This is a genomic window from Pseudoalteromonas sp. AS71 (assembly GCF_038900275.1).
In the GTDB taxonomy this organism is placed as follows: domain Bacteria; phylum Pseudomonadota; class Gammaproteobacteria; order Enterobacterales; family Alteromonadaceae; genus Pseudoalteromonas.
On record NZ_JBBMQZ010000004.1, the window covers coordinates 115,343 to 173,013 of the forward strand.

A 57,671-nucleotide genomic window follows, 5' to 3' on the forward strand; every position below is an offset into this window, starting at 1 on the left:
TGTTTAGATTGTATTTTAGAGAAAGTGAAATCTGATGATAGTGAAATAAAAATTATAAAATCACTAATATCCGCTACTCGTAATGCATTTTCTCACGGTATAGCATCGCCAGAATGGTTTGTTAAACCTCACAAGTTTGAGGTGTTAGATTTAAGTTTTGTTGGTGGTATTAGAGTTAATTTAGAAAATCTAAATAGGCAACCATTTGACTATTCGCAAATAGGTGGCTTAGCTGTTTGGTATAGAGTTAAATCACATATAATTCTATACGTATCAAACACGTAACAACACGCCCTGAGGTGGACGACTAGTCAAATTTAGCTATTAATTGCAAATTTTAAAAGTGGAGAGCTTCTTTATTTTTCAACACCTAAATGTAATCCTTATCGATTTAAATACCGGAGTTCTATATAGGCTTCCCCTTCACTTTTTACTGCTTATAATACGCTTTAGCCCAAATCAACTATGTAACTACAACGAATAGAAAAACCAGCCACTCTACAAATATTTGCCTTGGAATAGTGGGCAACTAAAACCTAAATATATCCATACCTCTTGACGGCTTCGTCCAATAAACAGCGCAATCTCCGTTTATTTTCACTTCAGCGATATCATCAAACGCGCCGCACCAAAAACAAATTAACTAAGAGACAAATAACAATACTTTAGTAAACGCTAGTTCATATTACGTCACGTAATATCCATACAGAACTTTAAGTTAAACATACCTTCGTGCAGCGTTCCCATTTTTATTTGACTCAATTTATTGGACATTCTTTTTATGAAATTAAAGTTATTTATCGCAATTATTTTTAGCACTTCGATGTCGTCTTACGCGACAGAAGCAGTAGATCAAACGGAGTTTTCATTCGAAGACTTAAAAGCGCTGGCAAAAGCCTCAGCCGAAAAGCCCTATACGCCAACTAAGGTGCCAGCGCCGAAGTTAATTGATAAAATTACGTATGACGAACACTGGAAAATACGCTTTAAAGAAGATGAAACCTTATACCCAAGTGGAAAAAAGGCGCCCGTACAATTATTTTACCCTGGGCGATATTTTCCTGAGCCAGTAAGTATTTACATCAGAGATGATAAAAATCAGGTTCAAAACATACCTTTTAGTAATGACGTTTTTGATATGCCTGATGATAGCCCAGCTCACGACCTCCCTGAAGGATTTGGATTTGCAGGCTTTAGAATAATGCGGCCAGATATGAAACCAGATTGGATATCTTTTTTAGGCGCGTCTTATTTTCGTACCGACGGGCCAGAGGGGCAATATGGACTGTCAGCTCGAGGTATCGCGATTAATACGGGTATGAATCAGCCAGAAGAATTTCCGCGTTTTTCTGCATTCTGGATTGGTCCTGCAGAGAAAAAAGGTGAAAGTGTGTCTGTTTGGGCATTGCTTGAAGGGCCTTCTATCACTGGTGCTTATCGATTTGGTTTAAGCAAAGATAACAAAGAAGCTAAAGGGCACATCACCTCTGTAACGGCTAATTTGTATATGCGCGCCGATGTTGAACGCTTAGGCGTAGCACCGCTAACCAGTATGTATTGGTACTCACAAAAAGATAAAACAACTGCCAAAGATTGGCGCCCAGAAATTCACGACAGCGATGGCCTGGCGATTCACACCGGATCGGGTCAATACGTTTGGCGCCCATTAAATAATCCTCAGTCGGTTTCGACCAATAGCTTTATTGATGAGAACCCAAAAGGGTTTGGCTTAATTCAAAGAGATCGTGACTTTAATAACTACCAAGACGATGGCGTATTTTATAATAAGCGCTCATCTGCGTGGATAAAACCTACTGACGATTGGGGGAAAGGGGCAGTTCAGTTAATCGAGATCCCTACAAAAGATGAAACGTTTGACAATATTGTTGCTTATTGGGTGCCTGAAAAAGAGGCGCGTAAAGGTGATGAGTTTACCTTTTCTTATGATATTGAGTGGCGTCCACTCGATCCAAAATCAAAAACACTTGCAAGCGTTGTAAATACTCGCCAAGGCTTAGGCGGGATCCCTGGCCAGCCTATTCCTGAAGGCGTTAACAAAATGGTGATTGATTTTGAAGGCCCAGTGTTTAAAGGCTTAGATAACAAAAGTGGTATAAAGCCGATTGTTGAAGCCAGCCACGGTGAAATACTAGAGCCTATTGGGGTTTATCCGGTAGTTGGTACAAACCAATGGCGATTAGCATTTGACTACAAACAAGCTAACAATAATCCGGTAAACATACGCGCGTATTTAGTTGATAAAAATGATGAAGCTATAACCGAAACTTGGGTAAGTGATGCAAAGGTAACGATTAAATAAGCCCTTAAGTAAGCATTAAAGTAAAAGGGTGGCTATATTTTGATTTGCTAGGTAATTATAGCCACCATAATGTCTTTTAAAACATCAATCAAAACACCATTAAAACTCCCTTTTATATCCCACGTAAAATACAGTAAACGATTGAACCAAAATATGAACTCGGCTATGGTTTATTTATCAATAAAAATAAATAAAAAACGAGTTAACTTGCTGTTTGTTAGCTGTTTCGAGGGATTGTATGTTTTTTTGAGTAAATTATTTTGCTGGGAGCGAGGCCGGCAAAAATCAGGCTACGATAAAATGTTGATTTGTAGTGCTACGTGGCCAATTAAATTTGATACATATTTGCTTAAGTTCCCACAAGGGAGTGAAATAGCACCACACACAGACAAAGTTGAATCTGGTAAACACTATCGATTGAATATAGTGCTTAAAAAAGCAGATTTGGGTGGTGAGTTTATTTGCAGTAATCCTATATTTGAAACAAAGCGAATTAAGCTTTTCCGCCCTGATGTAAGTGAGCATCAGGTATCAAAAGTCATAAAAGGTAATAGATATTTACTCAGCATTGGGTGGATAAAAAGGAGCTCTAAATGCTAGATTTAAGACCTAATTGTGAATGTTGTGATAAGAATCTACCTGCACAGTCCACAGAGGCTTTTATTTGTTCATTTGAATGCACGTTTTGTTTTGGCTGTGCTCAAACGCTGTTAAATAACGTGTGCCCAAACTGCTCAGGTAATTTGGTTCAGCGGCCAATTCGCCCTTTGGCTGCACTAAAAAATTACCCAGCATCGACTAAGCGGGTATTAAAAGAAAGTGGTTGTGCGCCAAACACATAAGAACATAAAGTATAGTAATTACATTTTCTGAATATGGAGAACTGATGAGAAAATCCTTTGAATTTACCGTTAAGTCAATCAAAGTTAAAATAATTAACGCTTGGTTTAGTGGTGCTAAATTATACGTGAATGGTGACTTACGAGATACTGACAAGACTTTGTTCGCCTTTAGGAATAATACTTTACTATCTGCAAATCTAGGTGAGTTGGGTATTCTTGAAATCAAGCCATTATCGGGGCTAATTACTGTTGAAATGGATGCATATTTGGTCAATGATAAAAATATTCAACATGTATATAGCTCACATAAACGCCTTAGCCTAAAAGAGCAAAGGGCAGCTCGATAAAACTACTCTAAATAACGTGTATTCCTGCGTTTTTCTGGGTTCAGTAACAACCTCCCAATGACTTTGAGGAGGTTTAAATTCCTAAGCATACCAAGTTGATCTATTTGGTTTACTCGATTACCTTAAAATCACTCACACTCTTTCACATAAAGTAAAAGCGCGCTGTACATTACACTGAGTGCCTTTGTTACATCGCTGTCGATAACCGCTTCTGCTGGGTGATGGCTTATACCGCCAGGGCTGCGTATAAACAACATGCCAACGGGGCAAATTGGAGCGATTGCCATTGCATCGTGCCCTGCGCCAGAGGCAAGTGAAGGCGATGCTTGGTTGTTGAGTTTACATGCGCTTGAAAACAAATGCTGAATAGTGGTGTCGCACGCAACGGCACCGGCGGAATGAGTCCATTGCCAATCGAGTGTTAAATTGCGTTTGCTTGCTATAGATTGAGCGCTGCTTTGTATGGCGCTTAGTAAGTTAGCGAGATCGGTGTCGCTTTGTGCGCGTGCATCTAGGCTTATGGTTGTTTTACCTGCAATCACGTTTGTAGCCCCTGGGCGAGATTGTATTTGCCCTACGGTGGCAACTTCGCCATTACTCGCGTTTTTTGCTAGCTGCTCTATGGCAAGAGTAAATTCGGCGCAGCCTGCTAACGAATCCTGCCTCAAGTTCATTGGCGTTGTACCCGCATGACCACTTTGCCCTGTTAGGGTAAGCATGGCGCGTTTTGCCCCTGCAATAGCCGTTACTACACCAAGCGCCTGATTAACCGATTCGAGCACAGGACCTTGCTCTATATGAGTTTCCCAGTAACCTAGTAACTCGCTTTTATTTAGTGCGGCTTTTGCGTAGTCGTTGGGATTTAAGCCAAAGTCGAGCATGGCTTGGCGCATAGTTATGCCGTTTGTGTCTTCAATGTTTAGCCACTGTGGGTCAAATTCGTTAGCGAGTGCTTTTGAGCCAATTAAAGTAGTGGCAAAGCGGGTACCTTCTTCATCGCAAAAGCCGACTACATCTAAATGAAAGGGCAGGTCGAGCTTTAGTTTATTTGCAAGCGCGGCTATTTCTATTCCCAGTAGTACACCTAAAATACCATCAAACGCTCCTGCGTTTGGTACTGTGTCGAGGTGTGACCCTATAATTAAACGTTTAGCATGTGGGTTTGATGATTTTAGTCGCCCCCAAAGGTTGCCCACTTCGTCTTGCCACGACTGCATGCCTGCCTCAACCATCCACGATGCAGTAACAGCGTTACACTCTTTGTGTTCTTTTGATAAGTACACGCGGTGAATACCATCTTGCATTTGCGATAGTGCGCTGAGGGTTTTACAGCGAGATAAAGCGCGTGTTGTGTATTCATCAGCAAGTTCTTTATCTAATAAAGGGCTGTGTTGTGGGCTTACAATCGTCATGCTAAATCCTTTTTTTATTTATAATGGGCAAGGGCGGCAATAGCGGCTTCGCCTTTAGGGCCTTTATAGCCGTTGGCATGTAAGCAGGCATCTAGGCTTGCCAATGTTTGTAATACGGCATCTTTACGGGCGTTGTAACCCATGGTGCCAATACGCCAAATTTTGCCATGAAGTGGTCCAAACGAGGTGCCAATTTCTATTCCAAAATCGGTTAACATTTGTCCGCGTACGTGATCGGCATTAATGCCCTCGGGTATATACACACCCAGTACGTTGTTCATTTTATGTGTTAAATCACCAAATACATTTAAGCCGAGCGCTTGAATACCCGTTAGCATGGCATCGCCATGTAATTTGTGGCGCGCTACGCAGTTATCCACGCCTTCTTCAATAACAATGCGAGCACATTCTGAGGCGCAGTACAGCATGCTGGTGGCTTCGGTATGATGGTTGAGGCGCTCTTCTCCCCAGTAATTCATGATCATGCCTAAATCAAAATAGTTAGAGCGCACAAAGGGCTCTGTGCCATCGGTATGATCGGCCGTGCGAATACCTGCCTCTACCTTTTTGCGTTTTTGGATCCAATCGGCGCATTTATCGCTTAGTGTTAATGGCGCAGACCCAGAAGGACCGCCTAAACATTTTTGCAGGCCAACCGAAAGTGCATCGAGTTTCCATTCATCGGCAGGAAGTTCGTTACCCACAATAGATGCGGTAGCATCACAATAAAATAGTACATCGTGCTTTTGGCAAATATCGCCAATATGCTCAAGAGGTTGGTTCATGGTGGTGGATGTATCGCCCTGTACCATAGCAAGTACATGGGGTTTTACATCAACAATGGCTTTTTCGATTTGCTCTGGCGTAAACACTTCGCCCCACGGTACTTCTATTGTGTGCACCTTTGCGCCAACGCGTTCTGCTATTTCAGCAAGTAGGTGGCCAAAGCGCCCCATAATTGGTACTAGTACTTTATCGCCTGGGCGTAAAATTGAGCATAATACGGCTTCAATCCCTGCGCGTGATGTGCCATCTATTAGCATGGTCCATTCGTTTTTGGTTTTAAAAATTTCGCGGTAACGTGCCATGGTTTCGTTCATAAAGCCGGTCATTACTGGGTCGTATTGGCCTATAAGCTGCGCCGACATAGCACGTAAAACACGAGGGTCGGCATTAATTGGGCCTGGTCCCATTAATAAACGCTGTGGTGGGTTTAAGGTTTGAACTTGCGTGTTATTAAACATATTTTAGGCTCCCAGAGTCTGAATAAGCATGCGTATGCCGGTTATCATTAATACAACGGCAAAGGCGCGTTTTAGTTGTTTTTGATCCAGCTTGCTACCAATTTTTACGCCAATAGGCGCAAATAAAATAGTCAGCGGAATAATAAGAAAAAAGGCAGGGAGGTTAACCAACCCCCACGTACCTAGGGGAGCATCGGTTGGCGTTGTGCCAATACTTAATAAGGTAATAACGCCAGGTAGCGCAATCAATAAACCAAAAACGGCCGCAGTACCTACTGCAACATGGGCACGTACATTAAATGCGTTGAGCATAGGTACGCCAATAGTGCCGCCGCCTATGCCAATCATTACCGACAAACCACCTACAATACTTGCCATAACGCCTTGACCAAATTTACCTGGCAGTTGTTTTACAAGCGCGGGAGCGCCGGCTCTAAATAGCATGTTTAAACTGACTAAAATAGCAATGCAGGCAAACATGAGCACTAATGCGTTACCGCGAACGGTATGAGCAATAATACTACCGACTACCGCCATAACTAATATAAACGGTGCCCAGTATTTTATTAGCGCAAGGTCAATATTGCCTTTGCTATGATGCGAGCGAATAGATGAAAGCGAAGTAGGTACTATGGTTGCAAGTGATGTAGCTGTGGCTATCATCATTGCCGACTCTGGGCTTACGCCAAAGCCTTGCAGTAAAAAATACAGCACAGGTACGATAACAATACCGCCGCCTACACCAAAAAGTCCTGCTAAAATGCCGGCAAAAATACCGGTTGCTATTAAGGCTACTACTATTGGCCATTGGTTTATTATTTCTGACATTGTGTTCCTGCTGTAGTTACGGTTGCACGTCCATCTGAACGAGGATCTGTTGCTGCTTCAAGGCTTGTAGGTGTATCTAAAATAGCCCCAGCGTGCCCCATCATTTCGTTATTATTATCAACGCTTACCCAATCGTGGTCACGTTGATTTAATTCATGTTCTATATGAAAAACTAACTCTTTTTCAATTTTTAAATTTGTACTTGTATCGCCCCATGTGCGTCCAAGCAACCAACGAGGGTCGCTAATTGCTTGCTCTATTGATTTATTTAGCCACGCGTAGCCTGCAAAAACAGCGGCTTGGGTTTGTGGTTGCCCTTCACCGCCCATTGTTCCGTAAGCAAGTCGGCGGCCATCGCTAAACTTTGCCATTGCTGGGTTAAGTGTATGTGCTGGCTTTTTGTTTGGCGCAAGGACATTAATATTGTTACTCGCAGCAATATCTTGATTGTTTAAACTAAAGCTTAAACCACGGTTATTCCACATAAAACCGCCTTCGCTCATTAATATTCCGCTGCCAAATTCCCAATAAATACTTTGAATAAAGCTGACTAATTGGCCGTTTTTATCTCTAGCTGCCATCCACACGGTATCGCCAGGCTCTGCGCTAAAAGGCCATTTTTTGGCTTTGGTCATATCAATATTGTTAGCAAGTTGGCTTAAGCGATCATCGGTTAGTGCGTTTTTATAATCGTCTCCTAATACTTCAGGGTCAGCCCAAAGAGTAGGGCGATGGGTAAAGCTTTGTTTGGTTGCCTCAACAATTAAATGCATCCAGTCGGCATCGGTTTTAGCTTTGTGTTTTAGTTTATTTACGGCACCAATTATTTGCAGTGAATGCACGCCTTGTGTTGGTGCGGGTAAGTTATAGCAATCAATACCTGATAAGTTTGCATTTAGCGCAGTAACGACCTCGGCTTTAGTATTTGCAATATCACTTACGGTAATTGAGCTACCTACTTTTGCTAAGTCGGCGGCAAATGAGTTAGCAAGTGCGCCTTCATAAAATGCGTTTAAACCTTGTTTTGCTAAGTGTTCAAATGTTGCTGCAAGTTTAGGGTTTTTAAAATGTTGACCTGCTTGCAAGGGTTTACCATTTGGTATGTAGAGGTTTTTAAACGCGTCATTGGTATTATTTGCAGCAGCTAGCTTTTCGCAGCCAGCTTGCAAGCTTTTTGTTACGGTAAAGCCCTCGCGAGCAAGTGAAATGGCAGGCGCTAAAATTTTTGACAGTGGCAGTGCTGCGTGTTCATCTAGCTCAAGGGCTTTTTGCCAACCGCGTATTGTACCCGCTTGAGTCAATGCGCTTAGTCCGCCGCGCTCTGGTATTTGTGTGAGCGTGTTATAAGCACTTGTATTACTTGCAGCTCGGCCGCAGGCGTCAATAGCAGTGGGCGTTTTTTGGTTTGGGTTATCGATAAGCCAAAAGCTGTCGCCACCAATTGAGTTCATATGGGGATACACTACGCTAATAGCTGCCGCTGCTGCTACCATAGCTTCAGTGGCTGTCCCGCCTTGTTTTAATATATTTATACCCGCCTCAGTGGCCGAAAAATGAGACGAGGTAAATGCAATGTTGTGTGTGGTCATGCCGGTGTGTCCTGTTTAAAGTGTGCAGCTAGGTGCTTAACGCAAGCAAGTAAGCTTTTATCGTTACCGTGGCTCATCATTAATGAAAAACCATACGGGTGATCATTTGTTAAATCAGCCAATGGTAAATGCACTTGCGCTGAGCCACTAAGGCCTGCAATTGCCGAAAGCGTAATAATTTGCATGCGTAAGGCGCTTGTGTCGGCGCCTAATTTAGGTGCAGTTGTAGGGGTGGTGGGTAAAAATAAGCAGCTGTGCTTGTTTAAGTTTTTAGCGACGACTGTTTGCCACTCGTGCTGTATTTTTAACGCCTCTTGTTCTTCTTGCTTGGTTAAAGCCAGTGCCATTTTAAAACGAGCCGTAATTGCTGGCGCAAAATGAGAAAGCTGATCTGGGAGTTCAATCCAATCTCGGTGCGTTTTAGCAATCGCACGACCTTGTAATATTCTAAAGGTATCGGCAAGCTCACTTAGTAAACCAACGTTGGGGAGCTTAAAATCGATATGATGATTAAAATAAGGTTTGGTTTTTTCTAAAAGATTACCCAGTGGTGCTTGTAAAGAGGGGTCAACAAGTTCAAAGAGTGCTTCGCAAATAACCAGCGTATTTACTTTATTAATAGGTTGTTGTGGTAATAATACATTGCCAACGCTGCTTAATAGCTCGGCGCTTTGGGTAAGCCAACCTATAGTATCAAAAGGCGGTGCCAACGGTATTAGGCCGTCTTTTTCAATCACGTTATGGCTTGGCCTTATACCAAATAAACCACAATAGCTGGCGGGTATTCTAATTGAGCCGCCAGTGTCGGTGCCTAAGCCAATATCGGCTAAGTTAGCAGCAACGGCTGCTGCCGAACCCATACTCGAACCGCCACTTGCATGACCGCTAAGTTTTGGGTTTTGTGCTGCACCATAGTGAATGTTATTTCCCTCTAAGCTATAAGCCAGTTCGTCTGTGTGGGTAAAGCCTATAAAGTTACAACCAGCGGTCATGAGCTTATTAACCGAGCTTGCCGTATTTTGAGCCGGTTTAGCCGTTTTAAACCAGTGTGGGTTGCCAGCGCTATTACGCTCGCCTTTTACTGCAAATACATCTTTTATTGCAAGACGCTTATTAATAAGCGTGCCTTGGTAATGTGTTTGCCATGCCTTAGGACCATGGTCACAAAAAATACCGGTCGTATTATTATTTTTGGTACTCATATCACCACTCGTTATAAAAAATCTGACCAAGCAGTTCAGATTTAGAGTGATTAAAAAGACGGATTAATTTTTATTATTTTTCAGCTCACTGCGTAACATCTTGTTTTTATTTTACAGAGCCTGATCCGCTTTTTAATCGGTTAGCTTATTACATTGTTTAAAACCTAAGCAAGAGGAATGCCATAAATTAAAATCCTGTCCAATTGGTCAGGATTTGGCGAGTTGTATGAGGTTAGTAAATATGGGCTGTAAAAATAGTGGTATTAAAATGAGCTAAAACAAACCAATTTGGTGCGCAGATGCACCACGTTGGTCTTTATTTATATGGTTTTGAGTGCTAAATAAGGGGCGTTTTACTGATGATTAAACCATTAATATCGGCGTAAACCCAATCGTTAGGTTCTAGGGTGGTGCTAAGCATGGTAACAGCTTGGTTTTTATCACCAAAGCCGCGCTTTAAGGTACTACGCGGTGTAGAGCCTAGCGCCATAACTGGTAAGTCCATAGTGGCAAGTATTTCTATATCTCGGCAACAGCCATTTATTATTACGCCTTCCCAGCCATTATTTAAGGCACGTTCAGCCATAATGTCGCCAATAAACGCAAAGCGTTTGCTCGCAAACCCGTTAATAACTAATACTTTACCTTCACCATCTTCATGCAATATATCGGCGGCAAAAGAGTTGTCTTCTGGGCAGGTAACGGTAACGACTTGACCGTAAAACGTGGTTTTTTTACCAAAGTGATGAAGGCCACTGTCGGCTACTTGTACGCTATCGCGATGATCGTCAAATAAATCGGGTGTAGTAAAGGGTGTCATGGGTTAAGTCTCACTTTGCTCAGGTATTTTAAGACCAATACCTTTTAAAATTATGTGGGCAATTGATTGCGTAATTTGTGCCACATCGGTTTTGTCGTACTCTAATTTGTTCATTACGAGTAAAACCTCAGCCTGAAAGTCGGCGTAATACTGCGTGGTAGACCAAATAGTAAAGAGCAAATGGTAGGGGTCAACCTTATCCATTTTATCTGCGTCCATCCATGCTTGAAGTACATCAACTTTTTGCTTAACCCAAGGGCGGGTATTGGTTCTAAAGTAGTTTTGTAAATAAGGGGCACCGCGCAGTATTTCGCTGGCAAATAAGCGAGATTGCATTGGCTGATTTACGGCGAGTATTACTTTACTTTTAATATAGTTATAAAGCACGGTAGCTGGATCGTCGTTAATTGTGACGTTATCGAGCCCTAAGTTCCAATTAGCTATTATGCGGTCTATCACAGACTCGTACAGACCATCTTTACTTTTAAAGTAATACAAAATATTAGCTTTTGGCACCTGCGCTTCTTTAGCAACCATGCTCATACTTGCTCCGTCGTAACCTAATTGCGAAAACAATTGCTCGGCGGCATCTAAAATTAGTTTTTGGTTTTTTTCGCGTGTTACTTCTTTTTTATTTGGTTTTATTTGTGTGGTCATTGTTGAGTTTGCGTGTTTAACGTATTGATTGATTGTAGCTTTACTGACCAAAAGGTCAATTACTAAAAAGTGTGAATGTAAAAAACAGGGGAAAAGGTTTAAGCTATTAACTTTAGGGTCTGTTGATCTTTGCGGATTAAAATTTGTTCAAACTAGGGGCTATTTAATCGCGGCGCGAGATTTGTAACCTAGTGGGCTAAGTAAAAACCGAGCAACAAAGAGTAAGTAGTCCCTAGGAAGAACCCTTTGGGCAGCGCCTGTTTGGCATTAATGCTACGTTATCGCCCATTTATGGGGAATTACCACACTATATAGGCTCTGCCTTGCCTAAATACCAAACAGACTGCTGCAAATTTAACCTTGAAAGATCAACAGACCCTAATTGTTTAATTAAATAATTACTGTTAGTTTAGTTTCAAATTTACGAGTAGTACTTTTGGATTGGCAAATGGAGTTTTTAAGCAAAAATAAATACACGCTTTATGGAGTTGCTGCAATATTACTGTGGAGTTGCTTAGTGGCATTACTACGGGATATTTCTGAGTTGTTTAGCCCCATTGGTGGTGCTGCGGCTATGTACTCTGTCAGTGCGATATTTTTAATTTTGGTCATGGGAGTGCCTAAGTTTAGTGGGTTTTCAAAACGCTACCTGGTAGTAGGTACTTTATTATTTGTATCGTACGAAATTTGCTTAGCGCTTTCTATTGGTATGGCAAATAGCCGTCATCAGGCAATGGAAATGGCGGTTATTAATTATTTGTGGCCCACGCTTACTATATTGCTCTCTATTATTATTGGTCGCAAAAAAGTAAGTTATTGGGTGTACCCAAGCATGATTATTGCTTTTTTAGGCGTTGCTTGGTGTATTACGGGCGATCAAGAAATGTCACTCGATACGCTTGTCGCTAACTTTGCTGATAATCCTGCTACTTATTTAATGGCATTAACTGCAGCGTTTATATGGGCTATTTATTGCGTAGTTACGCAAAAGCTGAGTAATGGTAAAAATGCTATTACGTTATTCTTTACTGTTACGGCAATGAGTTTATGGGCGCAATATGCTTTTAGTAATGAAGCGCCATTAACGTTTTCACTCAGCTCAAACATAACATTGCTATTAGCAGGAGTAGTGGTAGGGAGCGGGTATGCACTGTGGAACCAAGCTATTATTGGCGGTAACTTAATGCTGCTTGGCACGCTTTCGTACTTTACACCGGTGTTTTCTACTATTATTTCAGCGCTGTATTTATCTATTACGCTGAGTGCTTCGTTTTGGCAAGGAGTTGTACTGGTAACCGTGGGCTCGCTAATTTGCTACTTTGTAACGCGAGAAAAGTCTGTTACAGGGCCAGCAAAAACACTAAGCTAAATTATATTTATATGTAACTCGATTAATGAGGCGTGCTATACGCCTCATTAAGTTTGTGGCAACTATGCAGGCATAACGGCATAGCTTGCTGATTTGTATCTAACTTTTTTTGCACAATAATAAAATATTAACGCAAATACTGCAGCGCTAATATCAACAATACCGCTTTGATAATATTTAAAAAAATCATCAGCTAATAAAGCCTGTACAAGTGTTGAAACTCCCATACCAGCAGATAAAAATGCAATGCCGATTAAGCCCCAATAGCTAGCGTGGTGGGTTCCTTTAAAAAAGGTATAAGCAACAAAAACAAAAAATACCAAATAGTAACTATAAAGGTAACTGTAATTTGCGTTCTCTATATATAGGTTTGTCCATTTAGCTTGTAATAACGTGGTAACCACGGCAATTATTGAACCTACACACACACCAATTGTTAAATTTGCCATAAATCGTGTGCTTCGTTTGTTTGGATCTTTTTTAAAGCGTTTGTCTAACCACAATAAGTTACCAGAATAAAATAAGAATGCGCCAAGCAGTCCCATAATAAAATACCCCCAACGCCCCCATTCACCTCCATAAGTACCAAAGTGAAGTGAAAAGAAACTTCCTACTATATTACCCCAAATACCCTCATCTCCTTGCGGATAGCTTGAGTTAAGTACTTCTAATGTATAAGGATGTAAAAATAAGTAGTCAGTATCAGGTCCGCGAACAACGGCGCTGCTATTACTCATTTTTAATGTTGCTGTTGGACTGTTTGTGTTTAAACGATTAAACGCAATATGAATTGGCTCATAGCCAGGGGCGTAGTTTTTTGCTGCTAGGAGCTGTTTATCTATACTTGGTAAATTTGCAATATGATAATTATGTGCTGCTGGGGCAGGGCGTTGAAAAAAGGATTTATCGTCATAAGATGCTGATAGACCATCATAAATTAGGTCATGAAATGCAAACACAACAACAGTAAACGCTATAATTAAATGAAAAGGCAGGCTGGCGATCCCAACTAAATTATGGCTGTCGAGCCAAAAACGACTAGCGCCTTTTTCTTTTCGTATTGCAAAAAACGTTTTTATAAGCGTAGGTAGTAAAATAATTACGCCAGACACCAATGCTAAAAAGTACAGCGCAGATGCTATACCGAGTATATACACCCCTGATTGGTCGTGACCAATCTCGCCTGCAAACCCTGCAGTTCGATGCAAATAATCTATTAAATCTGCAAGTTTATTCTCACTTTGTTGCTGTATAACCAGATTATTTTGCTGGTTTATATGTAGCGCCTGTAATTGGTTATCAAGTGCCATACCGCGCTCTTTTCCTTGGCTGTACCAAGAGAGCGGTGCTTGATCTGTTAGTAAGTCAATAGAAAAACCATTGCCCATTTGCTCAGGGTACTTAACTATTGCTTGGTCAACTAATGTTTGGTAATTGTTAGTGTATGGTTTAGTCACTGGTGCACTGACGGGTTTTGCCCACTGTGCTAATTCGTGTTTATACATGGTTAAACTACCAGCATAAAACCCTATAAAAAGGACTAAGCCTGTGATTATTCCTGTCCATGTATGCACACCTTGATAGGTGCGCAAAATATCGGCTCTAACTCTCATAGCCAAGTCCTTAAAATTATAAATAAACTATATAGCGTTACATTTAAGCCCCCAAGCGTCAGCCAAGCTTTTTTTGGCGAGCTAAACAGGTATGTGAAGCTAAAAATGGTTAACCATAGAAGAGGGATTATCCACATATTAAATTGCACTTTATCAGGCGCATCTATGCCTCCCGCTCCATACCATGCAAAGAAAGCAACGAGAATAAACGCTAGTGCGAGCCCTAAAAAACAACCCGCCAAACTTTTTCCAAGCCAAGTTGGTTTTATTTTTTGCCTTTGTGCAGATGACATTATTTAACTTCCTTGCGTTTAATTAGGCTGACGAGCGGAATTATTATTAAAGCGAGCATTATCATTAAAATGATAAAAAATACGGCTGCCGCATTAGAAAAAGCATATAAGGCTAATGGTATTGCAATAACAAAAAGGATAAATGCGAGCTTGCGCCAGCTTTTATTAATGGGTTTGCTTAGTAATCGTTGGTGGCGGTTACTAAGATAAAACAGGGATGTAGCAGTAAATAAAACAAGAGAAAGGGTAAGTTGCAACATAAATAAAAACACTTGTTAATAATATTGCCATTCTAAATGATAATTAAACTCAATTGCAACAAGTGCATGTTTGTGCTATTTTTCCGAAAAATCAAATAACCATCCATAAAAGGGAATAATAGCGGTGCGGTCATTCAAACTAAATAAGCTTTCACTAATCATTACAGGCTCTTTTCTGCTATCTCAAAGCAATGCATTTGCTGATGAAACAAGTCGTGAATCAATAGATACAATTACTGTAACAGGCGAAAAAATCGAAAGGTCACTCAAGGATACGATTACATCGGTTGCAGTTGTAGATAGTTCGTTATTAGAAAATGGGCAACTAGGCTCTGTTTCTGAAGCCTTGGCAGAAATGGCAAATGTGGTGGTACTTACTGGCGCTGTGCCAGATATGCGCGGTGTGTCGGGTAATGGTGGTGCAACTGGGTTTAACTCATTTAGTGGTGGCTCAAAAGCGCGAGTATCAACACTTGTTGATGGGGTTAGTCAGCCATTTGTTGCTGATTTAACTGGTGATACCGGTTTATGGGATATAGAGCAAATAGCGGTATACCGTGGACCGCAGTCAACAAGTAATGGGCGTAATAGTATTGGTGGTGCTGTTTATATGACAACTAAAGCGCCAACACAAGATTTTGAAGGTGCTGTACGCGTTGGTTATAAAAATCAAGACAGCTACCTTGATACAGCGGCCGTTGTTTCGGGGGCATTAGTTGAAGACGTATTAGCATTTCGCTTATCTACTCAATATGTAAACGGTGAAACCTTTAGTAATCCAACGGTATATGAAACCAATCCAACAGATAAGAACTTAAATAACCTTAATACCAGCAGTACGCGAGCAAAATTACTGTATACCCCAACAACAGATTTAGCTTTACAGCTGACTTACTCAACGTATAGCGAAGAAGGTAATACGGGTCGTAAGTATTATGAAGGTGATAAACCGTTTGATTATGTGCCTTTATTTCAGCGTGACATGGATACCCAGTCAGACACGACTCAGGTAAATATTGATTATAAAATTAATGATAACTTTTCGTTCGATATATTACTTGCTTATATGGATTATGAATGGGGCTACGAGGCTTATGAAGCACTGGCAAGCGCTGAGTCTGATATTTCTATGGATGAAAAAAATATCACCATTGATAGCAAGTTAAACTTTGGCTTAAATAGTGAATTTTATTCAGGCTTTGTTGGTATTGCTTACTTTGACCGTGACCAAGACTTTAAAAGCGTTGGTGCAACCAATTATTTTGGTGACGATAGTAGTGACTCTAAAGCAATTTATGGCGAAACCAGCTTTAAGTTAACTAATGAGCTTACTTTAACCGCTGGGCTTAGAATTGAGCGTGAAGAACAACTTCGTAATTTTGACATGGCTTTTGGTGGCAGTAGATTAGTTGAGCAGCTAGACAATTCTAATACTATAAAGCTACCGACCTTAGCTATTCAATATAAAATTAACAATGATACGACCCTATCTGCAAGTGCTCGTCGTGGTTATAACGCTGGTGGTGGTGCTTTGAATTTTACCGCGCAAGAATATTATTACTACGATCAAGAATCAGTAAATACGTACGAGTTGGGCTCGCGTAGCGTACTAAATAATGGTGATTTAAATATTAGTGCTAATATTTTTTACAATAATTTTGATGGTTATCAAGCATTAAGTTCTGATAGGAAAATTACTAATATTGATGACGCACATAGCTATGGTTTAGAGCTTGAAGCATATAGCATGTTAGGCGAGCAATGGCAGTTACACGCAGGGCTGGGTTTATTAAAAACTAAAATAGATGAATCAAATACTTATTCTGATGCAGTGGGCAATGAATTAAATTCAGCACCAGAACTGACTGCAAGTTTAGGGGTATCGCATTGGTTTACAGATACCTTAAAGCTAAATGTGAGCGCTAATTATGTAGACGAGTACTATGGTGATTTAACTAACACTGAGGAGCATGTTGCTGGTGGTTATACAATTACGCGTGCAACAATAAGCTACAACAGCGATGATTGGTTAATGAGTGCTTATATTAATAATGCATTAGATGAAGAAGCATTTACGTCGGTAGAGCCTGCAAGCGGGCGTTATCCAACAGGTTATGTTGCTGTTGTTAACCCACAAACATTAGGTGCTTCAGTAACGTATCGTTTTTAACGTGCTTCTAAAATAATGAATTGGAAATTGTAACGCTACCTTTTAAAGGTAAAATAATTTAAAGCCCTAAAGCATTAGGGCTTTTCAATAAAGGGGGAGCTTTAACCGAGCTTAAATTAAATAATGTCGCGCACTTGTTGTTTAAATGACTTGCCAATTTTAACTGACACGCCTGATGCTAGTTGAACGCTTTCATTACTTAACGCAACAACTTTATTTTTGTTAATAACGTAAGATTTGTGGACTTGAATAAATGAAGTATCAAGCTCTTGCAATACGTATTTGAGAGTACTGCTTGCAAGTAATGCTTTTTCACCTTGCCATACTTTTACATAATTTCCATAAGCCTCAAACATGTCTATATCGCCTAATTGAATTTTATGTTTTTCACGATCGATTTTAAGGGTAATAGTCAGAGGTGCCTTGGGATTTAGCGTTATGTGTTTTCTTTTTTTCCGTACTTTATTGAGTGCTTGTTCAAGGCGCTGCGCAGAGACTGGTTTTAGTAGGTAGTCAGTTACGTCAAGTTCAAAACCGGCTAAAGCATATTCTTGATACGCACTAATAATAATCACTTGTGGTCGATTCGCGAGCACTTTTAGTAATGCAATGCCTGATAGTTCGGGCATGTTTATGTCTAAAAATAACAAATCAATAGATGATGTGGCTAAAGCACATAATGCATCTTTAGCGTTAAGGTATTGTCCGCTTACATTAATATCTTTATGGGCACTTAAATGATGCAGTATAACGTCATGCGCGAGCGGCTCGTCATCAACAATTATTGTGTTTAGCATGCAGCCAGCTCCAATTTAAGTGTGGTTTGCCAAAGGTTTTTATTTTCATTAATAATTAATGTGTGCTTATTTGGATATAAAAGAGTTAACCTACGGCGTAAATTGTTAAGTCCCATCCCATGCTCTGAATTGTTATTAGGTAGAATAGGGTTAGAGGAAAATAGCGTTAGTATGTTATCGGCCATGGTGATTTTAAACACAACCGTTACTTTTTGTGAGGTGGGCTCTACACCATGCTTTATCGCGTTTTCTAAAATCATTATTAACAGTAGTGGCGAAATTAAATAGTGTTGTTGATATTCAGGCCATTGCACATCAAAGTTGCAGCGCTCAGCACTTCGTAAATGCTGCAATGCAATAAAACCTTTTAAGTAATTAATTTCTTTTTCTAAACTCACCTGTGCTTTTTGGCCTTCATAAACACTGTAACGCAGTAAGTTAGCTAATTGCATAACAAGATCTGGTGCATTATCTGCTTTTTTTAATGTCAGTGCATAAAGGTTGTTTAATGTATTAAATAAAAAATGAGGGTTAATTTGCTGTTGAAGTAGCTTTAGCTCTGTTTTTGTTTGTTGTTGGGCAATGTTGCTAATTTGAACGTGTTGTTGCTGTCGTTCAAACGCTAAAATAATCGGTGTGCTTATAGCCAAAAACAAAAATACGAACTGATAATTTTCAGGGCTAAAAATATTATTATTACCGCCAGGTGTTAAGTTAGCAATGCCTGAGGGTAAATCGTTAATAGGTAACAGTAGCAAGCACGATGTTAATACAGGTGTAAGTGCAACGAGGCTTATTAAACTTGCAAACAAAAACATCAGTACACCATGATAGGTTAATACATAGCGTATTAATAAATATCTATTTAATAAATACACTCCATATACTAATCCGGCACAAACAGTAATTTGCCAAAGATAACCCAAAAAAGTATCAAACTGTGTGAATACTTTATAAACGTCAATAACAGGCTCAATAGGCTGGTTTAACATAGGATCAGTGTGCGTATTGAGTATGCTTGATGTAACTATTGCCCAACCTAAAAGTATTATAAACATGACTGTATCAAGTGAAAACAAGGATTTAAGCCATTTATTACTCAACACATTGTTATTTTTATTAGTGCGTTTAGTAATAAGCCATATACCACTTGCAGATGCGCACAGTGTCCAACATTGTGCATCAAGGTGTTGCCATTGCGAAAAGTTAAGAAGCTGGTTATTAAATACTAGCAAGAGAGATGGATAGGCTAAAAAGCCTAACAGCCAAACTATGATTGCGGGTGTAAGTAATAAACGATATGCAAACGCATGGGCAATAAAAAAGGGAATACACTGTAAAAAAAGTTGAATATTAATAGCCAGATATTGGCTCGTTGAATCCATATGTGATGACAAAAAGCGTATATGAGAGTCGAGCATAATAGCAGCTATTAGCGGTAAAAAAATTATTAGCTGGGTAATGCTAAAGCGTTGCCATATTGGTGTATTGGCTTGCTGCATATGTGACTCCGTTTTTATTATAGTTTCTGAGCAGATACGCTTAGATAAAATTGTCTTTTTATTTTAAACATTACCTTTGCACAATTCACTACGCTGAGCGCGCTATATTATCCATAAAATTGTTTCAATCATAATTTATTTTTAAAATAGTTATTTTATTTCATAGGGTTAGTAACCGTTTTAAGCATACTAGGCGGTTTATTTAAATGATGAAAGGTCATATTTAAATGACCAACGTTACTTTTTTATGTTCATCATTTATTTCAATACGTTAACCATTGTTTTCTCGCTTGTATTGACTTGCTTTCTTAAGCTGGTGTTATACCAATTAAGGATGAAAATAATGCTTACACTGAAAAATATCAACAAAAAATACGCAGATGGTACGCAGGCTTTGAATGATGTGACGATCACTCTACCCGCCGGTATGGTCGGTCTACTTGGCCCAAATGGGGCGGGTAAATCAACACTTATGCGCACACTCGCGTGTTTACAAAATGCCGACTCCGGGCATATTAATTTTAATGGCCTTGATGTGATTAGCCAACCAGATGCGCTTAGATCGCAGCTAGGTTATTTACCACAATATTTTGGCGTGTATCCCAATATGAGTTGTCGGGCGTTACTTGAGCATATTGCCGTATTAAAAGGCATAGATGGTAATGCACGAAAAAACCAAATTAATAGCTTACTTGAACTAACCAATTTGACTCAGTTTGCTAATAAAAAGGTCGTTAATTTTTCGGGAGGAATGAAGCAGCGTTTTGGCGTGGCTCAGGCTTTGTTAGGTAAGCCAAAACTAATTATTATGGATGAACCCACTGCAGGGCTTGATCCTGTGGAACGAGAAAGTTTAAATAATTTACTCGTTAGTATTAGTCAAAATAGGTTGGTATTGTTATCGACCCATATTGTTGAAGATGTAGAAAATTTATGTCACTACGTGGCCATTATAGATCAAGGAGCACTCATACAAAGCGGTGACGTAAAAGAGTTACTAGTTCCTTTAGAAGGTAAGATTTGGCAGCTCGAAAGTTTACCTACGGGCATACCGAATCAGCATGTATTAAGTAAGAGCCATCGCTATGGTAGAGCGTCATTTCGTGTCTATGCAGACACAGCGCCTGCACAAAATGCAATAAACTCGCCCGCTACGCTTCAAGACAAGTACTTTTTTGCACTCAATAAAGGAAGTCAAACATGTTAATTTTTAATGAGTGGCGATATGCAGTGCGCCAACCACTTGTTTGGCTGTGCATTATTATTCCTTTAATATTTTCGGTTATGTTGTCCTCTGGGCTTGCAACAGTTGAAGTTGATTCGTTAAAACAATTTAAGTTAAATATTACAATGCTACAAATGATGCAGTTACCTGTGCTTGTAGGAGTATTGGCACCCGTTATATTTTTACGAGATCAGCACGCGTCAATGCAGGAGCTTATTTATGCTACGCAACCTAGCTTATTTAAGCGCAGTTTAGCAAGAGTATGCTTACTGATTTGCTTGGTTTTTATTATTAGCTTAATTAGCGATTTAGTAATGATATACATGCATGTAAGGCAATTTGGCTATATATCAAATATGGTTTCTTTTACTGTATTTAATAGCTTTTTAGTGTTGTTACCAAATAGCTGCTTTTTAGTTGTTGTTGTTGCCTTTTTTGTTTGCCATAAATCAACGACTTCATTACCCAATTATGTTGTTTTTGCGGTGTTGTGGATAGGCTACATAATGCTTGCAAGTATTACCGGAAATCCAATGCTTGCTGGAAGTAGTATCATAAGCAATCGCTTTTATACATTATTTGTTTGGCTTGACCCTTTTGCATACACCGCCGTAATAAACAGTTTAACCAATTCATTAGGAGCTTCATTTACTATTAATCGCGTTGTTGTGAGTATGCTTGCTGTTGGTATTTTTTATATTACTTTTAGTAAAAATAAAAAAAACACATTATTAAAGAGTCAAAAAGGTAAAAATAATAACGAATGCGTTCGTTACAACACGTTAGAACCCGCTGAATATAAAACTGCGAGAGTCACGCAAAAACCGTTTTTGATGATGGCCAGTTTATACAAAATTACGCTGGTTAATTTGGTTTCACACCCTGTTACTTTACTGATTATTTTTGTTTGGCCGGTGATGGTTTTTAATAGTGTTGCCTCGTCATCTGGTTATGTTGAACCAATGAGTATTATGAGCACCACAAGCCTTGATGCAATTAGCTATTATGCATTTGATATGCAATTGTTGTTTGGCACTTTATTAATGGCTTTGTGGAGCTGGCAAGTAAGCTGTTTCGCTAAATACTATAATATAGCTGAGCTGATCGCTGCCACACCGCTCAAAACATATTACTTTTTAAACAGTCAGTTATTGGTCCTAGGTACTATGATATTGGTTTTTTTAACAATGAGCTTATTAGGGGCGAGTGCAGCTCAGTGGTTTTTACACAGTGCATATCAATTTGAAGTACATTTAACCATTTTATTTTTGATGGCAATTGTGCTTGCCATTATTGCGTGTGTATTTTTGTGTGTATTTAATTTGTGTCGTTCGCAGCTTATTGCGGGTTTGCTAATTGCTGTTATTTTACTGATGAAATTTACACCGATAATGACTTATCTTGGTCTTACGCATACATTGTGGAGTGTTGGTTGGACGCCTTTGCAGGCACCTGATAACTTTTGGGGTTATCGTGCAAGTATAAGTAGTTATTGGCCTTATATATCAGTTTGGTTAGTTGCGTGTATAAGCTTAGTTATAATTACGGGGATTTTTAATCACCGAGGTGCCGGGTTGAGCCGAAGAGTAATGGGGGTTAAACATTTTTGGTTACTTATTCCTTTACTTATCACTGTGGCACTATTTACTCAATTACATTTAAGACTGGTTGAGGAGAAGCCTTTAACCAACTCGCATAAACGCGAGGCATTTAAAGCACAATACGAAAAAGCATTCTCACAATGGCGCAATGTAGCACAGCCAAACATTGTGCACATTGATGCTAATGTAGACTTTTATCCGCATCAGCAGCAAGCTCATTTTTCCTTAATATATACCTTAAAAAACACCCATCAAGATCCTATTAAAAAGATATTGGTTGGGCGCTCTGGTTTTTATACATGGGCCGATATTGAAATCGATGGCGCGCAAAGGGCTAAAAGCTTTCCCTTGCTTAATCAAGCTGTGTTTAAGTTTGAGAATGAAATGCAGCCAGGAGAAATACGTAAACTAGTTACACGGTTTGATGTTCATCAAGCTAAGCTTTGGCCAGTAAGAGGCCATCAGATAATAACCCCTGAATTTAGCTATATACGATCAGTGCCTTTATTGCCGACTGTTGGCTATCAAGATAATTATGAATTAACCGATCCTATACTTCGTCAGCAACACTCACTTAAAGTGAAGTCGGTGATTAGACCCACGAAGCTATTTGCTAAAACGGCGAAAGCAAGTACTCATTACCAGTGGCTTACTATGTCGAGTAAAGTGAGTACAACAAGGGGTTATCAGGTTATAACCCAAGGAGAGGAAATATCACGTACCAGCAAAGATGACCGCGAAATATTTCATTTTGAGACTCGTACACCCATAAATGCAATCCCAGCTTGGGTCACGGTGCCTTATTCCCCTGTTACCAAACAGCAAAATGGCGTGATATTAAACGTGTTTGCTAAAGATAAAAACGAGCCAGCACGAGCGGAGTCTATAGCTGTAAACCTTAGCGCAATGGGCGATACAATAAAATGGCTTAATAATATAAGCCCTTATAGAGCAAAACAATTGAGTTTAATAGGCTCGCCTAGTGTTGGTGCTACAGGTTATGCATTGCCGCAACTTATACTTATTGAAGACAGTGTTGGTTTTAGATCAAAGCCAAGCGCTAATGCAGGCTTTGATCAACGCTATCGCCGTGCAGTTCATGAAACCGCGCATCAATGGTTTGGCCATGATATTGGTAATGGGGTATTTTCAGATAGCGCTTTTTTAGTGGAGTCTATGGCAAAGTATATTGAGCTTGTTGTTATAGAGCAGCGTTATGGGAAAGCGACAATGCAAGCGCTGGTTGAGTATGAAACAACACGCTATGAGCAAAGTATGCTGATGAACATAAAGGAGCGAACAGCCTTGGTTGATGCTACACAAAGCTTTGATCAATATTCGCGAGCAACCATTGTCTTTGCTAAGCTACGCGCTGCTATTGGGGATGAACCCATTATTAATGCGCTCAAGTTGGTTTGGAAAAATCATGGTTATCCAAACAGTCCCGCCAATTCTATGGATTTTATACGAGAATTAAAACATGAAGCTGGAAAAGAACAAGAAAGCTTAATAAACACACTGTTTTTAGAGTAAGTACGTTTAATTTGAACATATATTTAGTAAATCAAAAGCCCTATTATTTTAGGGCTTTTTGTTGCGTGCAGATTATTTTGCATTATTTACCTTTGCTAGTAACTCTATAACTTTTTGTTGACCAAATGTTTGTGCAAACTGCTCGGCTGTTTGACCGGCTTTGTTTTGATGCGCGTTATCGCAATCAAGTGATACGAGTGTTTTAGCTATACTAAATTCACCTCTAAAAATAGCGGCCATTAGCGCTGTGTTGCCTCGGTTGTCTTCCATGCAGGCATTAGCACCTAAGTGTAAAAGCGTGTTAACCGTGTTTTTATTACCGTGATAAGTGGCAATCATTAACGCGGTGTAGCCTTTATTGTTGTAGCTATCGATAGGAATGCCGGCATCTACAAATTGTTCTATTACAGCGGTATCGTTAGTACGTGCTGCAGCAAAGTAATAAGCAAATAAGCTTTGGTATTGCTCTTTTGCCTGATCTTGTGTTTGTTCACTTGAGGTTTGGGTATTCGTATTTTGTGTAGTGGCAGCTGATTGAGCATAAGCACTATTACCAATACTAAGTATTAGAGTAAATATAATTAATAAGTTACGCATAAAAATGACCTTTAAAAAAGAGGAAGAGATTAACTCTCTTCCTCATGGTTGTGGTTGCTTATGTAGCATTTAGCTGGGGTTGTTATGTACAACTAGCGACTTACAATTTAGCTGCAAGTTGTTTAACTACTTTAATGTCGCCTTTTACAGCTTTTGTTAAGCGTGTACCGTATTCAGTATCAGCTTTGTAAAAGTGACTAAGCATTTTGTGTTTAACATCGCTGTTTTGCACTTTACCTAAATCACCCGCTAGGTTATTAACTAGATTTGTACGTTCTTGCTTGCTAAAGCCACGGTATAAAACACCGGCTTGAGCAAAGTTTTGCTGCTTTTTGATTGCGGCTTGTTGTACAAAACCTTTTAGCTCTGTATTACTTCTGCGTGCAATTGGGTTTTCAGCTACGTTTTCTTGGCTTGGCTGGTAGTTCACATTGCTTGTTGTGTTACCAATATTCATTGCGCCGTCTTGGTTGTAGTTAACTACGTCAACTTTTGCACGGTTGATTGGCAATTGCTGGTGGTTAGCACCTAGGCGGTACATTTGTGTATCAGCGTATGAAAACATACGACCTTGTAATAAACGATCTTCTGATGGCTCAATACCAGGAATAATGTTTGCCGGTGCCATTGCTACTTGTTCCGTAGATTGGAAGAAGTTAGTTGGCATACGGTTTAACGTCATTGTTCCTACTTTAGTTTCTTTAATGTCTAACCACATTTTTGTTGCATCTAATGGGTTGTAATCAAAGTCATCAAGCTGCGATGGATCAAGCGTTTTAATGTACAGATCCCACTTAGGGAAATTGCCTCTGTTTATTTCAGTGTATAAATCTTGTGTTAAATGCTGAAAGTTTTGGCTTTGTACTTTAGCTACTTCTTTTGAGTCAAGGTTATCAATACCTTGTTGGCTTACCCAATGAAACTTAACGTATTTAACATCACCCGATTTATTAATCATTTTGTATGCATGTACACCCCAACCGTCCATTTTACGAAGGCTTGCTGGTGTTCCGTAGTCGCTGTAAACCCACGTTAGCATTTGTGTAGAACCTGGTTCGTGCGAGAAAAAGTCAAATACGCGGTTAGGATCTTGAATATTATCAACCGGAGATGGTTTTAAAGAGTGAACCATGTCTGGAAATTTAATTGCATCGCGAATAAAGAACACCGGTAAGTTATTACCTACTAAATCCCAGTTACCTTGATCTGTGTAAAACTTAGTTGCAAAGCCACGTGGGTCGCGCAGTGTTTCTGGGCTACCTTTAGAGTGGATTACTGATGAAAAGCGAACAAATACGTCTGTTTCTTTACCTGCTTGTGCAAACGGTGCTGCAATTGTTAAATCGTCTAGCTCTTTTGATGCTACAAACACACCGTGTGCGCCAGTACCACGAGCATGCACAACACGCTCAGGAATACGCTCACGTGCAAAGCGTTGTAGTTTTTGAATTAGTTGCACGTCTTCTAGTAATACACTGCCACGTTCACCAGCAGTAATTGAATTTTGGTTGTCGCCAACAGCTGCGCCGTTATCTTTAGTAAGTGTTGTTGCTGCGCTAGCCGGTAATGCCATTGCAAGTGCCAGTGCAGTTAGTGTTAATTTTGTTTTGTTTATTTGAGTATTCATTGTCGACCTCATCTATTTAAAAGTGCCGGCAGTGGTGCAGGCTGTTAATCTGTTAACGATAGTATTGATTTTATTAACTTCGGTAAAACTGATTAATTAGATTGATGTGATTTGTAAAATAGATGAAATGATTTAACAGGTGCGCTTTTTACGTTAACGAAATTTTTTTACTACGACCTTGGTCGCAATATGCTTTTATAAAGTTGATTAAATACAAGGGTTTTTAGTTTTATCTGAGCGTATTTTCACCAAGCTGGTGCGTTTTATACTTACAGTGTGTTGACATATTCGTGCAATAAAGGGAATATGCTCAATCGCTGGGCTTATGCTCATTGCTGGGTTGCACTAAAAAGTTGCACAATATTAATCGCGCTTAACTCGTTATACTTAAATTAGCTAAACCAAACAGTTTTAATAAGGTGACAAGATGAATACTAACATTGAGCTGGTGATATTTGATTGTGATGGCGTTGTTATTGATAGCGAAATTTTAAGCGCACAAGTACTCATTAATATGCTTGTTGAAAAAGGCGTTGAGATTGACCGTGCTTATGTACAGCAACACTTTTTAGGCTGCAACTTTAAAACAGTAAGCCAAAAAATAGCGGATGCATTTAATGTCACTCTTCCTGAAAGCTTTGAAGGTGACTACCGCGAAGCACTGTTAAACGAATTTGAAACAGGGCTAACCACGACCGACGGCATAAAAGACGTACTTAACAATTTAGCTGTGCCTATTTGTATAGCCACTAGCAGCAGCCCAGCACGCACCGCAAAAGCGTTGAGCGTAGTGAGTTTAAGTAAGTACTTTAGCGATACGGTTTTTACCAGCAGCGAAGTTAAGCGTGGTAAACCAGCACCCGATTTATTTTTACATGCAGCTAAACAAATGGGTGTAAAGCCAGCGCAGTGTTTAGTGATTGAAGACAGTAAAGCAGGCGTAAATGCAGGAATTGATGCCAACATGCAAGTGCTGCATTACAGCGGTGGGCAACATATGCAAGGCTCTGTTAATCATGTGCGCAGTGCTTACCCAAATGTTGATCATTTAACGCATTGGCAAGATTTTTTTAGTGCATACCCTGCACTTAAAAAGCAGTAAACACGCAGCTTTTTAAATACACAAAGTTTTAAACGCGATTTGCTCGCCTTACTCACTGACAGGTAAGCAAACGCAAAATATAAATGTAGATGGTTTTGCTTTACTAAAAATAAACAAAACACGGCAAAACATCATGCGTTTATAAACCAAATTATAAAAGGCAAAGTATTTAGGTACTATACCAATCTGCTTGAATATGGGGTTTATTTAACTCGTTAAATTATTCAAATAGTTATGCAGATTAGTATCAAATGCTTTGCTGTTAACAATAGGAAATACCATGGCAACGAGTCCACACACACAAACATTTAAAGATGTAAACGAAGAGCAACTTCCTGTTGCTAATAATAAGCTTCACGGCTGGAAACATTTTGCAGGGCTATATGCCGGCGAACATGTTGCGGCTACTGAATTTGTTATTGGCGCAACGTTTGTTGCATTAGGCGCTTCAACCATCGACATTCTACTGGGTTTATTAATAGGTAACCTGTTAGCAATGTGTTCTTGGTGGCTAATTACTGCACCCATTGCAGTAGAAACCCGCTTAAGTTTATATAACTACTTAAACAAAATTGCTGGTAACTCTATGACCAAGCTCTATAACTGGGCTAACGTGGTTATTTTTAGTGTTATATCGGCCGCTATGATCACGGTATCCTCCACCGCCGTGCGGTTTTTGTTTGATATACCAGCGCAACTTGATTGGTATCCAAATAGCTTTTGGTTTGTAGCCATTGTTTTAGCTGTTGGCTCTATTGTTGTGTTTGTTGCTATGTATGGCTTTTCTACGGTTGCTGACTTTTCGAAACTGTGTGCGCCGTGGCTATTTGTTATATTTATTGCAGGTTCGTTCGCGTTATTCCCTGAACTTTCAAATCACGTATTAGGTTCTACTTCTTTAACTAGCTTTAGCGACTTTATGACCATAGGCGACTCCTCCATATGGACGGGCACCAATGCCGATGGTGAAAAGGGCATAGGCCTATTAGAAGTGATTGGCTTTGCATGGGCTGCTAACTCAATTACTCACTTTGGTTTAATCGACATGGCTATTTTTAGATTTGCTAAACGCAAAAGCTATGGCTTATTTTCTGGTGTGGGCATGTTTTTTGGTCATTACTTAGCGTGGATCTCTGCCGGTATTATGGGCGCAGGTGTTGCGGTATTACTTAAAACAACTATTTCATCACTTGATCCGGGCGATGTTGCATACCATGCATTAGGTTGGACTGGTTTTGTTATTGTAATTATTGCCGGTTGGACTACAGCTAACGCAAACCTTTACCGCGCAGGCCTTGCAGCGCAATCTATATTTGTTAATCAATCACGTGAACGCACCACCGCTATTGTGGGTGTTGTAACCGTAATTATTGCGTGTTTCCCGTTTGTATTTTCACAAATGCTTCCGCTACTTACCTACGCAGGCTTATTAGTTGTTCCAGTAGGCGGTATTGTATTTGCTGAGCATGTGTTATTTCCTAAAATTGGCTTAACTCGTTACTGGGCTAAATATAAAAATATTACCCGCAGCGTACCGGCTATAGCATCTTGGGCGTTAGCGCTTGTGTTTGGCTTTGGTTTAAACGCTATTGATGTAATGTCGTTTTACTACTTGTTTATTCCTACGTGGATTTTCACAATCGTTATTTACACGCTATTAGCTAAAAAATACGGAGCCGATGAAGATTACACACAAGAGATTGCAGCAGAAGAGCAAGAGCAACGTGATATTAAAGAGTATCAAGCTGCTGAAGCGAAAGACATTCCAAAGCCAGTAATTGATAGCTCTGTATTTACCAAAGTACTTAATGCAGTTTCTACGGTTTCACTGATTATTATTTTTATATTTGCCAGCCAGGTAATGTTTTTCAGTGAAACTATGAGTATGTACAGCGCTAATAAATCGCAGTTCGAAATAGCCTGTTTTATTTGTACTGTTATTTATTTTGTTACTGCGTACTGGTCGTTAAAACGCCATAAAGTACTCAATACAGCATCGTAATTACTTATCGTAATACAGTATCGTAATTTATATTTTATTTTTGTTTAGTAAGGTCGCACCATGACGCAACATCAACACACTGACGCTCTAGTTACAGGGCTAAACCAACAAAGCTTGGCTCAACTACCAAGCCATGTTGATACACCAACCTACGACCGTAGCGCAGTTAAAGCCGGTATTGTTCATATTGGCGTGGGCGGTTTTCATCGTGCTCATCAAGCGGTATATGTTAACGAGCTTTTAAAAACCCCAGGCTCTGAGCAATGGGGCATATGTGGTGTTGGTCTTTTAGAGGGTAACCGTGGTCTGCGTGATATTTTAAAGCAGCAAGATTACCTTTATACGCTTACTGTTAGACACCCAGACGGTACAATAGATAACAAAGTAATTGGTTCAATGATCGACTTTTTGTTTGCTCCAGAGGACAAACAAGCGGTAATTAATAAGTTAGCGCACAGCGATACTAAAATTGTGTCGCTTACTATTACCGAAGGCGGCTACAACTTTAACCCTGCAACGGGTGAGTTTGATTACAGTAATCCAGATATTATTAACGACATTAATAACCCGAACGACCCAATTACAGCGTTTGGTTACATTACTGCTGCGTTAAAACTGCGTAAAGAGCAAGGTTTAGGCGCATTTACAGTGCAGTCGTGCGATAACATTCAGCACAACGGTAACGTAACACGCAAAATGCTTTTAGCCTTTGCTACAGAGCAAGACAAAAACCTAAGTGAGTGGATTGAGCAAAACGTATCGTTTCCAAATGCGATGGTTGACCGTATTACACCGGTATCTAAAAAGAGTGATATTGATTACGTGGTTGATGCATATGGTGTTAGCGACGAGTGGCCAATTACTTGTGAGTCGTTTACACAATGGGTAATAGAGGACACATTTAGTGACTCTCGTCCAAATTGGGATGTTGTTGGTGCACAGTTTGTTACTGATGTAACGCCTTATGAAACCATGAAAATACGTTTACTTAATGCAGGGCATTCTGTACTCGGTTTATTAGGTTCAATCCATGGCTACGGCACTATTGACGAAACGGTATCTGATGAATTATTTGCCACATACCTACGTGCTTTTATGGATAAAGAAGTAACGCCAAATCTTGAACCACTTGAAGGCATTGACCTTGAAAGCTACAAAGATACGTTAATAGAGCGTTTTGCTAATCCTAATATTAAAGACAGCCTAGCGCGTATTTGCAGTGAAAGCTCAGCTAAATTGCCTAAGTTTTTAATTGCCACAATTAACGAAAACCTAGTACAAGGTCGAGATGTGTCACTGGCAACGCTTGTTATTGCTACTTGGTGCTTATACAGCGATAAAGGTTTAAGTGAAAACGGCGAAAAGCTTGAAATTCAAGATGCGATGCACAAAGAGCTTAATTCTTACGCGCAAGAGACTCAAACTAGCCCGTCTGCATTTTTAAAGTTAACGAGCTTGTTTGGTAAGCTTGAGCATAACGAAGCATTTACTGCTGAATATAAAAAGTCGATTGCTGCGTTGTATGCACCTAATAGTAAAATTAAAGCCATTATGCAGGCTGTACTTGATCAAAAGAGTAACTAATTATGAGCATTTTAATTAATCATAAATCAAGTGAAACCGTAAGTGTTAGCTGTTTTGGCGAAGTGCTGTGGGATTGTTTTGATTCAGGTAAACGCTTAGGTGGCGCGCCACTTAATATGTGTGTGCGTATTAACTCACTAGGCATTAAAGCCGATATGATCAGCGCTGTTGGTAACGACGAGTTAGGCGCTGAGCTACTAGGCGAAATTACTAGCAAAGGCGTAAGCTGCGAATACATTGCTATCAATAGTGATAAAAAAACTAGCACGGTTGAGGTAACGCTCGACAGTGGAGGTTCTGCAAGTTATGAAATAGTTGCAGACACTGCGTGGGATAATATAGCGCTTACAGATGAGTTACTTAGTAAAGTTAAAAGTAGCGATGTATTTGTATTTGGCAGCTTAATTGGGCGAAGCGAAGCGTCTTTAGCAACATTAAATCAATTAGTTGATGTAGCAAACTTCAAAGTGTTTGACGTAAACCTGCGTGCACCGCATTACAAGCTAGAAACACTTGTAGATTTAATGAATAAAGCAGACTTTATTAAATTAAATGATGAAGAGCTATACGAAATAGCAAAAGCGATGGGTTGTAAGTTTCATTCGCTTGAACAAAATTTAGCGTTTATTGCACAGCAAACAAATACCGATTACTTATGTGTAACCAAAGGTAGCCACGGTGCTTTGTTAACAATCAAAGGCGATAATTTTTATAATTCAGGTTATTTAATTAGCGTAATTGATACTGTTGGCGCAGGGGATTCGTTTTTAGGTTCGTTAATATATCAGCTTTGTAGCAACGACGACGCGCAATATGCCGTTGACTTTGCATGTGCTGTTGGCGCTATGGTCGCCGAAAGCTCTGGTGCAACACCTACTTTAACGCATCAACAAATTAGTGAGTTTATGAACCCACTTTAAAAAAACATTGTGTGTGAAAGCGGTTATACGTAAAAGTTTAACCGCTTTTTTTGTGCCTAAAATAAGACGTAGGCGATAAGTGAGTGTTAAGTGTGCATGTTGCGTAAATAGTGACTTATATCGATTATTGTATTAGCTAAACGTCTTATTGTTAGGGTTATGACGCTTTGATAACATCGTCGATTATTCACGGATTGAACAGGCGGGGCGACACACATGCGCTCTATAACACACATACAAAAAGAGAAACGTGCTTTATGATCATCTTTTTTATCTGCCTTACCATTTTAATACTGGGCTATAAGTTTTATAGCCCATTTGTTGAAAAGCAAGCAGGCTTGGATTCAACCGTTGATACACCACAAAAACGCTTTAGCGAAGGTGTTGATTACGTAGCTATTCATCCTGTAAGAGCATTTTTAATTCAGTTTTTAAACATAGCAGGCGTAGGTCCAATATTTGGCCCAATTTTAGGTGCTTTATACGGACCTGTTGCATTGGTATGGATTGTACTTGGTAATGTTTTAGGTGGTGCTGTACACGACTTCTTCTCAGGTGTAATGAGTATAAAAGAAGATGGTAAAAGCTTACCAGAAATCGCAGGCCATTATTACAATGTGGTATTTAAAGGCTTTATGCTTATATTTACTGCCATGCTACTGTTTTTTGTAGGTGTAGTATTTATTATGAGCCCTGCAGGTTTGTTAAGTAACCTTGATTTTTTTGAAGGTACAATACTGGCAAATAACACCTTTTGGGTACTTGCTATTTTAGCGTATTACTTTTTAGCTACCTTGCTACCAATTGATAAAATAATAACAAAGTTTTACCCAATTTTTGGTGCGCTAATGATTGTAATGACAGTGGCAATTGCTATTTCATTACTTATTAATGCGCCGCACTTGCCTGTTCCAAGTGACTTTTTAGCTTACTTTGAAGCTGACCATGCACATGACTTTTTAGAACCAAACCCAGATGGGTTACCAACGTGGCCATTGCTATTTATAACAATTACCTGTGGTGCTATTAGTGGTTTTCACTCTACTCAAGCGCCAATTATTGCGCGCTGTTTAACTAACGAAAAATACGTACGCCCAGTTTATTACGGCGCTATGATGTGTGAAGGTATTGTTGGTTGTGTATGGGCACTTGCAGGTATTGCAGCGTTCCCAGATGGTTACGCTGGCTTAAAAGCATTGCTTGATCAAGGTGGTCCAGGTTTAGTTGTAAACCATGTAGCTAACAGTTACTTAGGTGTATTTGGCGGTATAATGGCAATTATTGCAGTAGCCGTTTTCCCGATTACTTCTGGCGATACAGCGTTCCGCTCACTACGTTTAACCGTTGTTGATGCGTTCAATATTCCGCAAAGTTTACGTAACCGCTTATTGGTAGCGGTACCTATACTTGCTATTGCATACTTTATGACGAAACTCGATTTCTCGTTAATTTGGCGCTACTTTGCATTTTCAAACATGCTGCTTTCTACAAGCGTATTATGGCTTGCCACTAAGTACTTGTTTGACCGTGGAGCATTCCACTGGATTGCGAGTGTTCCTGCTGTTATAGCAACAGCGGTAACGGTTTCTTATATTGGCACTGCAGCAATTGGTCTTAACTTATCAAGCGATTTAGGTAAACCTATTGGCGCTGTAGTGACAGTGATTGGCTTAATTGTTTTAGCAATTGTGCACTCTAAGCATAAAGTTAAACCAACAGCGGTTTAATAATAATCACATAAGTTATTTCAAGCATTAAAAAAGCGAGCTATTCATAATGAATAGCTCGCTTTTTTTTGTGCACTAAATTTAGGTATTACTGAGTTGCAAGTTCAAAGTAACTGTTATCGTCGAGCGTTTTGCTTATCATCATAGCGCCCTCAAGCAAGCTCACTGTTTGAATAGCCGCTTTAGTAGGGTTAAGCTCACCATTAGCTAGGTGCGCAGCGCTAAGCCATGTTAGGTTTTGATTAAAAAAGCGTTTTACTTCAAGGCGTACTTTATCTGGAAGGCTATCGCTTTCGGCTCCTAGTAACCCACATAAACACATTTTTCGGTCGGTAACTAAAGCACTTCTAAAAAGCTGAGTGTACACATCAATAGGATTTTTACCGCTGGCTTTAAGCTCGCTTGGCTCGCCTAACGCAGCTAAAAAAGAATTTGTATATTGATGAGCAAGCTCTGCACCTAAATCGGCCTTAGTCGGAAAGTGATAGTGCACACTGGCACTTTTAATTCCAACTTCGCTGGCAAGCTCTCTAAAACTAAAATTGCTGTACCCGCCAAGGCGTACCTTGTTTTCAGCTGCTTTTAATAAAGCTTCTTTTTTACTCATTTTTAATATTTCCTATCCGTAGCAATACCAATTTTATTAAAACATGATCATTCTATCGCATTAAATAACTTACTAACTGCGTTAAAAATTACTCATATAGAACAACTATATGTCATAATTTTCGCCTTGTTATTGCGCTATTTTCTTAGCGCAATAATAGGTCACCTATTTAATGCAATTGGTATAGTAAAATTATCGACCAGTAGGTAGTTATTTACAAGCGATTTTATTTTTAAGTAACCCCCTAATTTTACAATGAATTAAGTTAAATCCTATAAATCAGAAAAATTTAAACGTTGACTTAAATTTAGTTTAATATTATAAATTACCTATCGGTAGGTAGGTTTCTGCCATTAATTCACTTTTAAACAATAAAGATAGAGATTGCTATGAAAATTTATGATGTAGAAAACTTTCCAAACCCACTTCGTGTTCGTATCGCTTTAGCTGAAAAAAATGCCACTTCAAATGTTGAGTTTGTACCTGTTGATTTATTAAATGGTGAGCACAGAACAGAAGCCTTCTTAGCTAAGAATCCATTAGCAGGTGTGCCCGTATTAGAGCTAGATGACGGCACGTTTATATCAGAAAGTACCGCTATTACTGAGTATATTGATACCGCATTTGAAGGCCCATCTTTAATGGGTGAAACCGCAAAAGAGCGAGCAGTAATTAACATGATGCAAAAGCGTGCAGAGTCTATGGTGCTTGACGCTGTGGCAACTTACTTTCATCATGCAACGGATGGCTTAGGTCCAGAGCTTGAAACGTATCAAAATGTGGCTTGGGGTGAAAAGCAAGGTGAAAAAGCACGCCAAGGGTTTAGCTATTTTAATGATGTACTAGCGCAGTCGGCGTTTGTTGCTGGTGAGCAGTTTAGTATTGCTGATATTACATTGTATGCTGGGTTGGTATTTGCTGGATTTGCACAAATAGCAATCCCGAATGAGTTAACTCATTTATTAGCATGGCAAGAAAAAGTAGCAAAACGCCCAAGTGTTGCGGCGTAATTAGTTTAAAGTTTAAGTGGAGTTACGGTTAGGAGCCAAATATGAAAATTGCTGCCGATTTTAGTAAACGAGTTGTTGTACACAGCGAAACGCTCCCGTGGGTTGCATCGCCAATGGCGGGCGTTGATAGACGAGCACTGGACCGTGTGGGCGACGAAGTTGCTCGCGCCACGACCATTGTTCGTTATGCACCAGGCAGTGAATTTTCGCCGCATGTACACACCGGCGGTGAGGAGTTTGTTGTACTTGAAGGGGTATTTCAAGATGAGCATGGTGACTTTGTGGCAGGTTCTTATATCCGTAACCCACCGCAATCAAAGCACAAACCGGGGTCTGAAAATGGCTGCGTTATATTTGTAAAGTTATGGCAGTTTCAGCCTGATGATAGAACCCACGTGCGTTTACAAACGGACTTGATGCAAAGTACGGCGCACCCTAGTTTTAAAAATGTAGCTGTAACCCCTTTGTACAAAGACGACTTTGAAGACGTAAGCTTGTTGCACTTTAAGCCCAACGCCAGCATGGTTATAAACGCAAAAGGTGGAGCAGAACTGCTAGTACTTGAAGGTTCATTTGATGAGCAAGCCGACACCCTTGTCAAACATAGTTGGTTAAGAGTGCCTATTAATAGCACTGTGAATGTTAAAGCGGGAAGTAATGGTGCAAAAGTATGGCTTAAAACGGGCCATTTAATTGATGTAGAAAACCAGATATCTCGCGTACAAAATGCGTAAATCAGTCGTTTATTTGAGATTATTTATTGATTTAGTTCAGGACTAATTAATTTTAGAAGGTGTACTTTTACCGCTCAGCCTATTTAAGGAGAGCAGTAATGGTACACACAACACATGGTTTATCGATTGGTCTTGAACGTGCAGGAAGAGAGTTTTTTTTAAAACTTAAAGCCGTTGGTACGCTTACTCACGACGACTACAAAATAATTACCCCAATGATAAATTCAGCTCTTGGCGAAGTTAAGCACCCAGTCGTGAACGCCTTAATAGATGGTAGCGAACTTGAAGGTTGGGAACTACGCGCAGCGTGGGATGACTTAAAGTTAGGTGTTAAGCACTCTAAAGAATTTAAAAAAGTAGCTATTTACGGTAATAAAGAGTGGCAAGCTCGAATGGCAAAAATAGGTAACTGGTTTATATCGGGTGAGGTTCAATACTTTGAAAATGCTACCGCAGCCATAGATTGGCTAGACGAATAGCCTGGTTTAAAAACTTAAATTAAAGCACTCTTATAGAGTGCTTTTTTGCTCTATGGGTAACGTTATTAAGTAGTTACATTCGCTTTATTTCAATTGTTAATACTGCTCTATTAAAATACACTCATTATTATTGAGCACATTACATATTATAAAAACAATGAAACAAGTACTTACCTTTATTACATTCCTGATATTTTCTACATCAATACATGCAAAAGATAACAACATATTCACGCCGGTTAGCGATCTTTTTTTAGCTGTTTCTAACGTTGATCACACGCAAATGCGTGCGGCCGTTGATGATTCATTTCTACTTTTAGAGCACGGTGAAGTGTGGACTATTAATGACTTTATAAATGTAGTTAAGCCTTCTGACTTTATAAGAACTAATTATTTCAGTGTTATAAATTCGCGTGTAGTGGGTGATGTTGCTTTTATTAATTACTGGAATAAAGCCAATATTAAAAACACTCAAAGAAGTATTGATATTTATTGGTTAGAAAGCGTTGTTGTATCAAAAGTGGGCGATAAATGGTTGTTATCGCAAATGCACTCTACTCGGTTACCTCAAGATGAAATACCTAAAGGTGTCACTTTCATAAAACAATAAATGTAAAAAATAAGCGTACAGGATTTAGTTTTTATGATTATATCTGAACCAATTTGTCTTTGGTGTTTATACAGCCAAAAATCACGTTGATATTGCTTTTAGCAACTAATGTTCATTTTAATTTATGATTTTTTTAGCAAAATCGTATCTGTTTTAAATGATTCGTTAAGAAAGTAGATTTACCTAGTGTTAAGGTAACCCATGATATAACTTCTTAAGTAAGGTGAAATTATTAAATAACTCAACTTAAAGGAGTATGACTATGTCGTTTAACTTATCTGGAATCATTAAAGGTATTATTGCAGGGTTTATTGGTACATTAGTATTAACCGGTTTAATGATGATGAAAAAGTACGTTGGCATTATGCCATCGTTAGACCCTGTGCAAATGATCACCAATATGGTAGCCGAAAAAACGGGTACGCAAACAAATATGATGGTTGGTTGGATTTTACACTTTGTCATTGGTTCGGTAGTGTGGGGTGTCGCTTTTTCAGTCATTAACAATCTATTGCCAAGCAGCTCACAAGTAATGAAAGGTATTACTTTTGGAGTGGGTGCTTGGTTATTAATGATGATTGGCCCTATGCCGATGAGTGGTGCTGGTTTGTTTGGCTTATCAATGGGAATCATGGCACCCGTGCTAACCTTGGTATTACATATTGCTTTTGGGGCAACGATGGGCTTAGCCTACTCTAAATTAATAAGTACCTATAACAGTAAGTATTAAGCCCGTTATCCAATTATGTGTACTTGCAATACTAATGAGCAATAATACTTAATCTATTAGAGGGGTTAAACCTGACGTTTACAGGGTTAAAAATTCTGATATGCGAACGAAATTTTTGTCTTGCTATCGATAAGGTTTTTACCCTCCAAATAGACCACTTAATTAATCGAATTGGTATAAACTTTAGATTTGCAGGTGCGTGTTTGTTCTTCGATAAGTAAGGTTCTAAATAGTGGTGCTGTTTTGCTTATACAACAGCATTACAGCAAATACGCATTACTGCAAAATAAACAACTTATAGACAATTCTTAATTAAAAATATCTCCTAGTTTATTTAAAATCTATACCTGTCCTACATATATCCTAAATTCGGGTAATAATACCAACCTACATAAATCTTTGATCAATTTAACGAATTAAATTGTACTATAACGTCGTTAAAAATTTTTTATTTAGAACAACTAGATACAAAGATTTTTGCCTCGTTCTAGCGTAATTTTCTTAACTTTAAATAGAGCCCATATATAAGCAGATTGGTATAAGTGCAATTTCTCTTAACTACTATAAAAAAACATACCCTAGAATAAAGTGCCGCAATGCATCTAATCCACTAAATATGAACTTTTCCAAGCTTATTCATTATCAAAATAATTAGGTTAGCTTTTCTAATGTTTGTATTAACTGCTTAGTCCACTATATTTACTTCTTGTTTACAGTTGTTTTTTCGTTGTAAGCAAATAACCTGAAAGTTTTTATAAGAACGATAGGTCTATTAAATTGATAAAACGGCGATATTGCTTATCTCCATTGTGTTTGTTTATCAAAATATGAGTGTTTTTATACCAATTCGCTTAATTAAGTGATTTATTTTGAGTATGGAAAAACGTGTTGATAGCTAGGCAAATAATTTGCTATTTAGTTGTTCTAAATAAGAATTTTTTAAGACAGGTAGCGACACGTTTAGCACCGCAAAATGATTAAGTATTATTGCGGATTGGTATTATTAACAATTATTGATAAAACAAGAAAATTTTTTAATCCGGAGCATAAAAATGAAAAAAGTAAATTTAACTAAGGCTTTACTAATCGGCGCATCAGCAGCAGTTTTAAGCGCGGGTGCTGTGGCAGGTCCAAATAGTCAATTAACTGTTGCAGAAGGTGCTTCAGCAAAAGTACAAGAGCAATTTAAAGGTTGGGTAGCTGGTGATAAAGTTCGCGGTCGTAAAGATAAATGTTTTGGTATTGCTTTAGCGGGTGAAAATGATTGTAAAGCAGGTGCAGGGACTAGTTGTGAAGGCACTTCAACTACAGACTTCCAAGCTAATGCGTGGACATACGCACCGAAAGGTGTATGTGAATCAATCGTAACGCCTAATGGTAAAGGTTCGCTTGAAGGTTAATAAAGCAGGTTTTCCCCAGCACATTGTTGCTGGGGAGCAATTAGGCGCGGGTCTCAGTTTAAAACCAGAACATCTCAACGACATTTTAGCTTTACCCGTAGAACAGCCAGTTACAAAAAATAATCTTTGGTTTGAAGTGCATACAGAAAATTATTTTGTGGCAGGTGGTCCTCGATTAAATTATCTCAGAGCTGTACGTGAAAACTTTGATATTAGTTTTCATGGTGTTGGCGGCTCATTAGGTTCTGATCATAAAGCTATGCTTGCTCATACTAAACGGGTAAAAGCGCTAATTGATGAATTTCAGCCAGTGCTGGTATCTGAACACGCTGTATGGTCTAAGTCAGATGGCAAATATTTTGCAGACTTAATGCCGTTACCTCGCACCCAAGATGCACTTGCGTCTTTAATTAATGGTATTGACTGTTACCAGACGGGCATAGGTCGGTCAATATTAGTTGAAAATCCAAGTAACTATTTAGATTTTATAAGTGATATGGATGAACCTCAGTTTTTAGTTGAAGCAGCTAAGCGCTCTGGTTGCGGCTTACTTATCGATATTAATAACTTATACATCAGTAGTACAAACACGGGTATTGATGCGCTTGATTATTTAAAGCAGATCCCTGCTGAGCTTGTTGGAGAAATTCATATTGCAGGACACGATCCTGATCCAGCTCTTGGTCAGTCACTATTGATAGACAGCCATGGCGCACCGGTGGCAACGCCTGTATGGGATTTGTTAGAACAAGCAATTGGGATATTTGGTCCGCGACCAGTACTCGTTGAGCGAGATGCGAATATTCCATCGTTTGAAGAGCTTATGATCGAGCGGGAAACTGCACAAAATTATTTAAATCAAAGTGAGCTACAAAGTCGCTTAAATATATCTCATAAAGAAGTGGTTCGCTGATGAGTACCAATCAATATATTGATGCTTTTACTCGCTATTTGCGAACGGGCGATCCAAGTGAAATGAAGCTTTTTTGCGAAAACTCATCGCATATAAAAAGGTTAGCTGTGTATCGTAACGGGTTTTATAAAGGCTGTGTTGATGCATTAATAGCTAACTTTCCTATGTGTGAAAAAAAAGTAGGTAGTGAGAACTTTCGTAAAATGGCACGACTTTATGTTGACCGTTTTCCACCAGAGCAGGGCACTTTGGTAGGATACGGACTAAGTTTTCCAGACTTTGTAACTGATTTGATTAAAGATGGTGAAATTGGAAATAAACATATTTTAGAAGTCACTGAAAATCAGCAAAGCGCATCAAATTTATATATGAACTTAGTTGATATTGCGCATTTAGATTACGCGTGGCTAATGAGTTTGATGAGCGCTGATTCAACTGAAACTTTAACTATAGAATATGTTACTCAACTAATGGAACAAGGTACTGAGCTTACTGAACTTAATGTAAAGCTTAACCCCAGCGTACTGTTACTTAGTGTGAGTGAAGGCGCTTTTTTTGAATGGATTTCGCTAAAAACAAATAATAATGATGTCGTTGTAACTAAATCCTCTACTGAGGATTTTATAATGTTATGGCGTTTGCAAGGTGCGGTGCAAGCCCGCTCTCTTTCTATCGCAGAAGTTGCACTTATGCAGGCTCTACAGGGTACAAGTAGATCTTTAGGTGAAGCTTTTGATGCAGCAATAACGGTAGATGAACACTTTGAAGTGAGTGATGCTTTTACAGCATGCTTGCAAAATGAGTTATTAGAAATCCAAATCAATTAGTACACATTACAAGAGTAGGAATAAATATGGGCATGATAAAAAAAATACAACAACTGTACGTACAGATGGGAGAGCAGTTATCGCGGTTCTTAGAACCTATAGCACTGTTTTTTCTTCGCTTTATGGTCGCTAAAGTATTCCTAGACTCTGGGTTGAGTAAATGGGATGGTTTTTTACAATTTAATGTTGATAAATACGACTTATTTAAATACGAATTTTTCTGTCCTGATCCAGTTAGAGAAGGCGCTTTGCAGCTTTGTGATCCAAAAACATTAGATTATGTTGATGGCTCATTTCTTGTAAAAGCAATTGAAACACTTGCTGTGGTTGCTGGTGTTGTTGAAGTGTTACTCCCAATATTACTGATTATCGGTTTGTTTTCTCGCTTTGCAGCGTTAGGCCTTATTGGTATGACAATGTTTATTCAGCTTGCAGTTTTTCCTACACTCGATCATTGGATTAATCCTGCATCGTGGTGGGCTGTTTCATTATTAGTGATTTTTGCTCGTGGACCTGGCTTTTTATCTATTGATAAGTTACTTGGTTTAGACGCAAAACGTGCAGCAGCTAAATAAGCTTTTGCATATTAAAAGTTAAACGTAACCGGCAGGCTAATGTTATTTAGGTGCCGGTTATTATTTTAGATTAAAGTTAAAAATACACTTATACGAATTAACTCAATAAACTGTGCTGATTTAATATAACTAACCCCAACCCCTGATATTTTCTAATAAAATACCAAGCATGCCTAATAGGATCTCCCAATGGAAATAGGATTACTCATTCTTCTTTTCTCAGTTAGTGCTTACTCTATGCTAGCAAAAAAACTCTCTACCACTATTATCACGGCGCCAATGGTATTTTTAGGTATAGGTTTTGCTGTATCTCAGGTTGGGCTGATCAATATAGGCGATGCACATGAGACCGTGTATTTAATAGCAGAAATATCGCTAGTTGTATTATTATTTTTAGATGCTTCACAAATAAATTTACGCAGATTAAAAAGGCAAAATACGTGGCCTTTAAGAATGCTATTGATAGGTTTGCCGTTGAGTATTTTGATTGGTACAGGCTTTGCTTATTTATTCTTCCCACAGTGGCCTTGGGCAATGCTAGCCCTAGTTGCGGCAATTTTAGCACCGACTGATGCAGCTTTAGGTCAAGCGGTTGTTAGTAATGAGAGTGTACCTTTAAACGAGCGACAAAGTTTATCAGTTGAGAGCGGTTTAAATGACGGACTAGCATTACCTGTTATTTTATTTTTTGCCAGTATAGTTGCTATGGAAACCGGCTCTCAAGAAAATGAAATGTCGTGGTTAGTGTTTGGCTTTAGCCAAATATTTATAGGTATTTTGGTTGGCGCATTGATGGGGTACTCGAGCGGACGCTTATTTTTATACACGGAGTCAAAAAAAATATCATCGACTATATATGAAGGTATTGGCGTTTTAGCACTTACCGGTACATCATATTTAATGGCTACTTTAATGGGCGGAAATGGATTTATATCAGCGTTTGTTGCTGGTTTAGCTTTTGCTAATATTGTAAAAGGGCACTGCCGGTTTATATACCAATTTACTGAAAGTGAGGGGCAGATACTAATATGGACTTCGTTTGTTATTATTGGGCTTGGTTTACTCCCTTCAGCTGTTGAGCATTTAACCTTCCCCGTTGCTGGTTATATTCTGGTGAGTATTTTTATAGTGCGCCCTCTTGCTATTTACCTATCGTTAATTGGTACAAAAGCAAAGACATTAACAAAAGTGTTTATGGGTTTCTTTGGACCTCGAGGTCTTGCAACAGCACTTTTTGCACTTATTATTTCTAAAGATATTTTAGGCGAATACGGCCACTCAATACTTATAGTTGCGATTAATGCAGTGTGGATGAGCACGTTAATACACGGTATTGCTGCAGCACCTATGGCTAATTGGTATGGCGCTAAAATTAAAGTGCTAAAAATTAAATCAAGAGAGCTCGCTAGGTTAAAAAACAGAAAGTAGCAATTGAACCAAAATAGGAACTCAGCTATGGTTTGTGCACAAATAGAATGAATTTAACGCGGGTGTTTTTGTAAACTCGGTTATGGCATGGAGAGCTTAAGTGAATTTCCCAGAGCTAGAAACAGCACGTCTGATACTTACTAGCTTATCAGCAAGCGATAGTGAAGCACTTCTAAATATCTATTCAGATGCAGAAGTTGTTAAATTTTACGATATAGAGGCTTATAAGTCAGAAGCTCAATCAGCTAAATTAATTGATTTTTTCAATGCTCGCTTCACTGAGAATATTGGTATTCGATGGGCTATTCGTCTAAAGGCTACAGGTAAGTTAATTGGCACTTGCGGCTTTAATACATGGAACCAAAAGATGAAAAATGCCAGCATAGGGTACGAAATAGCTTCTGAGTATTGGGGGTGTGGGTTTGCCTCTGAAGCATTACATGAGGTTATTAATGCTGCATTCTCAAGTCAACTTCTATTCGGTGAACTATATCGAATTCAAGGAGATACTATGATTGGTAATCTTGCCTCAGAGTCGGTCTTGAAAAAGCTAGGCTTCAAAGAAGAAGGTATTCGCCGTGCAAGTGGTTACTGGAAAAATGAGTTTCATGACTTGAGGTGCTATGGGTTATTAAAGCCTGAATTTAAACAATAATTACAAAGTATAGAAGTTACTCCTACCGCAGCTCTATTTTGGTAAATAATTAAATGGATTTTTATGACTATAAAAAAAACAACAACCAACTATGTATTACTCGCTGCTTTTCTAATATCACCTATTGTTAATGCAGCTAAAAACCAAGCATTACCAGCCACGCCAGAGCAGTGGCGCAGCATAACAGATCGCGATATTAACGCGGCTTATAGTATTACCGCACATAATCACCCTGGTATGTTTGATAGTAATAACCCAACTTTCCCTGATTTATTAAATCAAGCAAAAGCGGAGGCACTTACATTGTCGGCTCAAGCGAGTGGGCCGCAGGCGCATGTAGCGGCAATTGCGCGCTTTAGCACTATTTTACAAGATGGTCACGCTGGTGCGTTTTCAAGTGTAGATAGACCCGCGCGCCGCTGGCCGGGCTTTAGAACTGTATGGCGAGGTGATGCGCTAAAAGTGTATTACAGTGAAAACAAAAATATTAGCAAAGGCGACGTTGTAAGCCAATGTGATGGGCAAAGCACCGAGACCTTAATACGTGAGAGAGTGTTTAAGTTTCATGGTGAAGTTGCACAACCTGGCCATTGGTGGCAGCAAGGTTGGCGGTTACTCATTGACGAGGGCAATCCATTTTTAACTCCTTTAAAAGAATGCGAATTTGTTAAAGCCAATAGCGATACCTATACACACGTATTAAATTGGTCTGTAAGGCCTAAGTCAGTCAGTAAGCATTTAGAAAATGCCTACAACGGTGATGAACTCCCCATTGATTTAACCTGGCCTGAAAAAAACATTGCTTGGATTGCTATGCCTAGCTTTTCATCAACCGATAAACAAACTGCTGCCTACAATAAAGTGTTTGAAAAAATAAAACAGCAGCGTAGCAAGTTACTTACTGCAAAAGCCGTGGTATTAGATTTGCGTCATAACCAAGGTGGCTCATCTTATTGGAGCTCACAAATAGCCAAAGAATTATGGGGTGAAAAGGTAGTAGAACAAAAAGCAAATGATAAATCTCAAAACACGCAAGTGTGGTGGAGAGCATCAAAAGATAATACCGACCATGTAGTGTCTTTATTAGAGATTGTAAAAGATCAGCCTGAATTATTGAAAATAGTTAAAACCGTAGCAGCTGGTATGGCTTTATCACTTAAAAATGATGCCCCATTTTATGTAGAACAAGAAACTAATACGCTAAATAATATGCCACAAAATCCTTTAACTACTGACTTTAAAACCAAGGTGTTTGTTATTGTTCCGCCGCAGTGTGCCAGTGCTTGTTTAGATGCGCTTGATAAGTTTAAGCTTTTTGAAAATACAACGTTATTCGGTGCGCCAAGCAGTGCTGATTCTATGTATATGGAGGTACGCTTAGCTGATTTACCTTCAGGGTTGGGGAAAGTGATTGTACCTAACAAAGTATACGTAAACAGAGCGCGAGGAGCAGGGGCTTACTACAAGCCAGATATTGCGTATAACGGCATTGATTGGACAACTAATGTATTGCTTGAGCAGATTAAAAATCTGTAACTTGTATTAGCAACTCAAGCGAGCAACTAGGTTATTACTTTGTAAATACACTCAATTGTTCTTCAAGCCAAAGCATAAATGCACTTACTCGTTTAGGTAAGTGACGCCTATTCGGGTATAAAATATTGATTGGTAGGTCGGGCATAGCGTATTGAGGCAAAACTTGGACAAGTTCGGCAGATTCCAAATGTTTACTAATACCATGAATAGGGGTTTGAATAAGCCCAAAGCCATTTAGTGCGGCGCTTAAATATGCCTCTGAGGAGTTAACAGTAAGCTGGCTTTTCATCGTCATTGATTGCAATTGATTATTGCTATCTAAATATTCGAAACCCGGATCAGGGATACCAAGTGTTTGACTGTAGCGAACAATGTAATGATTTTTTAAATCTTTTAGAGTTTTAGGTAAACCATGATTTTTTACATAATAACGGCTTACGCAATTTAAAACTTTAAAGCTTCCTAATCGCCGAGCAATTAACGATGAGTCGGTAAGTTCGCCCACTCTTACTACGCAATCAAATCCTTCTTTAATGACATCTACTCGTCTATCGGAGCTGCCAAGTTCTATTTCAAGATTTGGGTGCATTTTTAAAAACGAACTTAAGTTTGGAATTATGGTATCTCGACTAACAGCTTGTGGCATATCTACACGTATTCTGCCTGTTAAACCTTTATCCTCAGTTACAAATAAATTTTTTAAATCGTCAGCGTCACTGATAATTCCCAGTGCACGTTGATAAAATAGCTCACCGTCTGAAGTCATATTTACAGTGCGTGTAGTACGGTGTAATAAACGCGTATTTAATGTACTTTCGAGCATGGTTACTGCTTGCGATACACTTGACTTAGGAAGATTTAAGCTTGTTGCTGCTTTAGAAAAACTACTGAGTTGCGCTACTTTAATAAAAATACGTATTGCGTTTAGGTCTTTCATAATACCGTTTATTGTTCGTTTATTTTGAACAGTGTAACTCTTTTCAGCCTGTTTATCTTTGTTGCTTGAAAAAATATACTGGCTTGGAAGTTATTTAACTCCCCGCTTTTATTTTCAACAGGATATAACAATGAACAAACGAATTGCAGTGATCACCGGTGGTAATCGTGGGCTTGGTAAAAGCACGGTGCTTTGCCTTGCAAAACAAAGTATCGATTGCATTTTTACTTACCGTAGTCATGAAAAAGAAGCAAAAGAGGTTGTAAAGCAAGTACAGGATCTAGGCTCTAAAGCGGTTGCATTGCAATTAGATGTAAGTGATATGCTCGGCTTTGAGGATTTTGCACAGCAACTACAAAATGTCCTGCAGACTCATTGGCAACAAAGTGAGTTTGATTACTTAATTAATAATGCAGGGGTGGGGCTTACTAGCAGTTTTGCAGACACAAGTGAATCAACTTTTGATACGTTAGTAAATATTAACTTAAGGGGAGTATTTTTTGTTACCCAAACGTTGTTACCCTTTATAAAAAACGGTGGTCGTATTATTAATTTATCAAGTGGTTTAACGCGTTTTTCATTACCCGGTCATATTACTTATGCAATGACCAAAGGTGCAATAGAAGTAATGACAAGGTATTTAGCTCAAGAACTTGCACCTAAAAATATTGCGGTAAATGTTGTAGCCCCTGGTGCAATTGAAACCGACTTTGGTAATGGCGTCGTTCGTGATAACGATGAAGTAAATGCGTTTATTACATCACAAACGGCAATGGGCAGAGTTGGTGTAACAGATGATATAGGGCCTATGATTGCTAACTTATTAGCGGACGAAAACCGTTGGATGACAGGCCAACGACTTGAGGTATCGGGCGGTATGTATATGTAATCATACCAACCGGCATGAATCTTTGAGCAATTTAGTGAATTAAATTGCACTATAACGTCGCTGAAATTTTTATTTAGAACAACTAGGGTCTGTTGATCTTTCAAGGTTAAATTTGCAGCAGTCTGTTTGGTATTTAGGCAAGGCAGAGCCTATGTAGTGTGGTTATTCCCCATAAATGGCGATAACGTAGCATTAATGCCAAACAGGCGCTGCCCAAAGGGTTCTTTCTAGGGGCTATTTACTCTTTGTTGCTCGGTTTTTACTTAGCCCACTAGGTTACAAACCTCGCGCCGCGATTAAATAGCCCCTAGTTTGAACAAATTTTAATCCGCAAAGATCAACAGACCCTAGGTACAAAAATTTTTGTCTAGTTCTAGCGTAATTTTCTTAACGTTAAATAGATCCTATATAAACAGATTGGTACCATTTATTAAAAAATTATAACTTTAGACAATAAAAAACCGCTCAGTGAGCGGTTTTTTGCATTTTTTACTAAAGGAAATTTAGTTAGAACGTGTAACGAGCACCAATTGAGTAACGAGGACCGTATTGATTAGCAAATAAGAATTGCTCTTCGTAACGTCCGTAACCTTCTTCGGTGGCATTATTTAAGTTTATGCCATCAAAAAATACCGTTACGTTTTCGTTTACATCGTAGTTAACGCTCATATCCCATTGGCCATACGCTTTAGCATATTGCGGAGGCGCATCAGCTGAACCTTGCGCTTGGCCAACACCAATTAGGTACGAGTCGCGCCATGCATAAGTAATTTTAACTGATAGGCCGTCTTTTTCGTAAAAGCCTTGGAAGTTAGCTGAGTCACTTAAGCCTGTAAGCGGTGCTTGTTGATCAAGGCTTTCGCTATCAAATTCTACGTCGCCATCTACAAATGTTGCGTTAACACCAATACCAAAACCGGTTTCGCCAATTAAGTGCTGAACTGCAACTTCAAAACCATCTACCGATTTACTGTCGGTGTTTTGTGGCTGGCTAATATTCCATGTAATTAGCGGATCGTCGCTGTTTGGTTCAATAACGCCATTTGCATTGCCGTAACCGCTGGCAATCATTTGTGCAAAAATAGCGTCGGTTGTTGCTTGCTCACCACGTGATTCAATATCGCTTACGGCTTGTAAGTAACGAGGGCCGTTTAAAATATCGTGCAAGCCATCAATAGTGGTTTGCGTAATGGTGGTTTGAATAAAGTTATCAACATCTTTTTTAAAGTAACCAACAGACGCGTAGCTACCTTCTGCGTAGTAATACTCAAGTGATAAATCAAGGTTTGTTGATTCAAACGGCAATAAGTTTGTATTACCTTGGCTACCTGTACGAGAACCCGGTTTTGGGCTGCCTGTTAAACTACGGCCACCGGCTAAATTACCTAGTGGTGCACGCGACATTGTTTTACCCCAAGATACGCGAGCTACTACGTCTTCAGTTAAATCAACACTTACGTCGATTGAAGGTAGTAAAACATCGTAATCACCTTGTTGTTCTAAGAAGTTATCATCGCCGCCCGCAGCGTATTGCATGATCCACTCTGAAGCGCTGATCCAGTTAACTTGATCTTCAACGCGTTGACGTACAGTACTGGTTACGTCTGTTTGCTCATAGCGTAGGCCTGCATTTACTTTTACGTAGTAGTTACTTACGTCAAACTCCCAGCTTGATTGAACATAAAAGCTATTAGTGATTTCTTCTACGTAGCTCTCGCTATCTATTCCGTCTGCGTATGCATTAGCGGCATATGCATCGCCACCTGTTACATCTGCCGTTAAGTAAGCAATTTGGCGTGCAACAGCTTCGTCAAAGTCATAGGTATAGTAGTAACCAGGTTGTAAGTCACTGCCGCCGCCATCAAACTGATCTAAAAGGCCTGATGTATCATTACGGGTAAACATGCCGTCTGGGAATATTTCTGTATATGATGGGTTAAAACCTGGGCCACCTACTAAACCACTCCACGCGGTGTAACCACCTGTGTTTTGTTCTGTACGTGATGCGCCAAATTTAACTTTAACTAAACCAATGTCATAACTTTCGTTATACCATGTTGTGTGCAGCTGTAATTGTTCAATGTTTGATTCACCCGGCGAGTGAGTAAACTGACTAAAGTTTGAATCAATTTCGCCAGGCGTTAATTCACTTGTGCCATTTAACCAATTAACTTGTGCACTAGGTACTTCGCCCGTGCGGTAATCATAAATTTTATTAGCTAGCTGATCAGACCCTAAAATTACTTGGCCTGCACTTCCCAGCCCGTTGTCGGCGCCGTTATCGGTTTCGTTTTTAGAGTCGTGGTAATCAAGCTCTACGTGCCACGTGTCGCTAATTTCCCAATCTAGGTTTAAACCAAGAGAGCGGGCTTTTACTTCTGTAGTGCCTTTATTAGCTGTGAATGACGCGTCATTACCGCTAATGTCTGCATATACTGCAGTGCCATTTTCATCTAGTTCGTAGCCATTTATATTGCTACCAAAGTCGTTCCAAATACCCCAACCAATGCTTTGAGAGCCAGTTACAGCTTTACTTGCTGTGTAATCGAGTGTTGCTACAAAGCCATCGACCGGTGCGTATTGAAAAGTAACTTGCCCATTTGTGCGTTCACGCTCTACATCTTCAATAGAGTAGTTCATGTCTTTAGGGAAGTAGTAGTTACCTGCAGAATCTGTGCGGTTATCAACTACGTTGCTGCTATCTAATTCAGGTAAGTCTACGTTTGCCTGCCAGCCTTGAATATTGGCACTTTGTTTTTGAAAGTCACGCTCTTGGTGCGAAAATGAAAAACCGAAACCAAAAGTGTCATCTACAAAGGTATTGCTGTAAACAGTAGAAAACTCTGGTGTTACGTCATCGCCAGCTTCGTTCGACGAGTCGTGGTTTGCTTTAACAGTTGCCGAAAAATTTTGACCTGGCTTTTGAAAAGGTCGCGCAGTAGAAATATTAACCGTTGCACCTAAGCCACCGCTTGGCACGTCTGCACGAGCTGTTTTAAACACTTCAAGCGCACTTACGCCTTCAGAGGCAACGTTTTCAAGGTTATACGAGCGTGTATAACCTGTGCCCGGCATTTGGCGGCCATTTAAGGTAATCAAGTTAAACTCAGGGCCAAAACCACGTACTGTAATTTGGCTACCTTCACCGTTAGCGCGGCTTACCGATACACCGGTAATACGCTGTAATGATTCTGCTAAGTTTGTATCTGGGAATTTACCCATTTCTTCAGACGAGATAGCATCTACAATACCCGAAGAGTCGCGTTTCATATCCATAGAACGAATAAGTGAACCACGAATACCTTTTACTTCAATAATTTCTACATCAGGCTTTGCTGATATGTCTGCTTCTGCAGCGATAGCTGTGTTTAATGTGCTCGCAGCAATGATGAGAGACACAGAAGCCGCAAGTTGGCTCTTTTTAAAATTGAATGTGTTCATAATAGCTCTGCTTTATAAAATGTTGTTGTGTAGCAATAGGCGCTAAGCGCCCATTGGTGTGTGTTTTATGGATTTGCAATAATCACGTTATCTATACGGTAAAGCGCGCCATCGCCCATGTCCCAGCTAGGAAAAACCATAATTACGTTTAATGCGCTAATGTCTAAGCCTGCATCAAACAATTGCTGAAGAGGGAAGGTGTATGTTTGCCATTCGCCCGTTACAGGTGCTTGGCCCTCAACACTGCTTGATAAAGCAAGCTCTACTGCGCTTGATGTACCAATTGATTCAATTTTAAATAGCCACTGAGCATCAATATTTGAAGGCGCAGAGACTAGTTTCATATCAAATTGAACTACACCATTGTCAAGTATTGCAGAGGCATCAAACGATACGTCTTCATCAGCTATAAAGCCCATTACTGTAGCAGTAGAACCAATGCTAAATTGCGCTACTGCGCCATGCGCGTCATCATCGGTTTCTGTTGTTGGTGTAGAGCCACCACAACAATCCCAAATACTCCATTGCTCGGCCGCTGCATCTTTAAATACAGTAAGCTCACCCGTTGCAGCTGGCGCTGCATTTGGATTATAAATTTTAACGTTATCTACACGATAAACAGAGCCTTCACCTGCACCCCATGCTGGGAAAATCATTAATACATCTATAGTACTTACATCTAAGCCTGCAGCTGCAAGATCAGAGAGTTTAAATGTATATGTTTGCCACTCGCCAGTAACTGGTGCTTCGCCTTCAACACTTGCCGTTAATTCAAGCTCTACTGCAGAGTCACCTTCATTTGACTCAACTTTAAACAACCACGGTGTAGCTGGATCGCTAGGCGCTGAGGTTACTTTTAAATCAAATTGAATAACACCTTCATCTAAAATGCTACTAGCATCAAACGATTCGCCTGCGCCACCTGACGATGTGCGGCTATTAAAGCCCATTACAGTAGGCTCTGCACCAATGCTAAATTCTGCGGTTAGACCATGTTCTTCATCATCCATGGCTTCAACTGGGGTTGAGCCACCACAACAATCCCACATTGGCCATGCTAGATTTTGCTCATTTTCAAAAATAGTAAGCTCAGGTGATACGCCTAAGTTATCTTGAGTAATCTCAACATCGTCAATTAAATAAACAGCGCCTTCACCTGCGCCCCATGCTGGAAACACCATGATCACATCAATTGCGCTAATATCTAAATCTGCAGCATCTAAATCTTTTAGTAAAAATGTATAAGTTTGCCATTGGCCAACAACAGGGCTTACGCCTTCAAGACTATCTGTAATCGGCATTTCTACTGCGCTAGAACCTTCATTGCTTTCAAGTTTTACAAGCCAAGCTGCATCAGCTGTGCCTGGTGCACTTGTTACTTTCATTTTAAAGCGAACGTAACCTTCATCCAGCATTGGAGATGCATCAAATGGGCTAGCTTTTCCTGCTTCGTCAGTAATAAAAATTTCACGGCTAATAAAGCCCATTACTGTGGGTTCTGCACCTACTACAAATTCAACTACATCACCTTGGGTTTCATCTGCAACAATAGCGGGAGTAGAACCACCACAACAATCCCATGCAGGCCAGTTTGGATTAAATGACTCACCAAAGATAGTTAATGGTGTTGCAATGCCTGTCGAAGGTGGGCTAGGAATTGGTGCATCGCCTTCAAGCAAAGCATCATCTAGGCTATTGTAACCAGGGCGAATAGTTTCACAGCCTTTACCTGTTTCAGGGTTTGATGCACATTGATAAACACGTACGTAATCAATAGCAAAGGTTTGGCTATTTTCAAATGCGCTAGCATCTACACCTAAATCATTTACGTTTTCAGGCCAGTCACCACCTACTGCTAGGTTTAGCAATAAGTGAAAGTCTTTATCAAATGGTGCGCTATCCCAGTGAGTTTCAAGCTCGCCAGAACCTTGTTCAAAATATTCTGCAAACCAGCCACGATGTTTTAGACCTACAGCCTCGCCACTTGCATTAGTACGAACTTCAGATTGACGCTGAGTTGCATAAAGGTAACCGTCTACGTACCAGCGAATTTCACCTTCTTGCCATTCAACAGCATACGTGTGGAAGTCATCAGCAGGATTAGTATCTTCAGGGAATTTAAATTCTTTACCTGTATAGCTGTTATCTGGCCATGCGCGTCCGTAATGAAGGGTGCCGTGGATACTAGACTCTATACCGCCGTCTTCATCTGGTGTTTTGAGGTTTACTGATTCTAAAACATCTATTTCACCAGAACGAGGCCAAGTGCCGTAAACCTCATCAGTTGGTAGCATCCAAAATGCTGGCCAGCTACCTTGTCCTGATGGAAGTTTGGCGCGCACTTCAAAACGGCCATACGTAAAGTCGGCGTTATAACGCGTATTTAAGCGTGCTGAAGTGTAAGGTTTTTCTGCACCTTCCTCAGCGGGTAGGGCAACAATGTTTAACACACCGTCTGCAATAAATGCATTTTGCTCGCTGTCGGTGTAACACTGTTTCTCGTTGTTACCACCGCCATCGCAGTTTAATTCATAGTTCCATTTGTTTGTATCAATGGCTGAGCCTTCAAACTCGTCGCTCCAAACCATTTGCCAATCTGAAACTGGCTCAGAGGCATCTACATTTTCAAAATTTGATTTAGTGGCAGAGTCGCCACCACAGCCAGCTAACGTAACTAAAGAGATAGCGGCAAGTAAACGTGTAATGTGCGTTGTTTCAATGTTCATAACTGAACCCCGGTTTCAACAGATTATTGTCAGATTAATTGATTTTTGAGCTTTGTTTTTTCATGCTGTAAGCGCTTACATTTTGATATGTGTTTTGTAAGCGCTTACAAATGATATTGTGGAGTACGCAAATGGTCAACATATTTGTTTATTTTATTTACAATTAGTTTACGGTAAGACCAGTTTACCAATTTTAGATTGTATATAAATTGCAGTTTATACAATTAGTTATGTTGTTTGTGTTTTTTGATGGGAGCGTGAGCGGAATATTTTTTACGTCAAAAAAGTAGGAAAGGACTTAACAATTAAAAGGTTAGTTACAGGTATATTTATAGTATTTAAGGAGTATTTTGTTTATACCAATCTACATAAAAGCAATTTTAAGTGGATTGGTATTGTCTGAGATAAAATATGCTGGTTTTTACTTGTTTTTAAAAGGCATTATAAGTAACCCCAAAAGCGACGCATTTTGCTTTTGGCTTGGGTATTCTTTTAAGCCAATATTTATATCTGCGTCGGTTTTTTTAGCTTTACCTTTGTAACTACCAAATAATTTATCCCACCAAATTACACTAAAACCATAGTTTGAGTTAGTTTCGCTAACCACTTGGCTATGATGAATTCGATGCAATATTTGCGTCATTAGTATTAAACGCAGCGGCTTTTCAATGGCATTAGGTAGGCGTATATTTGCATGATTAAATAATGCTAAACCATTAAGTGCTATTTCAAAAATAAGTACCGCAATGGCAGGTACGCCAAGAGCAGTTATTGCAATGAGTTTTATAAGTATGCTCAGTACAATTTCGATAGGGTGAAAGCGCAGCCCTGTACTGGTATCTACGTGTGCATCGGCGTGATGTACACGGTGCAAGCGCCATAAAATAGGCACGTTATGAAATAACCTATGTTGCCAATAAATTAATATATCGAGTAAAAGTATGCTCAATATAATAATTAAACTGCTTGGTAGAGCTATATGATTAAATAAGCCTATGCCGTGCTCTTGATTGTAAAGTGCTACGGCGGTTAGCCCAATGGGAACCACTAAGCGCGCAACAACTGATGAAGCAAACACTAACCCAAAGTTAGCAAACCAACGTGTACTGCTTTTTATTGGTGATTTACGCGCTGGTTTTTGCGCTTCAAGCAGCATCATTATAACTAAAATGCTAAAAAAGCAGCCGAGTCGCCACCATACTTCATTAGTCATTTATTACCTCAGAATTTGAACTGCTAGGCACGTTTTCAGCTGCTTTGTTAGCATCGGCTTCTTGTTGCTTAAGTGTGTGATAACCGCCATGTATACGGGTAAAAATAGTTATGCCACACGCAATAGCAAAAATGCTCGCCATAACCGCAAAGTGCTGCGGCCAAATACAAAATGCAATAAATAGCGCTATTGTTTCAGTGCCTTCGGTTAAGCCGTTTAAGTAGTAAAAGCTTTTATATTTAAATTGCGGTTTTTCGAGTTTAAATTTTTCGGCGGCAATCGCAAAAGCTAAAAAGCTTGAACCCGTACCAATAAAAGTAGCAAGTAATAACGATCCCGCTATCGCGTTTTGCTCAGGGTTTGCCAAAATAAAGCCAAGCGGAATAGCCGCGTAAAATAAAAAGTCGAGTGTGATATCTAAAAAGCCACCTGCGCTTGAACTTTGGTTTGCATAGCGTGCTAATGCGCCATCAAGTCCATCTAAAATTCGATTTAAAGCAATGGCAACTAATGCGCCGTACCACATTTCAAACGCCAGTAATGGCACGGCTAATAAGCCAACTAAAAAGCCAACCACGGTTAGCTGATCGGCGGTTATGCCGCGTTTATGCATAAGCATAACCACAGGTGTTAACAGTGGCTTAATTACAGGGGTGATAAATTTGTCTAGCATGTTTGTTGCCTTATGCGTTTAAAGCTGTGTATTAAAGCCATATTAAAGAGCTGCACTTAACGTAATGAGCTTGCCATTTGCAGCGTCGGCATCGCTATGATCATGAGTAACCATAATTGCAGGTAGCTTATGATCGCGTATTTGGCTAAACACGAGTTCGCGTGTATCAACACGCAGTTGGGTGTCGAGTTTGCTAAAGGGTTCGTCAAGTAAAATGGCTTTAGGTTCGCTCAGCAGCATACGTAATAATGCAACACGGGCTTGTTGCCCACCTGATAGGTTGTCGGGGTGGCGATTGCCCATGTCTTTAAGGCCGACTTTCTCAAGTGCGTGTTCTATTTTTTCAAGGCGTTGTTTTTTATTACCTTTGGGCATTGCAAAGGCAATGTTACCAGCAACAGTTAAATGCGAAAACAATAAAGCGTCTTGATAAAGCACTCCAATATGGCGCAAGTGTGGAGGGGTGTTATCGATATTTTGACCATTAAGCCACACCTCTCCATTGGCCTTAAAGCTACTTGGTAAAGTACCCGTAAGCCAATTTAATAAGCTTGATTTACCACTGCCTGATGGGCCCATAATAGTCAGAATTTCACCGCCATTAACTTGCTCGTTTAAGCTAAGTAACAGTTCATTTTGGCGATAAAGCTGACAATTTTTAATCTGTAACGATGACTGCATTAAAAAACCTTAACCCTGATAGTGTTAAACATGGGTGCTTTACATATGTGCACGTTTAAACACGTGCACTTTTGAAAAAATATTTAGGTAAACCCCATGCCAGTATAAATCCAATAAGCGGTAACACCATTTGCATAATAGCGTACACGGCACTGGTGCGTCTGCTTGCGCCATTGGCAAGCGTAACGGCTTCGGTTGTTATTGTGGCTATACGCCCGCCGCCAGCTAAAAGCGTGGGGAGGTATTGTCCAAAACTAATAGCTAAGCCCAGTGCGGCTGCAATTAAAATAGGGGCAAACAACTGAGGTAGTTTTACTTTAAAAAACACCTTACATGGCGCTGCGCCTAAGCTTGCTGCAACATGAGCAAAACGAGGGTCTAAACGTCTATAGCTGCTCGCAAGTGACAAAAACACATAAGGCAACACAAATAGTAAATGCGTAAGTACTACATTAAAAAATGCGGCTTGGTTATTTACCAATTGTTGTATCCATACTAGCCCAAATAAAAAGGCAATACTGGGCACTAATAACGGTAAGTAAATAATTAAACTGGTAAAACGAGAAATAGGTTTGTCACTCAACTGCTCTGATTCTAAACACAATAAAGTAAGAATAATGGCAAATAGCGTGGTTACTAAACCGATTGCTAGCGTATTAAAAAGCGGGCTGCCCATTTGCATTAGCGCACTTTTAAAATGCAGTAGTGTAAATTGTTCAGGCATTGCATCTGGAAAGCGCCAAAAACCTGCAACCGACCACATAACTAAACCAATAAGCGACAATAGTATAAAGCTAATTACTAATGCGGTGAGTACGACCGTTATTTTTTGCCAATAAAATCCGCCGTATTCACGCACCCCATTAGTGAGCGAGTCGCTAAATAATACTTTTATGGCTTTTTCTCCGGCAAGCCAAAGGGCTAACAACCCGCCTGTAACAGCCAGTTGTAATAAAGCACCTGCTGAGGCTTTAATGCGCAGGTTTAAATCAACATCGTTAAACCAATGCATTATTGCAACGGCCAACGTGGGTGGTGTATTTGGGCCTAAAATGAGTGGCATTTCTACACTGGCACTTGCATAGGCAAGCACGGCTAAAAGGGGTAAACGCAGCAGCGGATAAAGACTTGGCAGTATTACTTTAAAAAAGGCCGTCATTGGGCAATAACCCAAGTTAAGCGCAACCTTATGTTGTTGGCGTAATTTTTTGCCAAGCTCAGGTTGAGCAAGTACGCCCAGTGCCATTAATAATAAAAAGGGAAGCTCTTTTAGTGTTAAGCCTAAAATAATACTAATACCGAATGAATCATGCGGAAACATGCCGTTTGGCGCAAGTTCCCAGCCGCTTAACCAAGGCGACGCTAAGCGTGAAATCATACCTGAAGGGGCAATTAAAAACCCCACCGCAATAGCGGCGGCGGCATGAGGTATAACTAATATAGGGCTCAATAAACGCTGAATTCGGTTAAGCCACGGGCTGTTAAAAAACGCAGCTAAAATCATTAAGGTAATGATAAATGCAAGCAAAGTACTTATTAAGCCTGTTGCAACGCTTAGAGTAACCATTTGGGTAAGGCCAGGTGTTTGCCAAAGGGCATTAAAACCTTGCAAGCTAAACGTTGTTTGCTCAAGTACGGGCGCATAACCAAAGGCTGGCAGCAATACGCTAATTAAGCCACCAAGTACGGGTAATATAAGTAAAGCGAGTAAAAATCGCGGGCTAAATTTTACAATGCGCGTAAACATATCGGTGCTGCACTGCGTTGTTGCTTTGGTATTTACTGGTACACTTTTTGAAATAACGCTCATTGGCTTACTCCATAACGGGTTTGCCAACCTTGCATAATGGCGTTTACCCAGCTTGGATGAGGTTCGCTCAATGTGCGTTTAATACTGTTTAAAGGCAGTGCACTTGGATGCGGTTTAGCTGTTTTAAATAAGGCTTGCTGATCAGGCGTTAACGTTGATTGAATAAGTACGCTTTTATCACCCCATATATGCGCTTTTTGTTTTTCAGCTTGCGCCTCTGGGCTGAGTAAAAAATCAGCCACTAATTGCGCACTTTGCTGGTGGCTTGCATTGTAAGGGATTGCCACGAAATGGGTATTACTTAAACTGCCATCACTCATTGCATAGCTGCGAATGCTGTTTGGTAAATCATAGCGTTTTACAGCAGCCGGTACTTCTGGTGCTGAAAAAGTAAAGGCTAAACTCAACTCTGTATCGTCTACTAAGCGGCGCATTTGAGCACCACTTTGCATAAAATGAGTGCCACCACGCCAAAGAGTTGGGTGTAATTTATCTAAAAAGTCCCACAGTGGGTTTAACACTTGCGCTGTATTTTTAGTTGTAGCTGGTTGGTTTAGCTGCGCTTTAATATTTTCGCTGCTTTGCTGATGCAGTAAAACTAAGGCGTATTTTAA

49 protein-coding genes (2 of these 49 running past the window's edge) are annotated in these 57,671 nt (G+C 39.6%); 27 read left to right on the forward strand and 22 right to left on the reverse strand.

Annotation, left to right across the window (positions count from 1 at the left end; all coding sequences use genetic code 11):
* The 5 genes from WNY98_RS04440 to WNY98_RS04460 all read left to right on the forward strand — a co-directional run.
* Positions 1–285, forward strand: the 3' portion of a protein-coding gene (locus WNY98_RS04440) for a hypothetical protein (protein ID WP_342877244.1). Its footprint begins 234 nt before the window's first position; the window shows 285 of its 519 coding nt (coding positions 235–519); its start codon lies beyond the left edge, outside the window; the stop codon is at positions 283–285.
* A gap of 496 nt (positions 286–781) precedes the next feature.
* Positions 782–2,320: a glucan biosynthesis protein gene (locus tag WNY98_RS04445; RefSeq protein ID WP_342877245.1), complete on the forward strand. Its 1,539-nt coding sequence runs from the start codon at positions 782–784 to the stop codon at positions 2,318–2,320.
* Between the two features lie 300 nt (positions 2,321–2,620).
* Positions 2,621–2,920 (forward strand): 2OG-Fe(II) oxygenase, encoded by a 300-nt coding sequence (locus tag WNY98_RS04450; RefSeq protein ID WP_342877283.1) that lies wholly within the window; start codon positions 2,621–2,623, stop codon positions 2,918–2,920.
* On the forward strand, positions 2,914–3,162 hold the full coding sequence (locus WNY98_RS04455) for a DUF1272 domain-containing protein (protein WP_170071260.1): 249 nt from the start codon (positions 2,914–2,916) through the stop codon (positions 3,160–3,162). Before WNY98_RS04450 ends, WNY98_RS04455 begins: the two co-directional genes overlap by 7 nt.
* A gap of 44 nt (positions 3,163–3,206) precedes the next feature.
* Positions 3,207–3,509 (forward strand): hypothetical protein, encoded by a 303-nt coding sequence (locus WNY98_RS04460; protein ID WP_024599980.1) that lies wholly within the window; start codon positions 3,207–3,209, stop codon positions 3,507–3,509.
* A 128-nt stretch (positions 3,510–3,637) separates the two neighbouring features.
* Here the strand turns inward: WNY98_RS04460 and WNY98_RS04465 are convergent, their stop codons facing one another.
* The 7 genes from WNY98_RS04465 to WNY98_RS04495 all read right to left on the reverse strand — a co-directional run bounded on the left by WNY98_RS04465 (position 3,638) and on the right by WNY98_RS04495 (position 11,261).
* Positions 3,638–4,921, reverse strand: coding sequence for an allantoate amidohydrolase (locus tag WNY98_RS04465; RefSeq protein ID WP_342877246.1), 1,284 nt, complete (start codon positions 4,919–4,921; stop codon positions 3,638–3,640).
* Between the two features lie 14 nt (positions 4,922–4,935).
* Positions 4,936–6,165, reverse strand: a complete 1,230-nt coding sequence (locus tag WNY98_RS04470) for an alanine--glyoxylate aminotransferase family protein (RefSeq protein ID WP_182736717.1) — start codon at positions 6,163–6,165, stop codon at positions 4,936–4,938.
* A 3-nt stretch (positions 6,166–6,168) separates the two neighbouring features.
* A complete protein-coding gene (locus tag WNY98_RS04475; protein WP_342877247.1) occupies positions 6,169–6,993 on the reverse strand; it encodes a sulfite exporter TauE/SafE family protein in 825 nt (274 codons plus the stop codon).
* The gene (locus tag WNY98_RS04480; protein ID WP_342877248.1) at positions 6,981–8,582 is read right to left on the reverse strand and encodes a gamma-glutamyltransferase; all 1,602 of its coding nucleotides are present in this window, start codon (positions 8,580–8,582) and stop codon (positions 6,981–6,983) included. Before WNY98_RS04480 ends, WNY98_RS04475 begins: the two co-directional genes overlap by 13 nt.
* Positions 8,579–9,784: an amidase family protein gene (locus WNY98_RS04485; RefSeq protein ID WP_342877249.1), complete on the reverse strand. Its 1,206-nt coding sequence runs from the start codon at positions 9,782–9,784 to the stop codon at positions 8,579–8,581. Before WNY98_RS04485 ends, WNY98_RS04480 begins: the two co-directional genes overlap by 4 nt.
* A 337-nt stretch (positions 9,785–10,121) precedes the next feature.
* The gene (locus WNY98_RS04490) at positions 10,122–10,604 is read right to left on the reverse strand and encodes a putative 4-hydroxy-4-methyl-2-oxoglutarate aldolase (protein ID WP_342877250.1); all 483 of its coding nucleotides are present in this window, start codon (positions 10,602–10,604) and stop codon (positions 10,122–10,124) included.
* Between the two features lie 3 nt (positions 10,605–10,607).
* On the reverse strand, positions 10,608–11,261 hold the full coding sequence (locus WNY98_RS04495; RefSeq protein WP_024597735.1) for a TetR/AcrR family transcriptional regulator: 654 nt from the start codon (positions 11,259–11,261) through the stop codon (positions 10,608–10,610).
* A gap of 448 nt (positions 11,262–11,709) precedes the next feature.
* Between WNY98_RS04495 and yddG the strand changes: the two genes are divergently transcribed.
* Entirely contained in the window at positions 11,710–12,630 is a 921-nt protein-coding gene (yddG, locus tag WNY98_RS04500; RefSeq protein WP_342877251.1) for an aromatic amino acid DMT transporter YddG, read from the forward strand.
* Positions 12,631–12,692: 62 nt separating this feature from the next.
* On the opposite strand, the gene WNY98_RS04505 is transcribed toward yddG, so the two are convergent.
* A complete protein-coding gene (locus tag WNY98_RS04505; protein WP_342877252.1) occupies positions 12,693–14,243 on the reverse strand; it encodes a PepSY-associated TM helix domain-containing protein in 1,551 nt (516 codons plus the stop codon).
* Positions 14,240–14,536 (reverse strand): hypothetical protein, encoded by a 297-nt coding sequence (locus WNY98_RS04510; RefSeq protein ID WP_342877253.1) that lies wholly within the window; start codon positions 14,534–14,536, stop codon positions 14,240–14,242. Before WNY98_RS04510 ends, WNY98_RS04505 begins: the two co-directional genes overlap by 4 nt.
* A gap of 378 nt (positions 14,537–14,914) precedes the next feature.
* On the opposite strand from WNY98_RS04510, the gene WNY98_RS04515 reads away from it, so the two are divergent.
* Positions 14,915–16,966 (forward strand): TonB-dependent receptor, encoded by a 2,052-nt coding sequence (locus WNY98_RS04515; protein ID WP_342877284.1) that lies wholly within the window; start codon positions 14,915–14,917, stop codon positions 16,964–16,966.
* A gap of 116 nt (positions 16,967–17,082) precedes the next feature.
* Here WNY98_RS04515 and WNY98_RS04520 read toward each other — a convergent pair whose 3' ends face one another.
* Entirely contained in the window at positions 17,083–17,763 is a 681-nt protein-coding gene (locus WNY98_RS04520) for a LytTR family DNA-binding domain-containing protein (protein WP_342877254.1), read from the reverse strand.
* Complete coding sequence (locus tag WNY98_RS04525) at positions 17,757–19,265, reverse strand: histidine kinase (RefSeq protein ID WP_342877255.1); 1,509 nt, start codon at positions 19,263–19,265, stop codon at positions 17,757–17,759. The genes WNY98_RS04520 and WNY98_RS04525 overlap by 7 nt, the downstream gene beginning before the upstream one ends.
* A gap of 343 nt (positions 19,266–19,608) precedes the next feature.
* Between WNY98_RS04525 and WNY98_RS04530 the strand changes: the two genes are divergently transcribed.
* A complete protein-coding gene (locus tag WNY98_RS04530; RefSeq protein ID WP_342877256.1) occupies positions 19,609–20,472 on the forward strand; it encodes an ABC transporter ATP-binding protein in 864 nt (287 codons plus the stop codon).
* A complete protein-coding gene (locus WNY98_RS04535; protein ID WP_342877257.1) occupies positions 20,466–23,624 on the forward strand; it encodes a M1 family aminopeptidase in 3,159 nt (1,052 codons plus the stop codon). The genes WNY98_RS04530 and WNY98_RS04535 overlap by 7 nt, the downstream gene beginning before the upstream one ends.
* Before the next feature lie 72 nt (positions 23,625–23,696).
* Here WNY98_RS04535 and WNY98_RS04540 read toward each other — a convergent pair whose 3' ends face one another.
* Together WNY98_RS04540 and WNY98_RS04545 are read right to left on the reverse strand one after the other, a co-directional pair.
* Positions 23,697–24,221, reverse strand: a complete 525-nt coding sequence (locus WNY98_RS04540; RefSeq protein WP_342877258.1) for an ankyrin repeat domain-containing protein — start codon at positions 24,219–24,221, stop codon at positions 23,697–23,699.
* A gap of 100 nt (positions 24,222–24,321) precedes the next feature.
* Entirely contained in the window at positions 24,322–25,848 is a 1,527-nt protein-coding gene (locus tag WNY98_RS04545; RefSeq protein ID WP_342877259.1) for a catalase, read from the reverse strand.
* A 427-nt stretch (positions 25,849–26,275) separates the two neighbouring features.
* Here WNY98_RS04545 and WNY98_RS04550 point away from each other — a divergent pair, with 427 nt between their 5' ends.
* The 5 genes from WNY98_RS04550 (at position 26,276) to WNY98_RS04570 (ending at position 33,183) form a co-directional block, all read left to right on the forward strand.
* Entirely contained in the window at positions 26,276–26,950 is a 675-nt protein-coding gene (locus WNY98_RS04550) for an HAD family hydrolase (RefSeq protein ID WP_342874967.1), read from the forward strand.
* A gap of 280 nt (positions 26,951–27,230) precedes the next feature.
* A complete protein-coding gene (locus WNY98_RS04555) occupies positions 27,231–28,952 on the forward strand; it encodes a membrane protein (protein ID WP_024597785.1) in 1,722 nt (573 codons plus the stop codon).
* Between the two features lie 60 nt (positions 28,953–29,012).
* Entirely contained in the window at positions 29,013–30,536 is a 1,524-nt protein-coding gene (locus WNY98_RS04560) for a mannitol dehydrogenase family protein (RefSeq protein WP_342877260.1), read from the forward strand.
* A gap of 2 nt (positions 30,537–30,538) precedes the next feature.
* Entirely contained in the window at positions 30,539–31,456 is a 918-nt protein-coding gene (locus WNY98_RS04565) for a carbohydrate kinase (RefSeq protein ID WP_076924267.1), read from the forward strand.
* A 257-nt stretch (positions 31,457–31,713) separates the two neighbouring features.
* Positions 31,714–33,183, forward strand: a complete 1,470-nt coding sequence (locus WNY98_RS04570) for a carbon starvation CstA family protein (RefSeq protein ID WP_024597782.1) — start codon at positions 31,714–31,716, stop codon at positions 33,181–33,183.
* A gap of 88 nt (positions 33,184–33,271) precedes the next feature.
* Here the strand turns inward: WNY98_RS04570 and WNY98_RS04575 are convergent, their stop codons facing one another.
* Complete coding sequence (locus WNY98_RS04575) at positions 33,272–33,790, reverse strand: TetR/AcrR family transcriptional regulator (protein ID WP_024597781.1); 519 nt, start codon at positions 33,788–33,790, stop codon at positions 33,272–33,274.
* A 389-nt stretch (positions 33,791–34,179) separates the two neighbouring features.
* On the opposite strand from WNY98_RS04575, the gene WNY98_RS04580 reads away from it, so the two are divergent.
* From WNY98_RS04580 to WNY98_RS04635, 12 genes are all read left to right on the forward strand, one after another.
* Entirely contained in the window at positions 34,180–34,800 is a 621-nt protein-coding gene (locus WNY98_RS04580; protein ID WP_024597780.1) for a glutathione S-transferase, read from the forward strand.
* Positions 34,801–34,841: 41 nt separating this feature from the next.
* Entirely contained in the window at positions 34,842–35,534 is a 693-nt protein-coding gene (locus WNY98_RS04585) for a cupin domain-containing protein (protein ID WP_342877261.1), read from the forward strand.
* A 98-nt stretch (positions 35,535–35,632) separates the two neighbouring features.
* A complete protein-coding gene (locus WNY98_RS04590; RefSeq protein ID WP_002960091.1) occupies positions 35,633–36,013 on the forward strand; it encodes an STAS/SEC14 domain-containing protein in 381 nt (126 codons plus the stop codon).
* Between the two features lie 157 nt (positions 36,014–36,170).
* Positions 36,171–36,623, forward strand: coding sequence for a nuclear transport factor 2 family protein (locus WNY98_RS04595; protein WP_197183545.1), 453 nt, complete (start codon positions 36,171–36,173; stop codon positions 36,621–36,623).
* A 262-nt stretch (positions 36,624–36,885) separates the two neighbouring features.
* Positions 36,886–37,353, forward strand: a complete 468-nt coding sequence (locus tag WNY98_RS04600; RefSeq protein ID WP_342877262.1) for a DUF6789 family protein — start codon at positions 36,886–36,888, stop codon at positions 37,351–37,353.
* Between the two features lie 1,052 nt (positions 37,354–38,405).
* Positions 38,406–38,753 (forward strand): DUF2282 domain-containing protein, encoded by a 348-nt coding sequence (locus WNY98_RS04605; RefSeq protein WP_076924258.1) that lies wholly within the window; start codon positions 38,406–38,408, stop codon positions 38,751–38,753.
* Entirely contained in the window at positions 38,743–39,666 is a 924-nt protein-coding gene (locus WNY98_RS04610) for a DUF692 domain-containing protein (protein ID WP_342877263.1), read from the forward strand. Before WNY98_RS04605 ends, WNY98_RS04610 begins: the two co-directional genes overlap by 11 nt.
* Positions 39,666–40,493: a DNA-binding domain-containing protein gene (locus WNY98_RS04615; RefSeq protein ID WP_342877264.1), complete on the forward strand. Its 828-nt coding sequence runs from the start codon at positions 39,666–39,668 to the stop codon at positions 40,491–40,493. The genes WNY98_RS04610 and WNY98_RS04615 overlap by 1 nt, the downstream gene beginning before the upstream one ends.
* Positions 40,494–40,525: 32 nt before the next feature.
* Complete coding sequence (locus tag WNY98_RS04620; protein WP_231613060.1) at positions 40,526–41,068, forward strand: DoxX family protein; 543 nt, start codon at positions 40,526–40,528, stop codon at positions 41,066–41,068.
* 189 nt (positions 41,069–41,257) lie between these two features.
* Positions 41,258–42,496: a cation:proton antiporter gene (locus tag WNY98_RS04625; RefSeq protein ID WP_342877265.1), complete on the forward strand. Its 1,239-nt coding sequence runs from the start codon at positions 41,258–41,260 to the stop codon at positions 42,494–42,496.
* A gap of 100 nt (positions 42,497–42,596) precedes the next feature.
* Positions 42,597–43,151 (forward strand): GNAT family protein, encoded by a 555-nt coding sequence (locus WNY98_RS04630; protein WP_342877266.1) that lies wholly within the window; start codon positions 42,597–42,599, stop codon positions 43,149–43,151.
* Between the two features lie 63 nt (positions 43,152–43,214).
* Positions 43,215–44,687 carry a S41 family peptidase gene (locus WNY98_RS04635; protein ID WP_342877267.1) on the forward strand — a complete coding sequence of 491 codons (1,473 nt, stop codon included), beginning with the start codon at positions 43,215–43,217 and terminating at the stop codon, positions 44,685–44,687.
* 34 nt (positions 44,688–44,721) lie between these two features.
* Here WNY98_RS04635 and WNY98_RS04640 read toward each other — a convergent pair whose 3' ends face one another.
* Positions 44,722–45,624 (reverse strand): LysR family transcriptional regulator, encoded by a 903-nt coding sequence (locus WNY98_RS04640; RefSeq protein ID WP_169060758.1) that lies wholly within the window; start codon positions 45,622–45,624, stop codon positions 44,722–44,724.
* Between the two features lie 130 nt (positions 45,625–45,754).
* On the opposite strand from WNY98_RS04640, the gene WNY98_RS04645 reads away from it, so the two are divergent.
* Positions 45,755–46,513, forward strand: a complete 759-nt coding sequence (locus WNY98_RS04645) for an SDR family oxidoreductase (protein WP_076924250.1) — start codon at positions 45,755–45,757, stop codon at positions 46,511–46,513.
* A 507-nt stretch (positions 46,514–47,020) separates the two neighbouring features.
* Here the strand turns inward: WNY98_RS04645 and WNY98_RS04650 are convergent.
* From WNY98_RS04650 to WNY98_RS04680, 7 genes are all read right to left on the reverse strand, one after another.
* Positions 47,021–49,954 carry a TonB-dependent receptor gene (locus WNY98_RS04650; protein WP_076924249.1) on the reverse strand — a complete coding sequence of 978 codons (2,934 nt, stop codon included), beginning with the start codon at positions 49,952–49,954 and terminating at the stop codon, positions 47,021–47,023.
* 65 nt (positions 49,955–50,019) lie between these two features.
* On the reverse strand, positions 50,020–52,680 hold the full coding sequence (locus tag WNY98_RS04655; protein ID WP_342877268.1) for a family 16 glycosylhydrolase: 2,661 nt from the start codon (positions 52,678–52,680) through the stop codon (positions 50,020–50,022).
* A gap of 421 nt (positions 52,681–53,101) precedes the next feature.
* Complete coding sequence (locus tag WNY98_RS04660) at positions 53,102–53,893, reverse strand: sterol desaturase family protein (protein ID WP_342877269.1); 792 nt, start codon at positions 53,891–53,893, stop codon at positions 53,102–53,104.
* Positions 53,886–54,566 carry a CDP-alcohol phosphatidyltransferase family protein gene (locus WNY98_RS04665; protein WP_182720929.1) on the reverse strand — a complete coding sequence of 227 codons (681 nt, stop codon included), beginning with the start codon at positions 54,564–54,566 and terminating at the stop codon, positions 53,886–53,888. Before WNY98_RS04665 ends, WNY98_RS04660 begins: the two co-directional genes overlap by 8 nt.
* 42 nt (positions 54,567–54,608) lie before the next feature.
* Positions 54,609–55,247 (reverse strand): ATP-binding cassette domain-containing protein, encoded by a 639-nt coding sequence (locus WNY98_RS04670; RefSeq protein WP_170071288.1) that lies wholly within the window; start codon positions 55,245–55,247, stop codon positions 54,609–54,611.
* Positions 55,248–55,302: 55 nt separating this feature from the next.
* A complete protein-coding gene (locus WNY98_RS04675) occupies positions 55,303–57,057 on the reverse strand; it encodes an ABC transporter permease subunit (RefSeq protein ID WP_182733348.1) in 1,755 nt (584 codons plus the stop codon).
* Positions 57,054–57,671, reverse strand: the end of a protein-coding gene (locus WNY98_RS04680; protein ID WP_342877270.1) for an ABC transporter substrate-binding protein. It continues 717 nt past the right edge of the window; the window shows 618 of its 1,335 coding nt (coding positions 718–1,335); its start codon lies off the right edge, out of view; it ends in the stop codon at positions 57,054–57,056. The genes WNY98_RS04675 and WNY98_RS04680 overlap by 4 nt, the downstream gene beginning before the upstream one ends.

What these genes read in the sequence shown, in the direction of transcription:
- WNY98_RS04585 (WP_342877261.1), top strand. Translation starts at nt 34,842, where the DNA reads ATGAAAATTGCTGCCGATTTTAGTAAACGAGTTGTTGTACACAGCGAA.
- WNY98_RS04570 (WP_024597782.1), top strand. Translation starts at nt 31,714, where the DNA reads ATGATCATCTTTTTTATCTGCCTTACCATTTTAATACTGGGCTATAAG.
- WNY98_RS04615 (WP_342877264.1), top strand. Translation starts at nt 39,666, where the DNA reads ATGAGTACCAATCAATATATTGATGCTTTTACTCGCTATTTGCGAACG.
- WNY98_RS04590 (WP_002960091.1), top strand. Translation starts at nt 35,633, where the DNA reads ATGGTACACACAACACATGGTTTATCGATTGGTCTTGAACGTGCAGGA.
- WNY98_RS04470 (WP_182736717.1), bottom strand. Translation starts at nt 6,165, where the DNA reads ATGTTTAATAACACGCAAGTTCAAACCTTAAACCCACCACAGCGTTTA.
- WNY98_RS04660 (WP_342877269.1), bottom strand. Translation starts at nt 53,893, where the DNA reads ATGACTAATGAAGTATGGTGGCGACTCGGCTGCTTTTTTAGCATTTTA.
- WNY98_RS04550 (WP_342874967.1), top strand. Translation starts at nt 26,276, where the DNA reads ATGAATACTAACATTGAGCTGGTGATATTTGATTGTGATGGCGTTGTT.
- WNY98_RS04475 (WP_342877247.1), bottom strand. Translation starts at nt 6,993, where the DNA reads ATGTCAGAAATAATAAACCAATGGCCAATAGTAGTAGCCTTAATAGCA.
- WNY98_RS04535 (WP_342877257.1), top strand. Translation starts at nt 20,466, where the DNA reads ATGTTAATTTTTAATGAGTGGCGATATGCAGTGCGCCAACCACTTGTT.
- WNY98_RS04655 (WP_342877268.1), bottom strand. Translation starts at nt 52,680, where the DNA reads ATGAACATTGAAACAACGCACATTACACGTTTACTTGCCGCTATCTCT.
- WNY98_RS04520 (WP_342877254.1), bottom strand. Translation starts at nt 17,763, where the DNA reads ATGCTAAACACAATAATTGTTGATGACGAGCCGCTCGCGCATGACGTT.
- WNY98_RS04485 (WP_342877249.1), bottom strand. Translation starts at nt 9,784, where the DNA reads ATGAGTACCAAAAATAATAATACGACCGGTATTTTTTGTGACCATGGT.
- WNY98_RS04675 (WP_182733348.1), bottom strand. Translation starts at nt 57,057, where the DNA reads ATGAGCGTTATTTCAAAAAGTGTACCAGTAAATACCAAAGCAACAACG.
- WNY98_RS04565 (WP_076924267.1), top strand. Translation starts at nt 30,539, where the DNA reads ATGAGCATTTTAATTAATCATAAATCAAGTGAAACCGTAAGTGTTAGC.
- WNY98_RS04560 (WP_342877260.1), top strand. Translation starts at nt 29,013, where the DNA reads ATGACGCAACATCAACACACTGACGCTCTAGTTACAGGGCTAAACCAA.
- WNY98_RS04635 (WP_342877267.1), top strand. Translation starts at nt 43,215, where the DNA reads ATGACTATAAAAAAAACAACAACCAACTATGTATTACTCGCTGCTTTT.
- WNY98_RS04450 (WP_342877283.1), top strand. Translation starts at nt 2,621, where the DNA reads ATGTTGATTTGTAGTGCTACGTGGCCAATTAAATTTGATACATATTTG.
- WNY98_RS04640 (WP_169060758.1), bottom strand. Translation starts at nt 45,624, where the DNA reads ATGAAAGACCTAAACGCAATACGTATTTTTATTAAAGTAGCGCAACTC.
- WNY98_RS04445 (WP_342877245.1), top strand. Translation starts at nt 782, where the DNA reads ATGAAATTAAAGTTATTTATCGCAATTATTTTTAGCACTTCGATGTCG.
- WNY98_RS04645 (WP_076924250.1), top strand. Translation starts at nt 45,755, where the DNA reads ATGAACAAACGAATTGCAGTGATCACCGGTGGTAATCGTGGGCTTGGT.
- WNY98_RS04580 (WP_024597780.1), top strand. Translation starts at nt 34,180, where the DNA reads ATGAAAATTTATGATGTAGAAAACTTTCCAAACCCACTTCGTGTTCGT.
- WNY98_RS04455 (WP_170071260.1), top strand. Translation starts at nt 2,914, where the DNA reads ATGCTAGATTTAAGACCTAATTGTGAATGTTGTGATAAGAATCTACCT.
- WNY98_RS04465 (WP_342877246.1), bottom strand. Translation starts at nt 4,921, where the DNA reads ATGACGATTGTAAGCCCACAACACAGCCCTTTATTAGATAAAGAACTT.
- WNY98_RS04460 (WP_024599980.1), top strand. Translation starts at nt 3,207, where the DNA reads ATGAGAAAATCCTTTGAATTTACCGTTAAGTCAATCAAAGTTAAAATA.
- WNY98_RS04575 (WP_024597781.1), bottom strand. Translation starts at nt 33,790, where the DNA reads ATGAGTAAAAAAGAAGCTTTATTAAAAGCAGCTGAAAACAAGGTACGC.
- WNY98_RS04505 (WP_342877252.1), bottom strand. Translation starts at nt 14,243, where the DNA reads ATGAGAGTTAGAGCCGATATTTTGCGCACCTATCAAGGTGTGCATACA.
- WNY98_RS04530 (WP_342877256.1), top strand. Translation starts at nt 19,609, where the DNA reads ATGCTTACACTGAAAAATATCAACAAAAAATACGCAGATGGTACGCAG.
- WNY98_RS04600 (WP_342877262.1), top strand. Translation starts at nt 36,886, where the DNA reads ATGTCGTTTAACTTATCTGGAATCATTAAAGGTATTATTGCAGGGTTT.
- WNY98_RS04495 (WP_024597735.1), bottom strand. Translation starts at nt 11,261, where the DNA reads ATGACCACACAAATAAAACCAAATAAAAAAGAAGTAACACGCGAAAAA.
- WNY98_RS04545 (WP_342877259.1), bottom strand. Translation starts at nt 25,848, where the DNA reads ATGAATACTCAAATAAACAAAACAAAATTAACACTAACTGCACTGGCA.
- WNY98_RS04555 (WP_024597785.1), top strand. Translation starts at nt 27,231, where the DNA reads ATGGCAACGAGTCCACACACACAAACATTTAAAGATGTAAACGAAGAG.
- WNY98_RS04665 (WP_182720929.1), bottom strand. Translation starts at nt 54,566, where the DNA reads ATGCTAGACAAATTTATCACCCCTGTAATTAAGCCACTGTTAACACCT.
- WNY98_RS04595 (WP_197183545.1), top strand. Translation starts at nt 36,171, where the DNA reads ATGAAACAAGTACTTACCTTTATTACATTCCTGATATTTTCTACATCA.
- WNY98_RS04540 (WP_342877258.1), bottom strand. Translation starts at nt 24,221, where the DNA reads ATGCGTAACTTATTAATTATATTTACTCTAATACTTAGTATTGGTAAT.
- yddG (WP_342877251.1), top strand. Translation starts at nt 11,710, where the DNA reads ATGGAGTTTTTAAGCAAAAATAAATACACGCTTTATGGAGTTGCTGCA.
- WNY98_RS04510 (WP_342877253.1), bottom strand. Translation starts at nt 14,536, where the DNA reads ATGTCATCTGCACAAAGGCAAAAAATAAAACCAACTTGGCTTGGAAAA.
- WNY98_RS04620 (WP_231613060.1), top strand. Translation starts at nt 40,526, where the DNA reads ATGATAAAAAAAATACAACAACTGTACGTACAGATGGGAGAGCAGTTA.
- WNY98_RS04525 (WP_342877255.1), bottom strand. Translation starts at nt 19,265, where the DNA reads ATGCAGCAAGCCAATACACCAATATGGCAACGCTTTAGCATTACCCAG.
- WNY98_RS04625 (WP_342877265.1), top strand. Translation starts at nt 41,258, where the DNA reads ATGGAAATAGGATTACTCATTCTTCTTTTCTCAGTTAGTGCTTACTCT.
- WNY98_RS04650 (WP_076924249.1), bottom strand. Translation starts at nt 49,954, where the DNA reads ATGAACACATTCAATTTTAAAAAGAGCCAACTTGCGGCTTCTGTGTCT.
- WNY98_RS04605 (WP_076924258.1), top strand. Translation starts at nt 38,406, where the DNA reads ATGAAAAAAGTAAATTTAACTAAGGCTTTACTAATCGGCGCATCAGCA.
- WNY98_RS04670 (WP_170071288.1), bottom strand. Translation starts at nt 55,247, where the DNA reads ATGCAGTCATCGTTACAGATTAAAAATTGTCAGCTTTATCGCCAAAAT.
- WNY98_RS04480 (WP_342877248.1), bottom strand. Translation starts at nt 8,582, where the DNA reads ATGACCACACACAACATTGCATTTACCTCGTCTCATTTTTCGGCCACT.
- WNY98_RS04490 (WP_342877250.1), bottom strand. Translation starts at nt 10,604, where the DNA reads ATGACACCCTTTACTACACCCGATTTATTTGACGATCATCGCGATAGC.